Below are 56,275 nucleotides of genomic sequence, written 5' to 3'. Positions count from 1 at the left end.
CGCGGCCGGGCCGGCCGGACGGCCGGAAGCCGTGTCGAACCGCTCCGGAGCCATGTACGAGACGGTCCCGACCATCTGGTTGGTCCGGGTGTGCTGGCTCGTCGCCTCGAAGGCTCGGGCGATGCCGAAGTCGATGACCTTGATCCCACCCGGTGCGACCAGGACGTTCGCCGGCTTGAGGTCGCGATGGATCACCCCGGCGCCGTGGATGGCGGTGAGCGCGGTGGCCACCCCGACCGCGATGCCGTGCAGGTGCGCCCCTCCCAGCGGGCCCTGCTCCCGGACCACCTGGGCCAGACTGGGGCCCTCGACGTACTCCACCACCAGGTAGGGCGGGTCATGGTCCGGGTCGGCGTCCAGAACCTCGGCCGTGCAGAACGGTGGAACCTGGCGGGCGCGGTTCACCTCACTACGGAACCGACCCCGGAACTCCTCGTCGTGCGAGAGGTCCGCACGGACGACCTTGACCGCCACCCGCCGTCCTTGCGGCGACCGGGCCAGGAAGACACTGCCCATGCCCCCGTCACCGAGCCGGTCGAGCACCTCGTACCCACCGAGGCGTGCCGGGTCACCGGGACGGAGCCCGCCGCTCACGCCGGATGCCCGCAGACCGCGACCACAGCGCGAACCGATCCGCCCATCACCCGTCCCCCTAGGTCACTCCGACGCCGGCCGCAGCCTATCGTCCGCCCACCGAATCCCGTCGATGCTGTCCATCAGTCGGCCACCACCGGGGCTGCCGCCTCGTCGCGGCTGGGCCCCCTACCGCTTCGAGGCCCTGGGCTCTCCGCAGTCTTCTTCGCCGTGATCAGTGAGCCGTCACGCTCGGACTGCCAGCTCGGGCCCTTGAAGTGATGGACGCTGCCGCCGGTACCGAACAACTGGGCCTCCGGCACCGATGCCCCACGACGCAACCCCGACTCGTCGGCTCGGGCGACGCTACTGGAGCTGTTCTTCGACGTCTTCTACGTCGCCGTGTTCGCGCAACTGTCGATGCAGTTGGCCACGAATTCCCCTGGGGCGGACTGGGACAGAGCGTCATCCTGCTGCTGGCCGCGTGGTGGACCTGGGCGGGCACCGCCATCGACACCGAGTACTACGACCCTCGACGGCGAGCGTGATGTCTGTGAGTCATCAATATGACTCACAGACATCACGGTCGTTCGGGCGCTGCCCTCCGCACGGCCAAGAGGCAGCGCAGGCGACGGTGGTCGGATCACCCGCGATCCGACCACCATCCGCTGCGACCGTACGAGCTATCGGCGGCTCCACTGCTGGTTGGCCTGGCCGGTGCAGGTCCAGAGGACGAGCTTGGTGCCGTTGCCCGTACCCACGTTGTACGGGTCGAGGCAGAGGCCGGACTGCACCCCGGTGATGGTGCCGTTGGCGTTGACGTTCCACTGCTGGTTCGTTCCGCCATGGCAGTCGTAGATGGTGACCAGGGTGCCCGGCGAGGTGCCGTAGCCGGCGGCGTCGAGGCACTTGTTGCCGTACACGGTCAACGTCTTGCTGCTCGTGTAGGTCCACTGCTGGTTGGTGCGGCCGTGACAGTCCCACAACTGCACCTGGGTGCCGTTGGTGGTGGAAGAGCCGGGGACGTCGACGCAGCGGCCGGACAGGGCACCCACGATCGCAGTGGTCTGCTGCCCGCCGCCGCTTCCCGGGTCGCCGATGCTGCCGGGCACCGCCTGAAGCGCGCTGTACCAGCGGGCGGCCATCTTGTCGTAACCGCCGGCCGTGGGGTGGACGCCGTCGATCAGGTCGGCGGTGGTGAGTGCGCTGTACATGTCGACCAGGCGTACCCGCTTGCCGGCGTTCACCTTGCTCTGCACGATGCCCGGGATCGCCGCGTTGAAGGTGCGGGCGGCCGCATTCTGGTTGCTGTTGGAGAGCGGAATGATCTGCGCGACGAACACTTCCGCGTTGGGAGCTGTGCTGGTGATCCGGTCGATCAGGGTGGAGAGCCGGTTCGGCGCGGTGCTCACGTTGTAGTTCTGGAGGATGTCGTTGGTGCCGATGTGCAGCAGAACTGTCTGCGGCCGCTGGGTGTTCAGCCAGCCGACGATGTTCGCGTCGATCTGGTCGATGCGCCAGCCGGGATGCCCTTGGTGGTCGTGGTCACCCAGGCTGGCAGGCCCGTTGAACTGCGACCCGACGAAGTCCACTGTGTAACGCCCGTTGGCGAGTCGCTGCCAGAGCCCGATGCGGTACCCGCCCGGCACCTGCGTGCCCTCGGTGATGGAGTCGCCGAGAGGCATCACCCGCACCCCGCCGTTGGATTCGGCGTTGGCCGGGCCGGTCGAGGTCAGCACCCCGGCGAGGACGACACCGAGCGCCGCGGTCGCCGCGAGCCATCTTGCCCTGGTTCGCATAGATTTCTCCCCTGCACTGGCAGTGCTGACCGAGGGGTCAAGCCGTCGCGACAGTCGCCGCATCGACATGACGATGCCGCCGCAGCACTGGGACGGTTTGTTAACGCTAACAGCGATTCATGTAAATTCTTGTCGCTGATCCGGCCCACGTCAAGCGTCAGAAACCCGCGCGCCCTGGCCGGCGCGACGGCGGCCTGCGCCCTGCGTCGCCGGCTGCCACTCGCTGTCGCGCCGCTTGCCGCCCTGGTCGCGAAGAACCAAGCGACTGATCGGGTCGGGGACCTCAGGCACGGCAAGGTCCACCACGACGAAGCCGGCCAACGGGGGCGGCGGCATCTTCAACGACGGCGGCCAGGTCACCGTGGACCAGAAGATCCGCCATCAGCGGCAACCGGCCCACGAACTGCACCCCCAGCTCACCGCCGGTGCCCAACTGCTTCGGCTGATCATCCGATCACCCCGGCAGTCGGGTAGTACGAGATGGGCAATCCGGTCCCGCGTCGGGCGACGACCCTCCGCGTGCCCGGTTCAGGTATCGATGATGTTGTTGTTCTCGTCGATGCCGTGGCTGCGCCAGTAGACGTCCCACTCGTCGTCGACGTGCTGCGGGACCTTGCCCTCCGGATAGCGGACGTACGGCGGGGTCGGCTCCTGCCCATCCGGGAAGCACGCGCTGCCACCCTGCCCGCCCACCGCGATCGCCGGATACTCACCACCAGCGCAGATGTCCTCCCGGAACGAGCAACCGGTGGTGGCCATCAGCCCACCCAGGCCGACTGCGGCCAGAGCGATCATGATTCGCGTTCGCATGGAGGGAATTCTGGTCGCCGCAGCAGCGCCTGCCATGCGCACGCGTACTCATCTCGCGCCGGGCGTCACGATTCGCCCATACGAAAGCAGGGAATATAGCCTGTTGGCTATATTCCCTGCTCAAGTGGTGCGCCCGAAGGGACTCGAACCCCTAACCTTCTGATCCGTAGTCAGATGCTCTATCCATTGAGCTACGGGCGCTCGTGCTCAGCCAGCATACACACCTGGCTTTCGCGCGGAGACTCCGGGATTCGAACCCGGGAGGGGCTTTAAGACCCCAACCGCATTAGCAGTGCGGCGCCATAGACCAGACTAGGCGAAGTCTCCCCGGTGATCCTCAGACCACCGCGCCCGAGGATACAGGTCACCACCCACCGGGAGCAAAACGACTTCCGGGGTACGCCCACCGGGGTCCGTCCGCCCCCGTGTTTCCACGCTGTGCGCGGGCGTGATCGGGACTACGCTCCATCGATATGCAGGAGCAGCCGCCCAGCGAGTCGACCCGTCGAGAGCCTGCTGAACGAGCGCGTCGGCGCTCTCCACGGGCCACGTTCACGCCGCCGGTCGTGGCAGAGGAGCCCACCGAGACGGTGGGGCCCGAGTCGGCGGCGCCGCCGGCCGCGACTCCGGCGAGCCAGCGTCCTCGACGGGCCAAGGCCGCCCCGGCGGTGCTCTTCCAACCACCAGAGCCGGATCGCCCCCTGCCTCGACAGCCTCGGCGAGCGCCGGCCGAACTGACCACCAACGCCGAGCAGCCGGAGCAGCCGGAGCACTCGGAGCAGCCGACCGGCGACCAACCGAGCCCAGCAACCGGCCTCGCATCGACACCGCCGAAGGCTCGGACCGCCCCTGTTCGCAGGGCTGACCATCGGCAGGCAGCCGACACGCCCGCCGAGGTGACCCCGGCCACGCCGACGCCCCGCAAGCGCACCGCAAAACCCACCAAGGCTGCGAGCACCACCGAGGCCGCGAGCACAACCGAACCGCAGACCTCCACCGATGCGCAGACCAGCACGGCCGCGAGCACCTCCGGCGAGGCGAGCACCATCACGCCAGCGGCCCCGGCCAAAGCCGCAAAGACCACCAGGCGCGCGGCCACCCCACGAAAGAGCACCTCGCCGACCAAGAGCACCCCGCCGACAAAGCCCGTCCCCGAACCCGTGGTCAGGCCGCGGACGGCACCCGCCGAGCAGCAGCTGACCCCGGCAGACCCCGCCGTGCGGCAGGTTGAGCCGGCTCTGGGGCGTAGCCCGGAATCGGAGCTGCGCGCGGTCGCCGCGCGCGTGCTCGACCACCCCGGCTTCGCACCGGAGCTGTTGGCTCTTGCCGCGGTGCGGACGTTCGGGCCCGGCGCGGCCGGGTGGGCCGCTGGGTTGCGCGACAGGTACCCGGACGCCTCGGCGGACGGCCTGGCCCGGTTGGCGACCCGGCGGTTCGTCCGCTCGGCGGGTGCTGGTGGGGCGACCGCCGCGCTGGCGGGCTTCTTCGCGCCGCTGGCCGAGTTGGCGGCCGTGCTGTGGACGCACTCGGAGCTGGTGCTGCACCTGGCCGCGGCGTACGGCAAGGATCCGACGCATCCCGACCGGGCAGTCGACCTGCTGGTGCTGACCCAGGTGCACCCGGATCGGGCGAGCGCGGCGGCGGCTCTGGCCGCCGCCGAGAGCGCTGGTGACCCGGTCGAGGGGGCGTGGCCGCGGGCGGCGGAGGCGGCCTGGCGGTTGGCCGCGCCGCTCACGGCGCAGGCCGGTGGTTGGGTGGCGTTGCGACTGGTGGCCCGGTTGCTGCCGGGCGCGGCGGTGCTCGCGGCGGCCCTGGGTGACGCGGCGGCGGCCGACCGGCTCGCGGCCCGGACGGTGGCCGTCTACCGACCCGGCCGGCGCTGACGGGTCAGAGCCAGTCGAACCACTCCCGGGGCAGCAGCGCGTAGCCGACGAAGGCGAACACGTCGAGCACTGTGTGCGCGATGATCAGCGGCATCACCCGCCGGGTGCGCAGGTAGAAGAGGCTGAACACGACGCCCATGATCGCGTTGCCGACAAACGCGCCGAAGCCCTGGTAGAGGTGGTACGAGCCGCGCAGCAGCGCGCTGGCCGCGATGATCGCGGCCAGCCGCCACTGGAGCTGACGCAGCCGGGTGACCAGGTAACCGACCACGATCACCTCTTCCAGCACGGCGTTCTGCACGGCGGCGAGGATCAGCACCGGAACCGTCCACCAGATGTCCGGCAGCGCGGCCGGCACCAGCGTGGCGTTGAGACCGAGGTGGGCCGCCACCCAGAACAGCGCCAACCCGGGTAGGCCGATGAGCGCCGCCAGGCCGGCGCCGCGCGCCACGTCCTGGCCGGGCCGCCGGGCGTCCAGGCCGAGGGTCCGCGCCGGGTCGCCGGGGTCACGGGTGAGCAGGTGTACGGCGAGAAGCACCGGCAGCAGCGCGAACACGATGCCGAGCAGCTGGTAGGTGAGGTCCAGCCAGGGGCGGGCCGACGCCGAGGTGTTCAGCGAGGCGGTCTGCTTGGAGAGCGGACCGTCGGCGGTCAACTTCGCGATGATCGAGACCACCGCGTAGATCGCGGACTGGCCGAGGGAGAGGCCGAGGACCAGCAGCGTCTCGGTGCCCAGCAGTCGGCGGGACACCGGGCGGGTCAGCTCAACGGTCACCGCACCACTCTGCCCGACGTACGGCACCGGTGGCATGGCCGACCGGCCACCGTGAGCCGATCGCACATTCTGTGCGACCAGTCGACACGCTCCGTGGAGATTCTATGAGCGCCCGATCCGTTGCCGTCTGGAGAAGGAGCGTCAGTGGACAACCTCGCGCGGTTGCTGAAGGAGAGCTGGGCCCTGGTCGAGGACGACCGGGTCCGGCTGAGCGGTCACTTCTACGCTCGGCTGTTCCTGCTCGACCCCGCCCTGCGGCAACTCTTCCCGGTGCAGATGACCGGCCAGGGCGACCGCCTGCTCGAAGCGATCATCACGGCGATCCACACGGTGGACGACCCGGAGAGCTTCGACGAGTTCCTCCGGGCGCTGGGCCGTGACCACCGCAAGTACCACGTCGACGAGCGGCACTACGCCACGATGGGCGTCGCGCTGCTGGACGCGCTGCGCAGCACCGCCGGCGACGGCTGGAACCTGGAGTACGACCAGGCGTGGCGGGAGGCGTACGCGGCGATCGCCGCCCTGATGGTGGCCGGTGCCGCCTCCGACGACGACCCGCCGTTCTGGCACGCCGAGGTGCTGACCCACGAGCGGTACGGCCCGGACACCGCCGTGCTGACCTGCCGGGCGTTGCAGCATCCGCTGCGCTGGCAGGCGGGGCAGTACGTGAGCCTGGAGGTGCCGCGCTACCACCCCCGGGTGTGGCGCAACTACTCGGTGGCGAACGCCCCGAACGACGACAACGTGCTGGAGTTCCATGTGCGGTCTCCGGGGGCCGGCTGGGTGTCCGGTGCCCTGGTGCGGCGGGTGCGGCCGGGTGACCTGCTCCGCCTGGCGGCACCGATGGGGTCGATGACCCTGGACCGCGCCTCGGAACGGGACATCCTCTGCGTGGCCGGTGGCGTCGGGCTGGCGCCGATCAAGGCGCTGGTGGAGGAGTTGGCCACCTTCAACCGGACCCGGTGGGTGCACGTCTTCTACGGTGCCCGGCAGGCGGCCGACCTGTACGGCCTGGACGGGTTGCAGGAATTGGTGGCCGCACACCCGTGGTTGTCGGTCACCGCGGCGTGCAGCGAGGATCCGGACTTCGACGGCGAGCAGGGCGAGATCCCGGAGGTGGTGGCCCGGTACGGCCCGTGGACCACGCACGACTGCTTCGTCTCCGGTGCCGCCCGGATGGTCCGGTCCACCCTGCGGGTGCTGGCCGCCGACAACGTGCCGCCGCCGAACATCCGCTACGACACCTTCGGCGACCTCTAGACGTTCCTCCCCCCACACCGGGGCGCGTGCCCCTGCCCCCTGGGGCACGCGCCCCGGTCCCTTCCTGGTCAGTAGCGCCAGGGACGCCCGGCCTCGCGGTACTCCTCCACCGGCACCAGGGGCACGCCCGGCGCCATCCGATCGACGTAGAGCCGGCCTTCCAGGTGGTCGATCTCGTGTGCGACCAGCCGGGCCATGCCGAATTCGAACGACGTGATGATCCGGCTGCCGTCCCACTGGGCGTGTTCCACGTCAAGGCGTAGCGGCCGGGGCACCAGACCTCGGTGGTCGAAGAAGGAGAGGCAGCCCTCGTACTGCTCGTCGGTCTCCGGGTCGGCGTCGACCACCCGCGGGTTGAGCAGCACGACCGGCTCCGCCGACCGGTCGGGCGGCCGCACCACGGCCGCCGCGCGGCCGATGCCGAACTGCGGGGCGGCGACACCAACGCCCTTGCTGAACGGGTGCAGCTCGTCGAGCCGGGCCAGGGCCATGACGAGCCGGTCGACCACGTCCCGGGCGACATGTTCCTCAGCGGGCAGGTCGAACGGGCGGGCCCGCTGGCGGAGCAGGTCGTCTCCGCGTTGCACGATGCCGAGGCCGCGCATCCGGTCGCTGGGTCGGACCCGGGCGGCGCCGGGGCCGATGTCCGGTTCGGTGTCCGGGCGGGCACGGAACCGCCACTGCATCCGGTACCGGGCGTTCAACGGGGGGTCGTCGGTCTGCCAGTCGTAGATCACCCGGTCGCCCTCGTCGTGACGCTGCGGCGCCGTCCGCAGCGGGCCCTCCTCCGCGCTGAGCGAGGTCTCCACGCCCCAGACCTGCGGGTCGAGGGCAGCGGGCAGATCCAGGCGTACGGCGAGCTGGCGGGTGGGCAGTCGGACGGCCCGCTGGAACCAGGGGCCCCACTTCTCGTGGCCGACGCTGTACGCGTACTCGATGGTGGCCCGGTCGCCCGGGTAGAGGGGGAAGCGTCGCTCCCCGTTCTCGAAGAGCAGCCAGATCTCCTTGAACGCGTCCCGATCGTGCTTGGCTCGCCAGTGCATCGGCTCCGGGTCTCCGCCGCCGTCGTCTCGACGGGCCTGTATCTGCAGCTCGGCGAAGGTGAGGGGGTGCTCCCGGTGGTGCCGATTGGAGCGGCCGGGGTCGTTCGGGTAGCGGTCGACGGCGACCCGGACCAGGTAGCGGGTGACCGGCTCGGTGCCGGCGTTGTAGAGCTCACGGTGGATGACGCACCGGTAGCCGTCGTCGGTGTGGGTGAGGGTGGCCAGCTCCCGTTCCACGACCAGCCCGGTGCCCGGTGGCAGCCACTGGCCTGGCAGGTACGACTCGCGCTGCGGATGACCCGCCCGGGCGTGTCGAAGGTCGTCGTACTCCCGGAAGCGCTGCCAGATCGCGCCGCTCGCCTCCAGGACGGCCTCCGCGCGGCGGGCGAAGTCCTCGGTCGGGCGGTGCCGGCGCCCCTCGACGTGGCTCACGTAGGACGGGTCGAACCCCATCAGGACGGCCAGTTGCTTCTTGGACAGCCCGCGCCCGGTCCGTTGCCGGGCGAGTTCGGCCGCGAAGGAGTCGGCAGCCCGTTCGAGGGGTGAGGTAGTCATCAGCTTCCTCGTGGCCGGGGCTATAAGTTTTCACGTTCCGTGCGCGAGCACACACGCAAGTGGCATGTTTTCGACACACTGCTTGACAATTCACCGATGGCCGTCGATTGTGCGACGGCGTTTCCCAGCACCGACTCCGGGTAGTAGGCGGAGCACTACTCCGCCGAATGCGGGGGTGACCTGGGCGTCCGGGATGTGACCAAGGTGAGGCTTCCCTTACGGCCACGGGCCTGGTTAGGCTAGCCTTAGCTCAGGACGGCACTGGTTCGTCCGCCGGGGCGCACTCCTCGGTCAGACAGACAGGGGACGACTCAGGTGACAGCGGTGATGCCACGGCGCGAGGCCGCCACCACGCCGCTCGCCCCCGTCACCGCTGCGCTCCGGGCCATGTTCGGCACCGACGACCTCCCCGGCCTCGCCCGGGGCCTGCTGGTCGACGACGAGCTCGGCTGGGCGCCCGCCACCACCCTGATCGATGGCAGCCGACTGCCGGAGTTGCTGAACGGCGCGGCCGTCCGCTGGGGGGGCACCCCGCACGCCTGCGCGGCGCTCGCCTGGAAGTCCTACAGCTACTGGGCGGCCCTGCCGGTCGTGCTCGGCTGGGCCTCCGCCCGGCGGGTGCCACTGCTCGACCCGGCCGACCTGCTGATCCATTTCGAGGACCATCGGCAACTGCTCACCATGGGCCTGCGCCGGGGCACCACGGTGGCGGTGCTGCCGAACGACCCGCTGGCGCTGACCGGCCTGCCGGAGGTGCGGGTCGTCGCCGACGAGGCGGAGCTGCTGGCCGCGCTGCGCGCGTCCCTGCTCGACGCTCACCTGGCACCGCTCATCACGGCGATCCAGTCCGAGGTCCGGGTGGGCACCCGGACGCTGCTCGGCTCGGTCGCCTCCGGCATCGCGCACGGCATCCTGCGGGCTGCGGACGCCCTGCCCGGCTCCACGGTCCAGAGCATCGACACCCTGCTCGGCGCACTCGACCTGGCCGACCTGATCGAGCTGGTGCCGGGGCCGACCGGTGAGCCGACAGTGCAGCGCCGCACCTGCTGCCTCGCCTTCACCCTGCCCCGCCCGAAGGTCTGCCAGGGCTGCTGCGTCCGCTAGGCCAGACCGGAGCGGTATCGCTCAGTCGGTCAACGGCCGGACATCCCACACCCACACGCCGCCGGTGAAGACCGGTTCGATCCCAGTCAACTCGGTCATGCCCCGGCGCAGCGCGGTCTCGTGCTCGTGTGGCCCGAGGATGACCACCCCGGCCCGCCAGTAGCGCAGGTCGTCGACCGCTCGGACCCGGCTCTGCGGCGTGATCGGCGGCACCGCCCCGGTGCGCCGGATGGTGGTGAAGAAGCTGCTGGTGGGGCGGGGGGTCGCACCGAACAACGCGACCTTCGGCGGATCGGCGTCCGGACGGGTGTCCGGGCCGAGGAAGTAACCACGGGCCAACGGCATGTCCAGCCGGGTCGTCGCGGACCAGCGCAGCGGCTCGGCGTAGGTGGTGTCCGGCAGCGGCAGGGTCACCACACTGCGCCCACCGGCCACGTACGGCCGCCACGCCCCACTGGTCACGAAGCTGGGGACCGGATCGGGGCGGGCCACGGGCAGCGGGGTGGGGACGATCGGCAACAGGGCCATCGTGAGCACTGTGGCGGTGACGAAGCGGATCTGCCCCCGAGCGGCCGGGTGCGCGTGGGCCAACTCGCGGGCACGTTCGGCGCCGTAGGCGAGCAGCAGCCCGATGATCGGGGTGATCGCCAACGCCCAGCGTGTCGGCACCACCGAGTGCAGGATGGGCAGGTTCTCCAGCGCCGCCCAGGGGCCGGGCACACCCGTACCCCGGTTGTCGAAGCGGACCTCCCGCCCCAGCGACAGCACCGCGAAGAGCAACCCGAGCGCGGCCAGCGCGAGCACCACGATCGACCGGCGCAGCCACCAGACCAGGGCGATCACCAGCACCACAAGGCCCCACCCGAAGAAGCTGTTCTCCTCGGTCGGGTTCTTGGCCAGGCCCGCAGCGGTGCGCGCGCTACCGGCCAGCGACTCCCGGGAGTACGCGAGGAACGAGGCCACGTCGCTGGAGTAGCCGCGGATCAGGCGGGACAGCCCGGAGTACGCGCCCGGCCCGAAGAACTGGACATACAGGGGGTACGCGAGCAGGAGCCCGGCGACCCCGGCGGCGACGGCCAGCCCGGCGAGGAAGGATCGGGCCCGAGGCCGTAGATCCGCGCGGCCGGGGGCGAGCACGCCGATGACCACGCCGAGCCCGATCGCGGTCATCAGCAGGATTTCCAGGTTGAGGAACGCCTGCCAGACGATGACCAGCGCGAGAAGGATCCCGTTGCGCAGCCAGCGGCCCGGTTCACCGAGTCGTAGCGTGCGCCAAATGATCAACGGGACGACGAACTGCGACACGATGTTCGGGTGCCCATTGGCGTGGGACACCATGGCCGGCGCGAACGCGCAGAAGCCGGCGGCAAGCCACGCCGGCCCCCGGCTGCCGATCAGGACCCGGGAGAGCAGGAAATACCAGGCCGTGGCGGTGGCAATCATGCCGGCGGTCAGAAAGATCAGAAATGACGCTCGCGGCCCGAACAGCAGGGTGATCGGCGTCATTGGCAATGAAATGGATAATACGGACGTATTGGCCATCAGATTGACGCCGTCGGGCACGTTCATCTGATTGGAATGGAACGGATACGCAAAGTGCGTGACTACTCGCGCACCGTGCGCCATCATCCATTCAAACTGCGACTGATCCGACTGGTTGTCCCGCACATCGCTGTCCGGGTCCAGCCAGAGTCGACAGGTGACCCAGAAGCCGAGCACCACGAAGCTCAGCACGGCGGTCAGATCGGCCCACATCCCCCTACGGGAAGGCCGATCGGCACCGGAAGCCCCCTCCGCCGACGGCGCGGCGGCCGGGCTGCGGTTGCCGCTGGGCACGTCCGGTTCAGGAGTAGTCATGACAATTCATAGGGTAGTCAGCGCCTGGCAGCGCCGTGACATGTTTCGGGGTACTGCCGTACTATGTGCCGGGTTCGCCGACCGCCGATCACGAACCCACCCCCCGACCACAATTCGGCCACCCCGATGCCCCGATTCTTTCGCCGTCCCAGCGGATGATTCACTCTGTCGGTCCAGGCACGGGTCGAGTTCATACCGTGAGGAATCGACGCATGGCAGAAATCACTGGGGACCAGCGCGTGCAGTCCGAGGTGCTGGAAGGCCTGGCAACCGCTGTCAACCACCGTCGCTGGTTCATCGAACTGGCCGTGCCGTACCTCGGCGACGACCCGATCGAGATCGGCAGCGGTCTCGGTGACTACGCGCTGGAATGGTCCGAGCGGCTGCCACGGTTCACCGCCACCGAGGCCGACCCGGACCGGCTGCTGCAGCTCAAGGAGCGCCTCGCCGACCGTCCGAACGTCGACGTCCGGCAGATGCTGCTGCCGCACAACGGCCGGGGCGACTACAGCGCGGCCGTCTCGTACAACGTCCTGGAGCACATCGAGGACCACGTGGGCGCGCTACAGAGCATGCGCGACCTGGTCCGACCCGGCGGTGCCGTGATCATCATCGTGCCCGCGTTCCAGTTCGCTATGGGCCCGGCCGACATCGCCACCGGGCACGTCCGCCGCTACACGAAGAAGACGCTCGGGGCGGCGATGACCGAGGCCGGTCTGACCATCGAGAAGATGCACTACGCCAACGCGCTCGGGCTGATCGGCTACTTCATGGCCACCAAGGTCTTCCGGCTGATGCCGAAGGAGGGCCCGATGGTCAAGGTGTACGACACCCTCGTCCTGCCCGCCACCAAGGCCGCCGAGCAGCTCGTCCTCCCGCCGTTCGGCCAGTCCGTCTTCGCCGTAGCCCGCGTCCCAGCCTGACCCAGACCCCCGGCCCCGGCCCCGGCCCCGGCCCCGGCCCCGGCCCCGGCCCCGGCCCCGGCCCCGGCGATCTTGCACTTCCTGTCGTCGTTGTGCCTGGTATGTCAGGAATGACGGGACAGAAAGTGCAAGATCGCGGGAGCTGGGAGGGGCCTGGCTAGTCCTTGATCTGGTACGTCGGGCGGATCACCGCTCGGGCCAGGGTGTGGAACGTCAGGTTGAAGCCGACGTAGGCGGGGGTGGCGTCCGGGGTCAGGTCCAGGCGGTCGACGTCCAGGGCGTGCACCGCGAAGACGTACCGGTGCGGGCGGTCGCCGGCCGGCGGAGCCGCCCCGCCGTACCCCTGCTCGCCGTAGTCGTTGCGGACCGAGAACGCCCCGCCGAGGTCGGTACCCGCCGCGCCTCCAGCCCCGGTGGGCAACTGGGTGACGTTGACCGGCACGTTCACCAGCACCCAGTGCCAGAAACCGCTGCCCGTCGGCGCATCCGGGTCGTAGCAGGTCACCGTGAAGCTCTTCGTCTCGGCGGGAAAGTCCGACCAGGCCAGCTGCGGCGAGACGTTCTCACCCCCGGTGCTGCCATGCGCGTGCCGGGCGTCCATCGGCTCGCCGTTCTGCACGTCGTCGCTCGTCAGCGTGAACGAGGGCAGCGTCGGCAGCAGCTCGTACGGGTCCGGGGCGATCGGTCGTTCCAGGGTCATGGGGACGCGTCCTTCCGATGTGCGGAGATACCAGCCCCTTCTTACCCCGCCGCGACCCTTCCGACGACCGGAAGCACGCGCTGACCGACTGTGGTTTCGCAGAGCTACGGTTGAGTTCGGGCAACGTTCCGCAGGGGGACATCGTGGCCGGCATCTGGCGGGACTTCGCGGTAGCCGTCCTCACCGCGTTCCGCCGCCGGGACGAACGAGCCATCGCCGACGACCGCCGACGCGCTGTCGAGCGACTGGCCGAGGAGACGATCCGCCGGGAGCGGCGAACCGTCGACCCGCCGGAGTGACCGGGAGGCCGGACGCCGGAACCCTCCGGGACGAACAGACACGATGATCTGATGTGGCGGATCTTCCGGTCCCGGCCGGTGGTCACCGCGGAGAATCACCGACCGACGCTGTTCGAGGTCTTCTTCGACCTGGTGCTCGTCTTCGGGCTCATCCGGGTCACCACGTTCATGAGCGAGCAACAGTCGTCGGTGACCCTGGTGCAGGGCCTGCTCGTCCTCATGCTGCTGTGGAACTCCTGGCTCGTCTACGCCTGGCTGGGCAACTACGTCCGGCTCGACGTCGGGTTGATCCGGGTCGGCATCGCCGTGGCGATGGCAGCGGTCTTCCTCATCGCGTTGGTCCTCCCCGAAGCCTGGGAAACCGGCAGGGGTACGAGGACACCCCGGCTGATCCTGGTGCTGGCGTACCTCGTGGTGCGGTCGACCCAGTTCGTTCTCTTCTACTGGGTGTCGGTGGACGACCCCCGGCGACTAAGAACCGTTCGGCTCTACGCCCTCACCACAGCGCTGTCCTGGATCCCGCTCGTCCTCGGCGCGGTGTTCGGCGGCACCGCGCAGATCCTGCTCTGGGCGGCGGCGCTCATCATCGACATGGGCGGTGGAGTGCTCGCCCTGCTGGTGGGCGGGTGGCCGGTACGCAGCCCCGGCCACTTCGCGGAGCGGCACGGCCTGGTGGTGATCATCGCGCTCGGAGAGTCCCTGATCTCGGTCGGCGCCGGCGTCGGAACTCAGATGATCCACTGGCCGACCCTGCTGGCGGCGCTGCTCACGCTCACTGTCACTGGTTGCCTGTACTGGCTGTACTTTCCCAGCGCGTCGAGCGCCGGCAACGCACTGACGACGGACTCCGGACTGCACCGGGGCTTCGTGGCCGGCAACGCCTACAGCGTCGCCCACCTCCCGCTGCTCGCCGGAACCATCTACGTGGCGCTGGGAGTCGAAGAGGTGCTCGCCGGCATGGCGCACGGGAAGTCACACGAAACCCTGCACTGGATCCCGGCTGTCGCGCTGTTCGGCGGGGCCGCCCTGTACCTTGCGGGCCGGGCGACGTTCCTGGCACTCAGCGTCCGGTGCGTACGACCCGAGCAGTTCCTCGCCCCCGCTATGGCGCTGCTGCTACTTCCCGTCGGCCGTTACCTGCCCGGCCTGGCCGCTCTGGGCCTGCTCACCGGGTTCCTCGTCATCCTGCTCAGCTACGAGGCATGGACCAGGCGATCCGCATCTACCAGCGCCTGACGGTGCTGTTCAACGCGCCCAGCTCACGAAACGCTCGAACAGTTCACCAGCGGGGATGGCGGGCAACTCCATGACGACGACCGCGTGCAGACTGCCCAGGTACATGGACAGCCCGATCCGATCCCGGCCGTACGCCTCGGACAGGCGCACCCGGGCTGGAGCGCAGGGCCACGGAGTGTCCTGCTCGCAACTACCGCAGACCCATTCGGGTCGTCGGGGGATGTGCTGGTCAGCGAGGCGGATCGGTAAGACAGCCGCTGCCCGTTGACCCTGTGCCGCTCGGGCTTGCACAGCTGCCCTGGCAGTGGTGGGGACTTCACCCATCACCGGCCAATACTGCCGTTGCGATACTCGGTGGATCGGCGGCGGGCTTGAGCCAACAGCCGGGCCCTGGCAGCTTCCTGCTCCGCTCGTTGGATTGCCGGACCGGTGGCACCCGGCGGGGCAGGAACCGCCAGTCGCCTAGCTTGCCGGCGAAGCAGGTTGAACGGCCACATCATCGCGGTGCTCTCCCGTCTCATTCGCGGCGGCCGTCGCGTCAATCCGGACGACCACGCGCACTGATTGCAGTGGTGAGAACACGCTAAGCAGCATCGATGGGCGCGAAGGGTACGCGACGTACCCAGCGACAGGAGGTACCCCTACAGCTCTGGCACCGCGATCCGGCTCTCCAACTGGATCGCCTCGGCTCGGATGGCCGCCGGAGCCTCCCGGGCCAGCCGGCCTGCCAACTCCTGAGCCGCTGGTGAGTATCGGACCGTCTCGGGAGAGGTGGATTCCGCCAGGCCCAACAGGTGAAGCGTCGCCTCCCTCGCCCCTTCCAGGTCGGCAGAGCGGGCAAGCTCGACGTAGTGCCGACCCCGGCGTTCGGTCGACGGGATCGACGCCGGGTCGAGCGAATGCGCTCGCCGCTGCGCCTCGTCAGGATCGCCCAGGTCGACGGCGCACATCACCGCATACACGTCGACCAAGGGCCGCGAAACCCGGGTGCGGACACCGACGAAACCAGCCGGCAGGGCCCGCTCGACCACCCGGCGAGCGGCATCCCAGTCTGACCAGGCACCCTGGTCACCGGTACGGGCCCTCGTCAAGGCAGTGCAGAGGTACAGGTCGGCCAGCATCTCGGCCCACTCATTTCCGCCATCGGCGACTCGGGGCTCGATCAGACCGCGAGCTTCCTGCAACCGCTCCAACGCCTCGTCGCCGCGACCGACCGCCCGCAGCAGATGGGCTGCGTACCAGGTGGATTGGGCAATGGCGAGGGGATCATCGGCATCGAGAGCCGCAGCCATGCCGCGGTCGACGGTCAGCCAGCACAGCTCACGGTCGCCGTGCCAGGCAAGGTAAGCCTGCGCGAGGTGATGGGCCTGGGCGAGCAGAGCGAGGCTGGCCCGCCGGTCATCGCCGGTGTGCAGCCGGGCAGCTCGCTGAGTCGATTCGAGCAGCCCGGGAAGGATGACGCTCACCTCAGTGCGTTGGTGCCGGGAGGTGTGCCAGGTCTGCCACGCCGAGTCGACAGCGCCGCGTAGGTAGTCGGGGGACTCTGGTTCGCCAGAGACGGAGATGTGCCAGGCGGTCAGCGCGCGACGGACATCGCCGATGGCAGGGTGGCTGGGACGCCCGTCAAGAGACAGGGTCACCTGCGGCCCGAACAGATCACCAAGGTCACGTACGCCGAGGTGTGGCGCGATCTGCTGGGCGGCCCTCAACGTCAAGCTCCGACGCCCGTTCTCCACGAACTTGATGGTGGTCGACGACAGCGCGGCAAGGCCGGCAAGCTGCTCGCGAGACAGGCCGGCGGCTCGACGAAGCCGCTCGACGCGCTGGCCAGGGGTGGGTTGCTGATCCGCCATAAGGCACCTCGCCGTATTAGGTACATCGTGTACCCCGACCGTACGCCGCAATGAGGTGCGCGTCGATGCCCCACCCGCCGCGCTGCCTGCCCAGCGCCTCGGTCACGGGCGTATGTCTCGGCCCGTCGAACCCGCTCCGCGGCCCACGTTCGCGCTGTTTACGGGCGCTTTGCTGCCCGGGTGAGCGGAGGTTGTGGAATTCGAACCCGCGAAGACAACGCTGTCTTGCCGGTTTTCAAGACCACGAAGCTCACCGCGCCGACATGCCGTTATGCGAGCAACGCCCGCCACGCGAAACAAATACGTCATAGGGATACTCGGACCGCTTGGTGTCGCTCTCTAATTCTGTCGTACGCGGGCGCTAGAACCAGCGAGGCTCGACTGGTCCATAGGAGGTGATCATCGCCGCATCAAGTGGAAGGAAGTATGGATCCGAAGGCGCTGAACATCAGTCTCGCTCTTGGCACGGTGGCGACTCGGGCCACCGGCAAGATCATGAGAGAGCTGAGTGCGTGTCGACGCGGCACCGCTTGTGGGCGCCACTGCCACCATGGTCGCCAGCAGCGTCGCCGAGCGGCTGCGCTGATTACTGGCGGGCGGCCATGCGTAGCTGCGGCGGCCCGCGAGCCCTCCCCCGGCCGCCCCGTCTACCGCCCACACACCTGAGACGGCTGCTGCCCTCGCACGCTTTCGAGGTCTGCGACCAAGCACTTGCACGCATCCCTGTCGCGCCCAGCTGCGTCGTCAGGCGTTCTCCTCTGCCGGTTGCCGGCAGACAACTTTCTGACCAAGTGTCGAAACTGGCTAGGTCATCGTGTATACCCGCAGTACACGATCTGGAGGCCGGAGTTAGATGCTGACCGAGAGCTTGCTGGCGCTTGCATCAATTGGAGGCGCTGCTATCGCTGAAGCGATGGCCACCGACGCATGGACTGCGGTTAAGTCCGGGGTCCTGCGGGTTATGCGTCGAGACACGGCGACCACCACGTCAGAGATTGAATATCGCCTAGACGATTCGGCATCAACCCTAGACGGTCTCTCGGGTGCCGAGCTTGAAAGTGCACGTGCAATATTAGCGATCGCGTGGAGAGCACGGTTGGAAAATTTTCTGGCGAGATATCCCGATTCGGCCAACGACCTGCAGGCGGCATTAGCGATAGCTGGGACCCAAATTTCGACCCAAGTTCAGCAGCATGTCGCCGGCTACGGCAATAGCCGCCAGGCTGTTCAGGGGCATGGCGTGCAGAACGTAAACTTTAGCTAGCCCTGGGAGTAGCGAATGAGTAGCGACCAGGCGGCGGGCGTCCCACGAATAGTGCAGAACATCTTGGCAGATGGATCAAGTAACACTGCGGCACTTGGCTCGGGCACGCAAAACGTCTATCTCGGCAACCCGTCTGCACTTGCTTCTCAACCCACTGCCGTATCGGTTGCGCCTCCCTTGGGACGGCGTGATCCAGCACGGCCACTACGTGGGCGGTCGCACGTCACGACGCGACTTGCTGCGATGCTGGGTGACGCAAACCAGAACAAGAAGGTCCACGTCATCCATGGGCTCGGCGGGAGCGGGAAGACGGCTGTAGCGCTGGAGGTTGCCGCCACTGCATCCTCACGCAACATCCACGTCTGGTGGATTAATGCCGGCAATTCTGCGCTGTTGGCTGCAGGTATGCACGCGGTCGCTCGTCAGGTGGGCGCTAGTGCCGAGGAACTCGGCCAAGGGAACGCATCGGACGTGCTCTGGAATCATCTTCAAAGTTTTCCCGGAAATTGGTTACTGGTGGTTGACAATGCGGACAATCCCAACTTGCTTGGGGAAGCACCCGGTGCCATTAGCGATGGCACTGGGTGGATAAGACCAACCGTCCCCGAGCAAGGACGAGTGTTGGTAACTTCTCGTGACGCCACGCCAGAATTGTGGGGATCGTGGTGCGAGTTACATGTCATGGACATGCTTGCACCGGACGATGGCGCTCAGGTTCTCTTAGATCACACCGGCAATCGGGCTGGCAGTAGGGGCGAGGCTGCCGCCTTGGCCACCATACTGGGCGGTCTGCCGTTAGCTCTGAGGATAGCCGGCTCGTATTTGGCAGAGACTACTTCATCGCCTTGGCCGGAAGCCGACGCCATTAAGTCTTTTTCACAGTATAGCGCCAGCGTCGTTGGGGATTTTCTCCCGCCCGGTGGGGAGCAGTTGATTGAAAGAGTCTGGCAGCTATCTATTAGCCTGCTGGAGAAGCGAGGGCTTCTTGACGCGGTGTCATTGTTGGAACTGTTGTCCAATCTCGCCGACGCGCCGATTCCCTATCAAACGGTACTGGAGCCGGGACTGCTTGCTCGGTCAGCCACATTTCAAGGGCTAGATGGCCCTCAGCTTTGGCGAATCTTGCAGGCGCTGAACAATCTGGCGATGATAGATCTCGGTTTACCGCCAGCCGCGGATGCCTCAAGTGACGAAGTCCTCACCTTAAGAGTTCATCCACTGGTACGTCATGCAGCACGTCGAACTGCGGCGGGTCGGAACCGATCGACATACATATATCTCCTTGTACTCAGCATCGGAAAAGTGACGTCCGAGGTCGACCCAACCCTTCAAGAAGGGTGGCCTCGTTGGCAGTACCTCACGCCGCATATACTCCATTTATTCCACATCCTCGATGACTTTACTAGCGTGCCTGATGAGCTGACTGTCATTGCTGGATCGGCCGCGCTTGCTGCTACCCGTTACCTTGAAGAGCGGGGTCTGTATCTCCAGGCAGAGGTGGAACTCAGATCAATAATAGCGGCTCAACAACGTCGTCTCGGCGATGAAAGCGATGACGTCCTGGAGGGCCGCCACAGGCTGGCCCATATACTTTCCCAACGCGGCAACCTCGAAGAAGCGCGGAACGAGCACGTTTCTGTTCTTGAGACGGCGCGAAGGGTAAGAGGCGAAGACGCTCCCTATACTCTCAATCTTCGCCAGTGCCTAGGATCGCTCTTAGACTTGCAAGGCAAGTATGAAGAAGCTGAGGCTGAGCAGCGGCTTGCTCTGGAAACCGCGCGGCGAGCGCTGGGTGAAGACCATTTCCAGACTTTGAACATTCGACATAACCTTGGTCACACGCTTCGAAGCCGCGGAAAGCCAGCCGAGGCCGCAAGGGAACATCTTGTGGTGATCGAAGCCCAAGCGCGCACAATGGGACCGCATCACAGGAAAACGCTCAAGACTCGTGAGTGTTACGCTCTGATCCTTGAGGATCTAGGCGAGTATGATGCCGTAGAGAATGAGTTGAAAGAGTTGACTCTTATTCGTGAGGAGCGATTCGGAAACGAGGATCTAGAGACCATCGGCGTTCGCACGAGCTATGCCGGGTTCCTCAAAAGTCAGGGTAGATATGAAGCCGCGAAAGAGGAGTACGGCAAGGTCATTTCCTCCAGACGTTCAGTCCTAGGCGAAAATCATCGGCTTACGCTGTCGGCTCGGCATCACTTGGCTGATGTGCTTACGTCTAGTGGGGAACTCGAAGAAGCGGAAACCGAACATCGGTCTGTTTTGGAGGCGGAGCGCCGGGTCCTGGGCGACGATCATCCCGGAACGCTCCAGACCCGATATTGCCTGTCGGTCCTTCTGCAACAAAGGGGAGAGTACGAAGCTGCCGCAGCCGAGTATCGTGTTGTTCTTGACGGGCGGCGCCGCGTTCTCGGGGAACGCCACCCAAATACGGTAGAAGCACTGCATGGATTGGCTCACGTCCTTGAGCACACAAAAGAGCATGATGAGGCGCAAGCAGCGCACCAAGAGGTCCTTAGATTTGCAGCGGAAGTGGTTGGTGAAGATCATCCGAGGACGCTGCGGATGCGTTCTTGCCTCGCATACTTTCTCCTCAAGCGACGGAACTACGACGTAGCTAGGCTTGAATTCGAAAAGGTTCTAAGTGGCTACCTGCGTGTTCTTGGCGTGGAACATCCCCACACAGTTGCTGTGCAACAAATCCTGGATAGAATCGCAGATGCCGATGACTAGGCAGGGCCATTAAACCGCCCGACGTCAACCGATGGGGAACGGGCCTCGTTGGTGAGAGGGCTTGCGATCTCGGCCATACTCGTTATTGCGGCATCAGCTCCGGCGTTGAAAGGCACTGAGCGCTGGCCGCTGACCCATCGGCCATACGACCTGCGACATGCCGCCGTATCGCTTTGGCTCAACGCCGGGTGCCGGCCACCCAGGGCGCTCAGTGGGCCGGGCACAGCGTACATATTCTGTTATAGGTCTACGTCTCGCGCGTCGACGGGCAGGACGAGGCGGCGCAGAAACGGATCGAGGGAGCGTTGGGCACCGAGGTTCCGGGCACGGCCGAAGAGAAGCCCGGGAACGCCGACACGCAGACGACACAACCAGTGAGACACGACGGCCCCGAGCGGGGCCAAGTGAGACCGACTTAGCACCCATAGACGCGCTCCCTGGCCAGCGTTCGCGCTGGTCAGGGGCGTTTCTGGTGTCCAGAGGGGCGGAGGGTGTGGGATTCGAACCCACGAAGACATCGCTGCCTTACCGGTTTTCAAGACCAGCGCCATCGGCCACTAGGCGAACCCTCCTTGGCCGCCACCCGTGGGCGTACGGCCACGCATAGTCTGCCACGGCTCGCTCCGGGCGGCCCGGCGTCCCTCCCCGGTACGCCGGCCAGGCGGTCTGCCGTGTCCACTGTGGGCTGGGCGGTGCGCCTGCGGCACCCGGGAAGATCGGGAAGACTGGGCCCATGCGAGCCATCACGATTCCGGAGCCCGGTGGACCTGACGCGCTGGTGTGGGCCGAGGTGCCCGACCCGGAGCCGGGCCCGGACGAGGTGATCGTGGATGTGCGGGCCAGCGGGGTGAACAGGGCTGACCTGCTGCAACGGCAGGGGCACTACCCGCCGCCGCCCGGCGTGCCCGCGTACCCCGGGTTGGAATGCTCTGGGGTGATCACGGAGGTTGGCGCGGAGGTCGCCGGGTGGGCGGTCGGGCAGCAGGTCTGCGCGCTGCTGGCCGGCGGCGGGTACGCGGAGCGGGTCGCGGTCCCCGCCGGGCAGTTGCTGCCGGTGCCGGCCTGCGACCCGGTCGACGCGGCGGCGCTGCCCGAGGTGGCCTGCACGGTCTGGTCGAACCTGATCCAGGTGGCGCGGCTCGGCGCGGGCGACACGCTGCTGGTGCACGGTGGCGGCAGCGGGATCGGCACCTTCGCCATCCAGTTCGGGGCGGCCCTCGGCGTGACAGTGCTGACCACCGCGCGGGAGGCCAAGCACACCCGGCTGCGTGAGCTGGGCGCGGCGCACGTCATCGACTACCGGGAGCAGGACTTCGTCGAGGAGGTCCGGCGGATCACCGACGGACGCGGTGTCGACGTCATCCTCGACATCATGGGTGGGTCCTACCTGGGGCGGAACGTCTCCACGCTGGCCACTGGCGGTCGGCTCGTGGTGATCGGGATGCAGGGCGGGCGCAAGGCCGAGTTGGATCTCGGCGCGCTGATGACCAGGCGGGCCAGCGTCACCGCGACGTCGCTACGGTCCCGTCCGCTCGTTGAGAAGGCGGAGATCGTCCAGGGCGTACGGGACGAGGTGTGGCCGTTGGTCGAGGCGGGCCGGATCCGGCCGATCGTGGACCGGCGGCTGCCGATGACCGAGGCGGCGCAGGCGCACCGGCTCGTCGAGTCGAACGACCACTTCGGCAAGGTGCTGCTCACCCGCCCGCCGGGCGGAGGGTCGGCCGTCAGTTGAGCGTGCCGGCCGGCGTCGGGTCGACGATCGGTCTGGGCAGCACCAGTCGGGCGCCCGGGCCCTCGCCGGCCAGCGCGTCCTCCGGGTTGTTCAACGTGCAGCGCTGCAGGGACAGGCAGCCGCAGCCGATGCAGCCGTCCAGGTCGTCGCGAAGCCTGGTGAGCAGCCGGATCCGCTCGTCCAGCCGGCTGCGCCAGCTCGCCGACAGCCGCGCCCAGTCCTGCGGGCTCGGCGTGCGGGCCTCGGGGAGCGAGTCGAGTGCCTCCCGGATCTCGTCGAGCGAGACGCCGACCTGCTGGGAGATCCGGATGAAGGCGACCCGCCGCAGCTCGGCGCGGGCGTACCGGCGCTGGTTGCCGCCGGTGCGGTCGGCGCGGATCAGCCCGAGTCGCTCGTAGTAGCGCAGCGCCGACGGTGCCACCCCGGAGCGGGCGGACAGCTCACCGATCGTCAATGAATCCGGCATCCCCAGGTCCTTGAGTTGAAGTCCACTTCAACTAACACAGTAGTGGCATGGCCACCACACTGACCACCGACAGCAGCGCCCGACTGCCCGGGCTGATCCGACGACTGACCGGCGACGAGAAACACGCGCCGAGCGCGCACTCCACCGTCGACGTGCTCCAAGTGCTCTACGACCGGGTGCTGCGGGTCACCCCCGACACCGCCGACGACCCGGAGCGGGACCGGTTCCTGCTCTCCAAGGGCCACGGACCGGCCGCCTACTACGCGGTGCTCGCCGCGCACGGCTTCATCCCGGACGCCTGGCTCGACGACCTGGCCGGACCGGAGAGCCGGCTCGGCCACCACCCGGACCGACTCCTGGTGCCCGGGGTCGAGATCGGCTCCGGCTCCCTCGGGCACGGCCTCGGGCTGGCCGTCGGCACCGCGCTCGGCCTGCGCGCCCAAGGGCTGCGCAAACCCCGGGTGTACGTGCTGCTCGGCGACGCCGAACTGGACGAGGGATCCAACCACGAGGCGATCGCGTACGCCGGAGCGACCGGCCTGGACAGCCTCACCGCTGTCGTGGTCGACAACGCGTCGGCCAGCCACGGGTGGGCCGGTGGCATCGCCGGCCGGTTTACCGTCAACGGTTGGACAGCCGACACCGTCGACGGCCGGAACCACGAAGCCCTGTACGCGGCACTGACCGGGCACCGACCACGACACCCGCACCTGGTGGTCGCCCGCATCGGGAGCAAGGGATGACCGACATGCGTACCGCCTTCATCGACACCGCCACAGCGCTCCTCGACGAGGACCCGCGTACCGCGCTGGTGCTGGCCGACATCTCGGCGAGCCAGTTCGCCTCGGCCGGCCACCGCCACCCGGACCGGGTGCTCAACGTCGGGATCCGGGAGCAACTGATGATCGGAGTGGCCGGCGGGCTCGCCCTGACCGGGCTGCGTCCGATCGCGCACTCGTACGCGACGTTCCTGGTGGACCGGGCGTACGAGCAGATCAAGTTGGATCTGGACCACCAGGGCGTGGGCGCCGTCCTGGTCAGCATCGGCGCGTCGTACGACGGGTCGGCTGAGGGTCGCACCCATCAGTCGCCCGGAGACGTGGCGCTCTTCGACTCCCTCGGTGACGGCTGGACCGTCCGGGTGCCCGGCCACCCGGACGAGGTGGGGCCGCTGCTGCGCAACGCCGCGACCACCGACGACCCGATCTACCTGCGGCTCTGCGAGCAGCGCAACGCCGAGGCGTACCCGGACGCCACCCGGCTACGGGTGCTCCGGCGGGGCCCGACGAATGCGCCCCTCGTGGTGGCGGTCGGACCGATGCTCGACCCCACCCTGGCGGCGACCGAGGGAATGGACGTGACAGTGGCGTACACCCACACACCCCGGCCGCTCGACACGCCCGGGCTGCGGGCGCTCGCCAACACCGACGTGGTGTTGGTCGAGCCGTACCTGGCGGGAACGTCGAGCGCGCTCGTCAGCCGGGCCCTGGCGGACGTGCCGCACCGGCTGCTCGCCCTCGGGGTGGGTCAGACCGACCTGCGACGGTACGGCGATCCGGCCGACCACGCCCGGTGGCACGGGCTGGACGCCGACGGCCTGCGGCGGTCGATCAGCGCGTTCCTGGGGTCAGTTGGCGGCTGAGACGGCGGGGCGGCGGCGAGCGCGCTCGCGCCCGAGGATCCAGATCGCCTCGACGCCGTCCTTCCAGGTGATCTTCTTGCCCTCTTCCCGGCCGCGTGCCCGGTAGCTGATCGGCACCTCGTACGGCCGGATCCGGCGACGCAGCAGCTTGCCGGTCACCTCGGCCTCCATGCCGAAGCCGCGCGAGCGCACCCCGAGCGACCGGTAGAGCGCCACCGGCATCAGCTTGAAGCAGGTTTCCAGGTCGCCGATGTACGAGTTGAACAGCACGTTGGCCGCCATCGTGACGCCCTTGTTGCCCATCACGTACCAGAAGCTGTAGGCGCTGTGGCTGCCGAAGGTGCGATTGCCGTAGACCACAGTGGCCCGGCCGTCGAGCACCGGGTCGAGCAGCTTGGGGATGTCCTGCGGGTCGTACTCCAGGTCGGCGTCGAGGATGACCATGTAGTCACCCTCCGCGCTGTCGACCGCCGTCTTGATGGCGGCACCCTTGCCGGCGTTGCGCTGGTGGGTGATGACCCGAAGGCGCGCGTCGTCGGCGCGACCGAGGACCTCGCCGGTGCCGTCGCGGCTGCCGTCGTCGACGACGACCAACTCGATCTCACACGGATAGTCAACCGCCAATGCCTGCTTGAGGGCATCCGCGATGCGTTCTTCCTCGTTGTAGACCGGCATGAGGATCGAGAGCTTCACGGGGATCTCCACGGTGGCGGCAACACGTCGGCCATAGCCTAACCTGGTTGGTTTGTTTACCGCGTACCGCTACCGCTGGGCAGTCGACGCGGCGGCCTCAGATCAATGGTGTTTACTTCCGCCATGTCGGCTGCCGGCTCCCTGCTCGCGGTGATTCCTGCCGCCGCGGTGCTTTTGCTCATCGTCGCGGCGATGCCACGAGAGGCTGGCGCGGTGGCACCGCTGCGGCTCGCCGTGGTGCGCGCCGTTCTGCTCAGCGGGGCGTACGCGGTGCTCGTCGTCGAGGTGCTCGGCGCGTCGCATGCGCTGAGCCGAGGCGCGTTCACAGTCGCCTGGCTGCTTCTGCTGGTCGCAGCCGCGGCGGCGGTCGGTCTGCGCTGGCGACGGGCGACCCGCCCCGGGCAGCCGAGCGCCGCCGCACCGGTGCCGGTCAGCGCTGCGCCGGCAGTCAGCACCGCACCGCAGCCGGTCCCGGTCGGCGCTGTGGTGTCCGGTGGCGGACCCGACGTGTCCGTCCCGGCCGCCGAACGCGGTGAGCCCGGCCCCGCGCCGATCCGGGCCGCACGGGGGTTCGCTGACCTTCGTGCCGCAGCGGTCGAGGCGTGGCGTACGGCCCGGCCGGGTGAGCGGCTCCTCGCCGGCACGGTCGGCGGGCTGGTCCTGGTGGAGTTGCTGGTCGCGCTGCTGGCCGAGCCGAACAACTTCGACTCGCAGACGTACCACCTGCCGAAGGTGGAGCACTGGGTGGCCCAGGGCGACCTGGACTTCTGGCCCACCGCCATCCACCGGCAGGTGACCATTCCGCCCGGAGCCGAGTACCTGCTGCTGCACCTGCGCCTGCTCACCGGCGGGGACCACCTGCACAACCTGGTGCAGTGGGCGGCCGGAGTGGTCTGCCTCCTGGTGGCCGCACGGATCACCGCGCAGCTCGGCGGCGGCCGGCGGGCCCAGTTGCTCACCGCGTTCGTGCTGGCGACCACGCCGATGGTCGTGCTCCAGGCGACCAGCACGCAGACCGACCTGATCTGCGCGGCGTGGGTGGCCTGCGCGGCGACCCTGACGCTGGACGGGCTGAGTCGGCGGACCGGCTGGGGCACGCTGCTCGGGCTGGGGGCGGCCACCGGGTTGACCGCGGTGACCAAGACCAGCGGCCTGATCGCGGTCGGCCCGCTGCTGGTGCTCTGGGGCCTGGCCCAGTTGAGGCTGGCCCGGGCCGATCGATCGGCGCTGGCAGGCCCGACAGCGCCCGCCGGGGGTCGGCGGGCCTGGCCGATCGGCGGGTTGGCCCGCACTGTCGGCGGTTCGGTGCTGATCCTGGTGGTCGCTGCCGTGGTGGTCGGCCCCTTCCTGGCCCGGGTGACCGCCGAGTTCGGGCACCCGCTGGGGCCGCCCCGGCTGCGCGAGTCCATCCCCATGGAGCGGCACGACCCGGCGTCGATAGTGGTCAACGCGCTGCGGATCGGGCACACCGCATTCGACACGCCGCTTGCACCGCTGCGTCGGGCCGGAGCCGAGGTGATCATCAGCGGCGCCGAGGCGATCGGGGTCGACCCGCAGGACCGCGCGATCACCTTCGGGCGGGAGCTGTTCCCGGAGCCGGCCTGGTATCCGGACGAGGACCGGGTGGCGTTCCCGCTGGCCGGGGCGTTGGCGGTGATCGGTGCGGTGATCGCGCTCGCCCGACCACGGCGGATCACTTCCGAGCGGGCGGGGTCGCTGCGGACGTACGCCGTGGTGGTGCTGACCGCCGTGCTGCTGCATACCGCGATGATCAAGTGGCAGCCGTGGGGCAACCGGCTGCTGCTCTACGCCGTCGTGCTCGCCACGCCCCTCGCCGGCCTCTGGCTGGACGCTCTCCTGCGCAACCGCGCGGGTGGGCGTCGAACTGTTGCCACCGTGGCGGCCGTCACCGTGCTGGCCACCTCGGCGCTGGCCGGAGTGCTCGCACTGTCGTACGGCTTCCCGCGCCGGCTGGTCGGCGCCGGCTCGGTGTTCACCACCTCGGACTGGGACACCCGGTTCCTGCGCCGCCCCCAGTGGGCCGACGAGTTCCGCTGGGCGGCGACATCGGTCCAGGACAGCGGTGCGCGACGGATCGGGCTGGTGCAGCAGAACGACAACTGGGAGTACCCGTGGTGGCTGCTGCTGCGGCAGCCCGACGGCGGCTCACCGGACCTGGTGGCGTTGCAGTCGGTGTTGCCGGAACGACCGCCGGCTGATCCCGCCTCGGTCGACGCGATCGTCTGCACCGGCAACAAGGCCGCCTGCGCCAAACTCGTCCCGGTCGGCTGGCGGCTGGAGTTCCGCAGCTATGTCGGCTACGCCCTGCCGCCGGGCCGCTAAAGCCGCCGTGGAGGGTCGGATAGTCCGATCCGAGCGGTTCTGCATTCCGCGCGCAAGGATCTGAGGCGCATTCACATTTGCTGATTCGCACGTTACCGTCTGGTAACTCAATCGACGTCCCGCGATTGAGCCGAAAGGAGTGCGTCGATGCCTGCAATCCCCGCCAGGCCGCCCGAACGCGCGACCCGACGACGGGCCATCACCGTCGCCGTCGCCGCCGCTCTCGTCCTACCGATGCTCGCCGGACCGGCCACCCCCGCCACCGCAGCCGACCGACCAGCCGTCCAACCACTCCCCTCCAACCTCGAAGCCATCCGGGCCGCCGAGGCGACCGCCCTCTACGGCAGCCCGGCGATCCGTCCGATCGAACAACGGCGTACCGCGCTGATCACCATGGGCGACAGTCAGATCTCCGGTGAGGGCGTCGGCAACTACGTCCCCGGCACCCACCAGGACGGCAACTGGTGCGACCGCTCGTACGACCAGGCGGTGTTCCGCACCGGCATCCCGTCGGACGCGCGCTACAACATCGCCTGCTCCGGTGCCACCCCGTGGAACCTCATCGCCGGCGGCCCCACCCAGCACAACGAGCTCAACCAGGGCGACTACCTGGGGATCAAAGCGCGCAACACGCACGTGAAGCTGATCTGGGTGGTGGTCGGCGCGAACGGCGACGGCACCATCCAGTTCGGCCCGGTCGCCACCGACTGCGCTGTCAGCCGGGTCTTCCTCCAGGGCAACTGCTACCCCGACTACACCGACCAGTGGACGATCCGCACCGACGGCAGCCGCCGGGCGGTTGCGGACGCCCTCACCGACATCCGGCAGACCATGACCAGGGCCGGCTACCTGCGCACGGACTACGAACTGGTGCTCATGTCGTACCCGAGCCCGGCCAGCCCGGACGTGGAGGACAACCCGAACTTCCCCGGCTGGTACTCCGGCGGCTGCCTGCTCTACCTGGCCGACGCCGCGTTCGCCCGGAACAAGGCGGTGCCGCTGTTCGAGTCGGCGCTGCGGTCGGCGGCCGCGCAGACCGGGACCCGTTATCTGGACGCCAGCCGGCTCTTCCACGGCCACGAGGTGTGCACCGACAACACCTCGGTACGCGGCCTCTTCATCGAGGTCGGCATCTGGAACGAGAACGCCGCCCGGCAGTCGTTCCACCCCAACGCGCGTGGGCACGGCATGTTCGCCCAGTGCATCACCCAGTTCTGGAACTCCGGGCAGAACCAGGCCACCTGCGTCGACCCGGCCAGCACCGGCAGCGGCGTGCTCTACTCCGGCCTGATGCAGTTCAAGCAGTTGCGCAACCTGGGGACCAGCACCTGCGTCGACGGTAAGGGGTACGACTCCCGCAACGGCACCGCCCAACAGTCGTACGGCTGCCACGGCGGGCGCAACCAGGGCTTCTGGTACGACTCGGCCAAGCGGTCGCTGCACTCGGAACTTTCCCACGACCGTTGCCTCGATGTCGCCGGCGGGTCGATGACGGCCGGCACCGCGGTCAACATCTACGACTGCAACGGCACTGCCGCCCAGCAGTTCGCCTTCGTCGGCAACCAGATCAAGCCGGCCGCCGCGAGCAACCTCTGCGTGGCGTTCGACAGCCCGTCGTCGGGCGCTCCCCGGCTGCGGTTGGCCACCTGCTCCACCAGCACCAGGCAGCAGTGGTCGTTCGAGGCACGTACCGCCGCCAACCCGGTCGGCTACGGTCACGACGACTTCATCGGCTCCCGCGTCTACTGACACCGGGAAAGGGGGCCCTGGCGTCGGCCAGGGCCCCCTTTCGCTCACTTGGCTCGGGGGATGAGGATGAGCCGGGCCACGCCCTTGTCGCCGTCCTTCGCGCCGGCGACGCCGAGCGTCGCGCCGACCTTCACCTCGCTCGGCTGCACCGTGGCCCGCCGCTCGACCACCCGCAGGTCGTCGCCGAAGGTCCAGGTCATCGTGAAGCCGTCGGTGGACTTGACGGTCATCGAGTCGCCGTCGATCGCTGTCACCTCGCCGCGCTGCACGGCGACGGTCTGCGTACCGCCGTCCTTCGTCTTCACCACCGCCTCACCGTGCAGGGTGTTCTTGCGCAGCAGCACGCGGGCCTGGCGGCGCTTGCGCCACTCCTCACCGCGCTTCTCCCGGGCCTTCTCCTTCGCGCTGGGGGACGAACCCGGCGTCGGCGTGGCCGGTGCGGCGACGGTCAGCACGTCCAGGTCGTCGGCGTCGAAGCCCATCGCGGCCAGCGCCTGACCCTCGACTCCCATGGCGGCGGCGACCTCGACGGCGACATCCCGGGCGGGCTGGCTGGCCACCTCGGCCGCCCCGCAGCCGCTGACGCCGAGCGCGACCGCCGCGAGCAGTGCCGTGGTGCCGGTGGCGATACCCCAACGTGGCATGACTCTCCCTCTCGGTCAGTGGAGCCCTCAGCCTTGCCGGGAACGACGAGCGGAGCGTCAGGACGATGTTCGAGTCAGGTAAGGATCACCGGGCAGCCGGACGGTGAAGGCGGCACCGCCCTCCGGCGCGTGCCCGGCGGCGATCTCCCCGCCCAACCGGCGGACCAGCCCGGCGGCCAGCGCCAACCCCAGCCCGCTGCCCACCTTGCGCACCCCCCGGTACCGCTCGTGCAGCGCACCGCGTTCGAAGGCCACCGCCAGGTCGTCGTCGGTGAAGCCGGGCCCGCCGTCGCGGACCTCGAACACGCCGCCGTGCGCCGGGTCCGCGCCGGCCGGCCGGACCGCGAGCACCACCGGCGACCCCGGGGGTACGACCCGCAGCGCGTTCTCCAGCAGCCCGTCCAGGACCTGCCGGATCCTCCCCGGATCGGTGTACGCGGGCACCGGCTGACCGGGCGTCTCCACCCGGAACGGCACGCCCACCGCCGCGCACCGACCGGCCCAGGTCGGCTCCGCGTCCACTGCCAGTTGAGTCAGGTCCACCGGCACCGGCTCCAGGGGAAAGTCGGCGGCCTCCAGCCGGGCCAGTGCCAACAGGTCGCCGATCAGCCGGTCCAGGTGCTGGGCCTCGGCCAGCATCGTCCGACCGGTGTCCACCGTGTCGTCGGCGCCGAGCACCCCGTCGGCGAGCGCCTCGGCGTACCCCCGGATCGCGGTCAGCGGGGTGCGTAGCTCGTGCGAGACGGAGAGCAGGAACTCCCGCTGTCGGCCCTCGCTGGTGGCCAGAGCGGCAGCCAGACCGTTCAACGCCTCGGCCAGGTCGGCTACCTCGTCCGGCGACTCGACCGGCACCCGAACGGCCCGGTCACCGGCGCGCAGCCGGGCGGCGGCGGTTGCCGCGACCCGGATCGGCCGGGCCAGCCGACGGGCCAGCAGCAGCCCTGCCACCACACCGGCGGTCAACCCGGCCAGCAGCGGCAACCAGAGACTGAGCAGCACCCGGGCCCACAGCCCGTTGGCCAGCGGACGGGAGAGCACCACCCCGTTGCCGCCGGGCAGGGCCCGACCCTCGACCAGGGCCCGCTCACCGTTGACGGAGCGGCGGGCCGACACGTTGCGGCCCTGCCCGATCCGCTGCACCACCCGGGGTGGCAGACCCGCCCGGTCGACCGCCCCACGCCGGATCAGGTACGCGTCGATGCCCTGGTCGCGCAGTTGTTGGATGAGCCGTTCCTCGTCGGCGCTGCGCCCCCGGTCGAGGCGGGTCCGCAGCACCTCGGCGGCGAGTCGGGCCTGGGCGGCGAGCGCCTCCTGCTCGCTGCGCTCCGCGCCACGGATCGCCAGCGGCACCGCGACGATGGCGGTGACCAGCACCGACACCAGCGCCACCGCGCAGGTGACGAGCACCGCGCGGGCGGTCAGCGTACGGCCGGGTCGGCCTCGTCGGGGTGCGCTGGGTGGGGCGCCGACCACCGGCAGGGCCATGGTCGGCGACTCGACGTGCCGGGGGTGGTCAGGCATCTACCGCGTACCCGACGCCGCGATGGGTCCGGATCACGCTCGCCGGGCCGAGCTTCGCCCGCACCTGGGCGACGTGCACGTCCACCGTCCGGGTGCCGGCGTGCGCCGCGTAGCCCCAGACTCCGGCCAGCAGCTCCTCCCGGGTGAAGACCCGGCCGGGCCGGGCCATCAGGTGGGCCAGCAGGTCGAACTCGGTGGAGGTGAGCTGCACCGGGGCACCGGCGGCGGTGACAGTGCGGCGGGCCGGGTCGAGGGTCACCGGGCCGACGACACGTGGGCGGTCCGCGCCCTCCGGGCCGCCGGCGGATCGGCGCAGCACCGCGCGGACGCGGGCAACCAGTTCCCGAGGGCTGAACGGCTTGGTGACGTAGTCGTCGGCACCCAACTCCAGGCCGACGATCCGGTCCACCTCGTCGTCGCGGGCGGTGAGGAAGATGACAGGGGTCCAGTCGCCGGCCTCGCGCAGCCGGCGGCAGATCTCGGTGCCGGGCAGACCCGGCAGCGCGATGTCCAGGACGCAGGCCACCGGGCGCATCCGGCGGGCCGCGCTCAGACCGGCCTCGCCGTCACGTTCCAGGTGGACGCCGAACCCGTCCCGGGTCAGGTAGAGCCGGACCAGGTCGGCGATGGCCGGCTCGTCCTCCACGACGAGGACGAGCCCGCGATGCGGTGGTTCGACGGTCACCGGCCCATGATTGCCGACCGCGGAGGCTCGGCGCGATCGGTGTGTGTTCGAGTTCGGTAAAGGCGGGGTCAGCTCACCAGGATGGAGCGAACAGCCCGGGTCGGGCGGCGGCCGGCGCGTCACCGATGCTGGCGACGACCCGCGCGCCGGGCGGCCGCAGGCGGGTCCGGAACGCCTGGTTGAGCAACGCGTCGAGCTGCCAGACCTGCTTCGGGTGGCTGGTCCGGATCAGGAACCGCTCACGGATCCCGTCGATCGCGGTGGCCGCCATCTCGACCGACTGCAGCCGCGGGTCCGGGCTCCAGGTGACGTTGCTCAGCTCGCGCAACTCGGTGTTGAGGTGCAGGCGCAGTCGGTGCAGGAGGCGGGTCTGCTGGGTCACCACCAGGCGGCGGTGCGTGAGTAGCAACAGGTAGTCGCCGGTGACCGGGCGGTCGGGGCGGCTGCAACGGGTGACCAGGATGGTGGCGTCACCGGAGCCGACGCAGCGCCGGAAGACCGGCATGTGCCGGCTCACCGTCTGCACGGCCAGGCCAGCCTCAGCGGCGGCCGGGAGGAACGTTCGGGAGAAGACGTCCATGACCTGCCCAACGACGTCCCCAGCAGGGTGACGTGGGTCACGCGGAATTTTTGGAAGTTCCACGCCGCCTGTCGCACTGCCTGTCCGACTTCCGACTCGGACGGATCATGGTCAGGCGTTCGGCTGAAGTGGACTGGCGGCGAACAGCTCCTCCAGCCACCCCGGGACCGCGTCGGCGTACTCGGCGCGGGACTCCTCGGCGGTGTCCAGCGCCCGACGCCAGGACAGCGACCGGCTCACCGGACCCAGGCCGATAGCGAGGTCGGCGGCCTCCACGAGGGTCCGCCGGTCGTACCGGTCGGTCCACACCTCCAGGTACGCGTCGCGCAACCGCACCAGCTGGGCGTCGTCGGGGGCAAGCTTCCCGGCGTGCCCGACGGTGCGCAGGGTCACCAGCAGCGTGCCGAACGGGTGCGCCACGGAGGCGTCGCCCCAGTCGAAGTACCGGTACCCAGCCGCGCCGGCGAAGACGTTGCCGTCGTGCAGGTCGTCGTGTTGCACGGTCGCCGGAATGCCGAGGTCGGCGAGCCGACGGCACCGCTGCGCGTACGCCGGCAGCTCGGCCCGCAACCGCTCGTGCATTTCCGGACGGAGCCCACCCTCGGCGCCGATCAGCAGCGCCTCGTGATCATCGAGCAGCTCGGCGAAGAGACCGGCCAGCACCTCCGGACGCTGATCCGGCACGCCCGAGGCGACCATCTCGTCGGCGTGCGACGCGCTCGCCAGTTGCAGCGCCGCGTACCCGGGCAGCGCCCGCTCCCAGTGCGCCAGGTCGGGGTCGCGCGCCAGCACGTCGCGCAACGACTCGCCGCCGTCGGGCAGCAGCGACCAGCCCTGCGCCGGGTCCACCGCGATCGGCGTGAGCACCCGGTCGGGCGTCAACTCGGCGAGCGCCGCGATCAGGACCGCCTCGTGCACGGTGCCCGGGTTGTTGGCCTTGAACCAGACCGGGCCGTCGTCGGTGGGCACCCGCCACACCAGCGACCACGGCCGCAGCCTCGGCTCCACCGGCCCGGTCACCCGTCGGCCGGCACGGCTGAGCTGCGCGTCGACCCAGGACCGGGCCCGCACCTGCCACTGCTCGCTGGACCAGTCGGGGGCACGCTCACCGGCGATCGTCGTCACGCTGGGCACCCTAGGCCGTCTGCCCGACGTTGGGGACCGCTTTTCCGGCCGGCACGTCGCGGCGTCCCACCGAAGGCCCACACCTCTGCCGATTGCGCACTCTGCGAGATGCGCCGAGACAACCCTGAGCGACATCATCGCTGCGCATAGTCACGCGCGAATCGGCCCGGGGAGTAGAGCTATGACGGAAACGCCGACCACAGGCACCCGAGACTTCGCGAGACCCTTCGTCGCGGAGCGTCCACACCGCAACGGGCTCATCATCGCGGTGAGCGTGGCGGCCGGAGTCCTGCTTGCCGTGCTCTGGTCCTACGAGTTCGTCGACTCGGTCATCGGTGACAGTGTCGCCAGCGGGCTCCTCGGTCACGACGCGAAGGCGACGGCGATCTCCGGTACCGCCGCCGGCCTGGTGTTCGCGTTCGTGTCGGGCCTCGCTGGCACCTTCACCGCGTGCAACATCGCGATGCTCGCGTCCATCGGGCCGCTCGGCGCGGCAAGCGGCGGCAACGGCGACCGGCTCCGGCTGCTGTTGCGGCCGGTCGGCTACCTCACCCTGGGCATGGTCGCCGTCGCTGCGGCGTACGGATTCATTGGAGTCCTCCTGGGCGACCGGCTCCCTCAGCTGTCCACCGAGACCGCCGGTGGGGTGCCGGTACGCATCATCCAGTCGTCAGTGGTGTTCGGTGTCATCGGACTGGCCCTCATCTACCTCGGGCTGGCCGCGATCGGGACGGTGCGGGACGTGTTCGCCGACCGACCGGTCGCGCGGGTGATCACTCTCGGCGCGCTCATCGGCGGCTTCCTCATCGGCCGGCCGTACCCGCTGTTCAACAAGTTGTTCCACTGGGCGGTCGACAGCGGCAACCCGCTGTACGGTTCGGCCGCGTTCGTCCTGCAGTCCCTCGGCAACATCGTGGTGGTCACCGCGCTGTTCGCACTGCTGATCATGCTCACCCGCGGCCGGTTCATCGGCTGGCTCGCCGCCGACGTGCGGCGCAGCATGGTGCTCAGCGGCGCCCTGCTCATCGCCCTCGGGGTCTTCACAGTCGTGTACTGGGACGTCCGGGTGCCTTCGATCTTCGGCTTCGGCTGGTTCCCCACCATGTTCTACAACCACTGACGCCGGTCCGGACCTGCCGCCCGAGGCGAAGACGGCACGTTCGAAGATGCTCCGGCACGTCAGGTCACCGATGCTGTTCGGATGACTGGCGCGGCAGATCCGGACCGCTGGAGTGTGGCCAACACGGCACTGCGAACGGCAACCGACCGGTTCACCGACCTGGTGGCCGCCGCGCCCTCGCCCGTCGTCATGGCGACCGCCGATTGGACAGTGGCCGACACGCTGGCACACGTGGTGTCGATCGCGATGTTGTACGTGTCGAGACTGGAGGGCACCGAGGTCCCCATCCGGGTGCCAGGGCTGGAGGACCTGCTCGCCACCACGAACGTGGACACGGTGGCCGACGTCAATGCCCACGTGCTCGCCCACTTCACCGAACGCGACCCGCAGGTGCTGCTGACGCAGCTGAACACCATGGTCGACCGCCTCCTGGCGACGTCGGCTGACCCGCGATCGACGGTGAGTTGGTTGGGCAACGCGCGGGTGACGGTCGGCGGCCTGTTCGCCCATCTGACCAACGAGCTGCTGGTGCACGGCTGGGACATCGCCCGGGCACTCCGCCGGGCGTGGCCGATGCCGGACGAGCACGCCGCGCTCTACTGGGACCTGTTCATGTTCGACATGCTGCGCGACACGTACGGGGTGCTGCTCAACACCGAACTGCCGACGCCCCGGCACGATGTGTCGGTGCAGTTCCGCTCACGGTACGTGCCGACGACGACGCTGACCCTGGGCGACCGCCGGGTGTGGATCGCGGCTCCCGACGCCCCGTTCGACGCGAGCGTGACGTTCCGCCCCGCCCGGTTCAACCTGATGATGTTCGGCCGGATCAGCACCGCGCAGGCGGTGCTGCGGCGCGACGTCGTCATCGGTGGGCCGAGGCCGTGGCGACTGCCCGCGTTCCTCCGGGTCGTGCACATGCCCAACGGCCGGCTCGCGCCCCCACCAGCGCCCCGGCGGAGGTGACCGGTGTGTGGCGGTGTCCTCAGACCAGCTCGACGATTGTGGCGTTGGCCATGCCGCCGCCCTCGCACATGGTCTGAAGGCCGTAGCGGATGCCGTTGTCCCGCATGTGCTGGAGCATGGTCGTCATGATCCGGGCACCGGAGCCGCCGAGCGGGTGGCCGAGGGCGATCGCCCCGCCACGCGGGTTGAGCCGCTCCGGGTCCGCCTCGGTCTCCGCCAGCCAGGCCAGCGGCACCGGGGCGAACGCCTCGTTCACCTCGTACACCCCGATCTCCTCGATGCCCAGCCCCGCGCGGCGCAGCGCCTTCGCGGTGGCCGGGATGGGTGCGGTGAGCATGGTGACCGGGTCGTCGGCGGCGACCACGGCGGTGTGGATCCGGGCCAGCGGGCGCAGGCCGTGTCGGCTGGCCCAGTCGGAGGTGGTCACCGCGAGGGCCGCGGCGCCGTCGGAGATCTGGGACGCGGAACCGGCGGTCACCACGCCGTCGGCGCGAAACGGGGTGGCGAGCTCACCCAGCTTCTCCAGGGAGGTCTCCCGGCGGATGCCCTCGTCGGCGGCGAACTTGCCGCCGTCGGCGAGCGGCACCGGGGTCAGCTCCGGGTCGAACGCGCCGGCGTCCTGCGCGGCGGCCGCCTTCTCGTGGCTGGTCAGCGCGAACTCGTCCAGTTGGGTACGCGAGAGACGCCACCGTTGGGCGATCAGCTCGGCCCCGACCCCCTGGTTGAACGGCAGCGGCGCGTCGTCGGCGAAGCCCTCGACGCCTCGGTAACGGGCGCGCAACTGGTCGCTGAACGGCATGCCGCCGGCCACACTGGAGCCCATCGGCACCCGGGTCATCGACTCGACGCCGCCGGCGACCACCAGGTCGGCCTGACCGGAGAGCACCGTCGCGGCGGCGAAGTGCAGGGCCTGCTGGCTGGAGCCGCACTGCCTGTCGAGCGTCGTGCCGGGGACCGTCTCGGGCCAGCCGGCGGCGAGCACGCCGTTGCGGGCGATGTTCCACGACTGCTCGCCGACCTGGGACACGCAGCCCCAGAAGACATCGTCGACCTGGGCCGGGTCGAGCCCGGTGCGCTCGGCGAGGGCGCGCAGCACGTGCGCCGAGAGGTCGACCGGGTGGACGCCGGCGAGGCTGCCCTTGCGCCGTCCGACCGGGGTACGTACCGCGCCGACGATGACCGCGTCACTCATGTTTACTCCCCGGTAACTTGGGCTGCCCCGATCCTACGTCGTCCCTCGACCCTCCGGCGTCGATCATGGACTTGTGGTGGGCAGAAGCTCCTGCTTCGCACCATATGAGGGGCACCACAACTGCATGATCGACCCGCGCGGGGGCGGCGATTCGGCGTACCGCTGGCATGCTGGGCGGGTGACTGAGACCTCCCCGGCCCGGCAGTGGCGAGTGCCGGCGAGCCTGCCGGCGGCGAAACTGGCCGGTGCGGTTCTGCTCATCGCGCTCGGTCTGCTCTTCGCCGACGGCGACCCGGTCCGGCTGGCACTGGCCGTCCTGGCCGCCGCCGCGCTGGCCGGCTGGGCGGTACGTGACCTGGTCGCGCCGGTCCGGTTGGCGGTGGACCCGGCCGGGCTCACCGTCATCCACGGCTTCGCCGGCCGGCGGCTGCTGCCCTGGTCGACGGTCGAGGCGATCGCCGTCGACCGGCGGCCCCGCCTCGGGCTGACCAGCGAAACCCTGGAGATCGACGCGGGCAACTCGCTGCATCTGTTCGGCCGGTACGACCTGGGGGCCACCCCGGAAGAGGTGGCCGCCGCACTGCGCGCCGTCCGCCCTGTCAGGTGAGCAGTGCGGCGGTCTGTCAGGTGAGCAGTGCGGCGGTCTGTCAGGTGAGCAGTGCGGCGGTCCGGAAGAGCACCAGCGCGAGCAGGATCAGCAGGATCAGCGCCCCACCGGTGACCTGCACCAGCGTGCGCCGACCACGTGGCGCGTACGCGAGCACCAACGCCATCAGCGCGCCGACCACCAGGCCGCCCAGGTGCCCGGGAATCGAGATGCCCGGCACGGCCAGCGTGAACACCAGGTTGATCACCAGGATCGGGATGATCCGTGAGATGTCCCGGCCCAACCTGCGCTCGATGATGATCAGCGCGGCGAAGAGACCGAACACGGCCGTCGACGCGCCGACGGTGGCCGCCCGCGGGCTGCTGAACAGGTAGGCGGCCACGTTGCCGCCGAGGCCCGCGATCAGGTAGAGCGCGGCGAACCGCACCCGCCCGAGGTTGGCCTCCAACGACCGGCCGAGCACCCACAGCGCCCACATGTTGAGCAGCAGGTGAAGTACGCCATAGTGCAGGAACATCGCCGTGACCAGCCGGTACCACTGGCCCTCGGCGATCCCGCCCAGCGTGTAGTCGGAGAGGTAGGCCCGGCCGAGCACCGCACCCCACTCGGTCAGCGGCGTGCTGCCACCCATCAGGCCGCCGAAGCCGGAGCCGCCGACCGCCGCGTCCCCGCCCCGGGCTGAGGCGATGGAGGCCAGCAGGAACAGCACGTTCACGGCGATCAGCGCCTTGGTGACATAGCCGTGCCGGCCGGCCGTACCGCCGCCGAAGGCGGTACGCGCCGGCCGGACACTGCGACGTCCCTCGTTGACGCACTCCGGGCACTGGTGCCCGACCGCGGCATCCCGCATGCAGTCCGGGCAGATCGGCCGGTCACAGCGGGAACACCGGACGTAGGTTTCCCGGCCGGGGTGCCGGTAGCAGACCGGGGTGGTCGGTGGAGACTCGCTCACCGGGCCGACCCTCCGTCCGCCACCGCACGGTCCACCGGCACCGGCTGTGCTCCGGAGCGCTCAATCATGCGAGCAAAGGTACCTCGCCGGTCGCTCAGGAAGCGGACCGCTCGATCTCGACCCGCTCGATGACGACGTCCTGGAGCGGACGGTCGCTCGGACCGGTCGGGGTGCTCGCGATCGAATCCACGATCTTCACCGACTGCTCGTCGGCGACCTGGCCGAAGATCGTGTGCCGGTTGTTGAGGTGCGGCGTCGGGGACACCGTGATGAAGAACTGCGAACCGTTGGTGCCCGGTCCGGCGTTCGCCATCGCCAGCAGGTACGGACGGTCGAACCGCAGCTCCGGGTGGAACTCGTCGGCGAACTTGTAGCCCGGGCCGCCCCGGCCGGTGCCGGTCGGGTCGCCCATCTGGACCATGAAACCGCTGATCACCCGGTGCGAGATGGTGCCGTCGTAGTACGGACCACTGCCCGGCTGACCGGTGCGCGGGTCGGTGTACTCACGGTTGCCCTCGGCCAGGTCGACGAAGTTGCGGACGGTCTTCGGCGCGTGGTTGGGGAAGAGCTCCAGCCGGATTGGGCCAGCGTTGGTGTGCAGGGTGGCGTAGACAGCCTCGGCCACGGGTACTCCTCACTCGTTGGTCAGTTCCATGCGGATCCTCCCATGTGCCCGATCTGGCATCGCGGAGGCATCCGAAGGTGGAGGATGACGAAGGAACAACTCCCAGGAGGTAGGACCGTGTTTGGATTCGGGCGGCGTAAGTCCCAGGGGCAGTTGGCGAAGGCCGAGCTGAACCAGAGCATCAGCCACCTGATGCTGGCAGCCAACCACGCCGCGAAGGGCGCTGGCGCGACCGTCGGCCCGCGGGTCCAGGTGGCCCGAGGTTACGTCGCACCGACCGCCGCGAAGGTACGCGACCGCGCGTCGACCGGCTGGGGGACGACTCTCACCACGCTGGCACCGCTGGCGGCGGCTGCGCGTGACGGCGCCGCGCAGGCAGGGCCGCTGACCAGGAAGGCCAAGTCGAAGACCATGCGGATCACCGGGAAGAAGAAGCAGCCGCGTCGTCGCGGCTCGATGATGACCGGCCTGTTGGCGGCGGGTGCCATCGCCGGCCTGGCCGGCGCGGTCGCGCTGCGTCGCCGCCGGGAGCAGCAGGAGTGGGCCGAGTACGACCCGACCCGCAGCACCCTGGAGCCGATGCGCGACGAGGTCGACTCGATCGAGGTGCGTACGCCGTCCGCCGCCCGGGGCTCCGACGGGTCCGCCATGTCCGGCGCGGCGGGGATGACCGGCGCGGGCAGCTCGGCGGTGGCCGGCGGCTCCAGCGCCAGCACCACCGCCCCGGCCAAGCAGACCGCTGTCCGCCCGACCGACAAGGTCCCGTCGGTCGCCGAGGGCGCCACCGACGTCTCCGGTCGGCCGACCGACGACCTCACCAAGGCGCTGGGCAAGGACACGGCCCGCACCAACGGCCGCCGCTGAGCTGAACAGCAGCGCATCGAAGCGCCGGCGAGTGGTCACCCACTCGTCGGCGCTTCCGCGTGCGCGGCGCTGTCGCCGGTTCAGAGCCAGCCGTTGCGGCGGAACCAGCGGTAGAGGGCAAGTGAGACGCCGAGCATGAGGGCGAGGGCCACCGGATAGCCGTACGTCATCTTGAGCTCGGGCATGTTGTCGAAGTTCATGCCCTCGACGCCGGCGATGGAGGTCCAGACCGCGGCGATGGCCGCCCACGCGGCGATCTTGCGCATGTCGTTGTTCTGGTCGACGGTGACCTGGGCCAGCCGCGCCTGGAGGATCGAGTTCAGCAGGTCGTCGTAGGAGTTCACCTGCTCGACGGTGCGGCTCAGGTGGTCCTGCACGTCCCGGAAGTACTTGCGGATCTCCTTCGGCACGTCCCGGTTGACCTGGGAGGTCAGCGTCATCAGCGGCCGTTGCAACGGCACCACCGCCCGCTTGAACTCGACCAGCTCCCGCTTCATCTGGTAGATCCGCTGGATCCGCCCGTGGCCCTGCCGGTCGAAGACCTCCGCCTCCAGCACGTCCAGGTCGTCCTCGATCTGCTCGGCCACCTCCAGATAGAGGTCGACCACCCGGTCGGTCACCCCGTACGCCACCGCCCACGGGCCGTGCAGCAGCAACTCCTGCTTGGTCTCCAGGTCGGCGCGGATCGGGGCGAGCCGGCAGGCGTCGCCGTGCCGGACGCTGATCACGAAGTTCGGGCCGATGAAGAGCATCACCTGCCCGGTCTCCACCACCTCGGAGTTCTCGGTCAGCTCGGTGTGCTCGCAGTAGCGGGCGGTGCGCAGCACCAGGAAGACGACGTCGCCGAACCGCTCCAGCTTGGGGCGCTGCTCGGCCTTGACCGCGTCCTCGACCGCCAGCTCGTGCAGGCCGTAGGTCTCCGCGATGGCGGTCATCTCGGCAAGCTCCGGCTGGTGCAGACCGATCCAGACGAAGCCGTGCTCCTCGCGGCGGGCAGCGGCCAACGCCTCCGCGTAGGTCCAGTCGCCGGGCTGCCGCTTGCCGTCGACGTAGAGCGCGCAGTCGACCACGGCGCTGCGGCCGGTGCCAGTGCCCGTCGGGGCCGGCGCGGGCGGCGAGCCGTCGGCGTTGAGGATCCGGGTCATCGCCCGGACCGGGGAGGGCCACGCCCGAGGTCGCAGCACCCGACCGGTGGTCGACGGTGCCGTCCGGTCCCGCTCTGTCCGATCCGTCATCGCGTCACCTCCCGCGCTCAGTCAGCGGCTTGCAGGCTACGCCGATCGCGGTCGAGGACCGGTGTGACGGCGGTCGCGTGGGGGCGGCGCCGGGCGGGCCGGGCCGCATCGGGGGGTGTGCGGGGGACGACACGGCCCACCCGGCACCTGTGGGGGCGGGAGGTTGTGCTGCCGCGTCGACCCGGCGGGACCGGGCCCGGAGGCCGGCGGTGAACACCGCAGCTCGCGGGGTGACGCTCGCAGCATTGTGGGCCAGCCGGCCGCCCGGAGGGGAGCCCCGGGACGGCCGGCATCGTCGTTCTGTCAGGAACCCGACAGTTGAGTCAGCTGCGGACGGCCTCGACGGCCGAGGCGAGCCGCCGGACACCCTCGTCGATCCGGTCGGCGGTCACCGCCGAGAAGGCCAGTCGGAGAGCGTGCCGCCCGCCGTCCAGCACGAAGTCACTGCCCTTGACCACGGCGACCCCGCGCTCGGCCGCCGCCGGGGCGAGCCGGTCGACAAGCACGTCCTCCGGGAACTCCACCCAGAGGAAGTAGCCGCCGTCGGGCTCCACGAACCGCGCCTGCGGCAGGTGCCGGCGCAACGACTCGGCGAGCACCTGGGCACGCTCGCCGAGCGCCGCCCGAACCGTCTCGATCGAGCGGTCGATGTCACCGGAGACGCAGAACTGGTGCACGATCGCCTGGGACACCATCCCGGGGGAGATGTAGAGGCTCGTCGCGTTCTTCGCGATGGAGGCGATCAGGTCGGCCGGGCCGACCAGGTAACCGACCCGCACACCCGGGCAGACCGTCTTGGTGAAGCTCGACGCGTGCACCACCACGTTGCGGGTGTCCAGCGAGAGCATCGACGGCAGCGCCTCGCCACGGAAGCGGACGTCCGCGTACGGGTCGTCCTCGAAGATCGTGAACTCGTACTCGGCGGCCAGGTCGAGCAGCTCCCGGCGCTTCTCCAGGGACAGCGTCATGCCGGCCGGGTTCTGGTAGTTCGGGATGACGTGCGCGAGCCGGGGGCGGACCCCGGACTCCAGCAGCTTGCGCAGCTCGGCAGTGTCCAGGCCGTCCGGTTGAACGGCGACGCTGTGCAGCTCACTGCCCATGCGCTGGAGGTTGAGCAGCGTCCGGTCGTACGTCGGGCGCTCCACCACCACCGCGTCGCCCGGGCGGACCAGGTGGTCGAAGAGGAACGCGTCGGCCTGGAGCGACCCATTGGTGACCAGCACCTGGTCGGCCTCGACCCCGTGCTTCTCGGCGATCCACTTCCGCAGCGGGAGGTACCCGACGGAGGTGCCGTACGCCGTCACCCCCGCGGGGTCGGCGTCGAAGGCGCGGACGGCGGCGGCCTTGAGCCCTTCGACATCGACGATGTCCAGGGAGGGAGCCCCACGGGCAAAGGAGATCAACTGCTCGGCGGTCATGGATATTGAGCGTACGGGCGGCGGCGGGGGACGCGCGGTCGGCACGGCGATGTCCGCATCCTGAGCCACCGGGTCGGGTGACCCCACTCGACCGGTCGGCGGCAGATCAGACCGGAAGGGCGAGCGCGTCGTGCTGCGCGCACCGGGAAAGTCCCTCCAGCTGCACACCGAGCGCGTCGAGGAGCTGACTCCAGTCGAAGTAGGAGCGCCACGCGGTGATCCGACCCTTGCGGGCCCGGACCACGTCGGCCACCTCCCAGCTCACCAGCCGGCCGGTGGGCGCGACGGTGCCGTACGGCGAATGCAGGGTGCCGGTGTGGGTGCCGGTCAGTCGCAGCTCGACCGCGGCGCCACCGCCGGTGCGGACCGCGCCCATCGGGTCGACCCGCAGGTCTGGAAAGGCGCCGGTCCAGGTGCGCAGCAGCGCGGGCAGCTCGATCGGCCGGACCGTCACGCCCGGCATGGCGTAGAACGCCTCCGAGGCGTAGAGATCCGGCAGCCGGGCCACGTCCCGGCGCAGGAGCATGTCGTACTGCTGCTCGACCAGCCGCTCCGCGTCGCGCATCGGGACCTCCCCCACGGGCCACGGCATCTCCGCGCCCGCAAGGGATGTCTACCCATCGATCCGGCCCCGCACACCACCCCCGATCAGGTCGTGGCGACCGCCTGGCTCTCCGACCAGACCCGCATGATGTCCCGGACGGAGATCACGCCGGCCACCTCCTGGCCGTCGAGCACCACCAGGTGCCGGAATCCGCCCCGGGCCATCGCGGCGGCGGCCTCGGCCACCGTCCACTCCGGCCCCGCGTAGACCACGTCCCAGGTCAGGTGGGCGCCGGTGCGTTCCACGTCGGGGTCCAGGCCGGCGCCGATGGCCTTCAACACGTCGCGTTCGGTCATGATCCCCACACCCTCGGAATCAGGGTCGATCACGACCGCCGACCCGACACCGCGGGCCGACATCATCCGGGCCGCCTGGCGGAGCGTGTGCTCCGGACCGACGACGAGGACCTGGCTGGACATCGCATCCCGTACCTGCATCACACATCACCCCTTTGGGACGGTGGCATTCGGTACGGACATGGTGGTCGGTGGATGTTTCCGGGACAAGAGCGGCATCGCACAAGCTGCGGACGCTGGCTACTGTCGGATGGTGTCCAACGAGCCCCTGCGCTGCGCCGGCGCGCTGATCGTCGACCATGACGGCCGCATCTTCTTTCAGCGCCGCTCACCACACCGACGCCTGTTTCCCAACTGTTGGGACATTGTCGGCGGCCACGTGGAGCCGGGCGAGGACATCGACGAGGCACTGCGCCGGGAGATCACCGAGGAGACGGGCTGGGTCCTCTCCCACGTCCTGGGCCAGGTGGGCGAGTACAGCTACGTCGGCGACGACGGCCTGGCCCGGACCGAGTACGACTTCCTGGTCCGTGTCGACGGTGACCTCGGCCACCCGATGCTGGAGGCCGGCAAGCACACCGAGTACCGCTGGCTGGCCGAGCATGAGGTGACGTTGCTCGACGAGCACCGCGACGTCAACGACGGGCTGATCCGGCGGATCGCGGAGGAGGGCTTCGCCGTCCTGCGGTCGATCGGTCTGTGAACACCGTCGAACTGGCGCCCCACCGGATCGCCGGGCTGCTCGCACCGGCAGTGGACCGGACCTTCCGCGCCGGCATCCTGGCCGGCCGGGACGGTGGTGGCGCCGAGTTGTCCCAGCGCTACGGCGGAATCACGGCGACCGGCTTCCTGGTCGACCTGCGCACCCGGCTGGCCGCACCCGGTGGCACTGTCGACGGGCCCGGGTTCGCGGCGATCACCCGCTACCACGACCCGGTCGCCTGCCGGCGGAGCGTGGACAAGCAGGTAGCCCACGGGATGATCTACCGCGGCCCGGACGGAGCCCTGTCCGCCACCGAGCGGGGCGCCGCCTTCCTCGCCGAGCTGTACCAGGTGCACGCCGAGGTCACCGAGGAGTTGTGGACCGGCCACGACGACCGGGTGGCCCGGCTGGTGTCCATGCTCGGCCGACTGCTGTCGTACGCACTCGTGCTGGCCGACGAGGAGGCGAACCCGGTCGCCTCCTCGGCCTTCACCGCGCTGGCGCCCCCGTACGAGCCGGACGGCACACCGTCGGGCGTGCTGCTGCTCAACCGGCTCGGCACGCTGCGACACCACCGTGCCGACGCGCACGCCGCCGCCTGGACCGCCGCAGGGCACACCGCGTCGAGCATCGCCGCCCTGCCGGCCGGTCCCGAGCGGCTCGCCATCGAACTGGAGAGCGACCGGCGGGCCGCCGCCCCGTACGCCGCGCTCAGCGCGGAGGAGCGCCTGACCATGCTCGCCGACCTGGCGGCCTTGCCCGGCTGACCCGGTTGGCCGGAGCGGCGCACCCGGCCGGCGCTATCCTCCACCGGTGACCGGAGCAGGACTAGGGAGGATGTCGCGATGATCGGAATGGTGCTCGCGGCCGGAGCGGGACGACGGCTGCGCCCGTACACCGACACCCTGCCCAAGGCGTTGGTGCCGGTGGACGGCGAGACGACGATCCTGGACATCGCGCTGGGCAACCTCGCCGAGGTCGGCCTCACCGACATCGTGATCGTCGTCGGCTACGCGGCGGACGCGGTCGTCTCCCGCCAGGCGGAGCTGGAAAAGAAGTACGGGGTCACGCTCACCCTTGTGCACAACGACAAGGCCGAGGAGTGGAACAACGCCTACTCGCTCTGGCTGGCCCGGGAGTACTTCGCTCGCGGCGTGCTGCTGGTCAACGGGGACACCGTGCACCCGGTGAGCGTGGAGAAGACCCTGCTCGCCGAGCGTGGCCCGGGCATCCTGCTGGCCGTGGACACCCTCAAGCCGCTGGCCGAGGAGGAGATGAAGACCACCTTCGACGCCGCCGGCCAGCTCATCCGGATCACCAAGATCATGGACCCGGGCGAGGCGTACGGGGAGTACATCGGCGCGACACTGATCGAACCGCAGGTCGCCGACGCCCTCGCCGACGCGCTGGAGGCGACCTGGCGACGGGACCCGAACCTCTACTACGAAGACGGCTACCAGGAGTTCTCCGACCGGGGCGGGGAGGTGCGGGCGGCACCGATCGGTGACGTCCCGTGGGTCGAGGTCGACAACCACGCCGACCTGGCCCGCGCGCGGGAGATCGCGTGCCGCTACTAGCTCGGAGCGTCCTCACCCCGCTGCACATCGACGTGCGACGCGGGGCGGTAGCCGACCTGGGCGCGATCCTGGCCGACGGGCGGATCTCCTCCGGGGGCGACGTCGCGGTGGTGGTCGGCCCGGGTCAGGGTGCCCAGATCGCGGAGCTGATCCGACCGTCGCTGCGCTCGGCGGACGTGTTCACCGTCTCCGGCGGGACACTGGATGCCGCCGACGACCTGGGCGGCAAACTCCGCGCCCGGTCCTACGACGCGGTGGTCGGCATCGGCGGCGGCAAGACCATCGACGTGGCCAAGTACGCGGCGACCCGCCGAGGGCTGCCGATGGTGTCGGTGGCGACCAGCCTCGCCAACGACGGGATCGCCTCCCCGGTGGCCAGCCTGATCACCGACGGGATCAAGGGCTCCTACGGCGTACACATCCCGATCGGGGTGATCGTCGACCTGGACTTCGTGGAGAGCGGCCCGGACCGGCACAACCGGGCCGGCATCGGCGACGTGATCAGCAACATCAGCGCGCTGGCCGACTGGGAGCTGTCCCGGCAGGTACGCGGTGAGCCGGTCGACGGGCTGGCCGCTTCGCTCTCACGGGCGGGCGCCGAGGCGGTGCTCAACCACCCCGGCGACATGAGCGACGACGCCTTCGTGATCGTCCTCGCCGAGGCGTTGATCTCCAGCGGTCTGGCGATGGCAGTCGACGGCACCAGCCGCCCGTGCAGCGGCGGCTGCCACGAGATCATGCACGCGGTCGACTCGCTCTTTCCGGGAACCGCCTCACACGGCGAGCTGGCCGGGCTCGGTGCGCTGTTCTGCACCTGGCTGCGCGGAGATCTCCGCCGCTTCGGGGAGATGTCGGCCTGCCTCGCCCGGCACGGCCTGCCCCGGCTCCCCGCCGAGGTGGCGCTGACCGACGACCAGTTCATCGAGGCGGTGCAGTTCGCGCCGCGTACCCGGCCGGATCGGTACACCATCCTCGAACACCTGGCACTGTCGCCTACCGAGACCCGGGAGCGGCTGGCAGACTACGCCGGTGCAATCCGCGACCAGCTTGGCTGACCCCCGTCCCACCGTCGCCGACTTCCACCGGGTGAACCGGGGCGGCGGCCTGTTCAGCGAGTCGATCAGCCAGTGGCTGGGGGCCGTCTTCGCGCTCGTCGCCCAGCGGCTCGGGCTGCGACCGACAGCGTTGACAATCACCAACCTGCTGCTCGGGCTGGCCACCTCGGTCACCGTCGTGGCTCTCGCCGGCCCGGTCGCCGCCGGGGACGTACCGGCCTGGGTGGTCGGCCTGCTCGCCCTCGTCGGCTGGCAGGTGGCGTACTCCCTGGACTGCGCGGACGGGCAACTGGCCCGGGTGACCGGCCAGGGCAGCGCGGCCGGCGCGCGCGTCGACGTGCTCTGCGACGTGGCCGCGCAGATCGCCCTGGTGGCAGCGCTGGCCGCCACCGCCGTGGCGCAGGAGCCGGCCACGCCGACCTGGCTCGTGGCGACCTTCGCCGGCACCTGGATGGTCAACCTGGTGACGTCGGTGATGCAGGCCGGCCCGAACGCGGCCAGCATGGTCACCTCGACCTCGCTGCCGGTGCGCCTGGTGAAGCTGGTCCGCGACTACGGCGCGGTGATCTTCGTGGCCGCCGTGGTGCTCGCCGTGGCCCCCGCGCTGGTCCTCTGGGTGATGGTCGCCTTCACCATCGTCAACGGCGGCTTCCTGCTGGCCAGCATCGCCTTCTCCGCCCGGGCCTCCTGGTAACGAAGGACGCCCTACCACCGCCTTCGCACCGTCATCACGATCCCGAAGGCAGTTCCGTCTCGCCGTCCTGCGCGCGTTGTCGGCGGAGTTTTTCGAGGAGGGCGGTGTCGGCTTCGAGGTCGGGATGGTCGACCTGCCGGTCGAGGTCGACCACGTGTTCGAGCTCCCGGATCGCCTGGTCCAGATCACCGTCCGCCTGGTGGACCATCGCAATGTTGTAGCGGGTGACGGCTTCGCCGGCCCGGTCGCCGACTTCCCGCCGGATGGGCAGGGCCTGGTGATAGTGGTCCAGGGCCCGCTGCCGATCCCCCAACCCCTTGTATGCGCCGCCGATGTTGTTGAGGGTGACGGCTTCGCCGGCTCGGTCGCCGACTTCCCGTTGGATGGGGAGGGCTTGGCGGTAGTGGTCGAGGGCCCGCTGCCGATCCCCCAACCCGTTGTACGCAAGGCCGATGTTGTTGAGGGTGGTGGCTTCGCCGGCTCGGTCGCCGACTTCCCGCCGGATGGGCAGGGCCTCGTGGAAGTAGTCGAGGGCCCGCTGCGGATCCCCGAAGTCGTTGTACACGCTGCCGATGTTGTTCATCGTGACGGCTTCGCCGGCCCGGTCGCCGACTTCCCGCCGGATGGGCAGGGCCTCGTGGAAGTAGTCGAGGGCCCGCTGCCGATCCCCCAACGCGGCGTACACGCTGCCGATGTTGATCAGGGTGGCGGCTTCGCCGGCTCGGTCACCGACTTCCCGCTGGATGGGCAGGGACTGGTGGTAGTGGTCGAGGGCCCGCTGCCGATCCCCCAACCTGTCGTACACATGGCCGATGTTGGTCAGGATGGCGGCTTCGCCGGCCCGGTCACCGACTTCCCGCTGGGCGGGCAAGGCATGGTGGAAGTAGTCGAGGGCCCGCTGCCGGTCCCCCAACCTGTTGTACACGCTGCCGATGTTGTTCAGGGTGGCGGCTTCGTTGCCCCGGTCGCCGGCCTGCTGGTACATGGTGAGGGCCTGCTGAAAGTCCTCCAGTGCCGGCCGGGGCCGACCGGTCGACGACCGCGCCCAGCCACGTTGGTAGAGGGCGCTGGCATCCGGGCCGAGGGTCAGGGTCGCAGTGGCCATGACCTCGACCGCCGCGAACCGCGAGGTACGCAACCACACCCGACACACCCGGACACCGACATGCCGAGCGATCAGCGGCTGCCGACCGGCGACAGCAAGCCGATGCACCTCCACATGTCGGGCGACGGCGGTCGCCGCAGCGTGAGGGACGGGGCGCAATGGTGATGGTTCTCGATCCTCCATGCCGAATCCCCCTCGCTCTTCCCGCTGCTCCCGGTTGCCTGTTCGACGTGTCCACTGACCGGACCGTGCACAAGAGCGGTGTCGCACGGTTGCATGGGTCGTCATTGTTCTTCCCACGATGGCCCGGGCTTGGTCAGCGAGTCGGAAACCCGTCAGCCGGGTTCACCGAGCGGTCCCGGGACGCGAATAAACGTACAGTGGCCGCCAAGGTCCACCCGTTGATCGCCCGGCCTGGGCCAGAGATCAGCGGTCCTGGCCCGGCTTGACCAGGCGCATCAGGGGAGGGTGCGGGTAAATGGGAAACGCCACAGTGGAGGTGTCCGGGGCGCAGGCCGCGCACTGGGCGGCGGAGCTGCGGTCCGCCCTGATCGGGGCGATCGGGCCGGACGACAGCGTGTCGCCAGTGCAGGTGCAGCGGTCGGCCGAGATGGTGATCGCGGTCATCGGGCTGGTGTTCTCCGGGGTCGAGGTGGCCAAGACGATCGCCGAGTGGTGGAGCGCCCGCCGCCGGGAAGGCGTTGCGGTGACCGTGCTGCTGCCGGACGGCACCCGGATCGAGCTGGCCGAGGGCAGCCAGGCTCGGCTGGAGATCGCCATGCGGCAGGAAGGCACCGAGCCGCACTGAACTGACCGCCACGACGGGATGGGCAGATGGGCACCTTCGAACTGGAGGTCTTCGCGCAGACCTCGAACTACTACGAGCTGCGGCTGTCCGCCGACGGCGCGGCACCCCAGACCCGCAACCTGGACCGGGCGGCGGTCGATGAGCTGATCACGCTGGTACAGCGTGACTACAGCAGTGACGCCAACGCACAGCGGGTGTACGGCGCGGTCCGGCTGGCTGAGCTGGGGGCGAGGCTGGCGGATTTCCTCGACGGCGATCAGCGGTGGCTGACCCCGATCCTGACCCATCCTGCCGGGGCGGTGTTGCGGATCGCCGCCGAGGAGCGGTTGCGGCACCTGCCTTGGGAACTGCTCGCCCGGGAGGGCACGTTCCTGACCGTGGCAGGGCGGGCACCGCTGTTGCCGGTTCGTGCGGTCGGCACCCACGCGGCACTGACCAGCCCGGTCACGCCGAACAACCGGCCGTTGCGGGTGTTGTTCATGGCAGCCTCGCCCGAAGGCGTCGAGCCGGTGCTCAACTTCGAGGCCGAGGAGGCGGCGATCCTCGCCGCTACCCGACGGACCGGCACCGACCTGGTGGTCGAGGAGAGCGGCACCCTGGAAGGGCTCCGGTTCCTGAGCCGCGCCTACGGGCCCGACCACTTCGATGTGCTGCATCTGAGCGGGCACGCCACCACCGACGGCGGAGAGCCGGTCTTCGTGGTGGAGGACGAGTTCGGCGGGCGCGCCAAGGCAACGGCCGACCAGATCGCCCAGGCGATGCAGGGACACTGGCCGAGACTGGTGTTCGTTTCCGGCTGCCTGACTGCTGACGCCCCCGGGGGTGGGGTTTTCCCCTCGATGAGCGAGAGCCTGGTCGACGCCGGCGCCCCCGCGGTGCTGGGCTGGGCGCTACCGGTGGGAGACGTGTCCGCCACCGATTTCGCCGCAGCTCTCTACCGGGCACTGGCTGACGGCGGGTCGTTGGACCAGGCCGTCATCGAGGCTCGCCGTCACCTGTTCCACGACAGGAAGAGCAACTACTGGCATCTGCTCCGGGTCTACGCCGACCGGTCGCCGCTGACGCCCCTGGTCACGCCGCTGCACACCCGGGGTCGCAGACGGTCGCAGGTGCGCGCCGCCGACCGGCAGTTCCTGGACCCGCAGACCCAACTGTCCCGGGTCGCGTCCCGCGCCGAGTTCGTCGGCCGACGGCGGATCATCCAGCGCTGTCTGCGTGCCCTCCGGCAACCCGCCGACACCCCCGACGCGGCGCAGGGCCTGCTGCTGGCCGGCATGGGTGGGCTCGGCAAGAGCAGCCTCGCCTCCCGGCTCCTGGAACGCATGCCCACCCACCAGCATGTCGTCTGGTATGGCCAGGTCGACGCCATCAAGTTCCGCGAACTGACCAGCAAGATCCGCTTCGACAGCGTCGAGCAGTCCGAAGAGGCCGGCAAAATTCTCGACAACGAGCTGGTTCCGCTCCTGACCCGGCTGCGGCACCTACTCGACGTCGACGGGCTCCTTGGTGGGACACCCTGCCTGTTCGTGTTCGACGACTTCGAGACCGGCAACCTCGACATCCGCGACGACGGCAGCCACGTGCTCGCCCCGGCGATGGCCGAGATCCTGCCCGCCCTACTCGCGGCGATCCGCGACACCGGCAGCCCGAGCCGAGTGATCATCACCAGCCGCTACCGCTTCCCCACCCCGGCCGGCACCACCGTCGCCGTCGAGGCTCTGGAGACCCTCAGCCCCGTCGAGCGGACCAAGAAGATCGCCAATCTGGTCAACCTGCGTCCTGAATCCACCATCGACCCGGCCATCCGAGACCGGGCGATCGAGGCCGCGGCCGGCAATCCCCGCCTGCTCGACTGGCTCAACCGGATCGTCAACGATACCGCCCTCGACATCGATGGCCTGCTCACCGCCATCGAAAACGAGACCGACAGGTTCCGCCGCGAGACGGTGCTGGCCGACAACCTGCTCGACTCCCAGCCCCTCGAACTCCGTCGCATGCTCGCCAGGATCAACGTCGTCGAACTACCCGTGCCCGCCGCCACCGTCCACGCAATGCACCAACACGTCGACGCCGATCGGCACCTTCAGCGGGCCGTCCAACTCGGCCTACTCGAAGAGGGCATCGACCCCGAGACCCGCCAGCCCCGCTACTACGTCTCCAACGTCCTGCACCCCCTCGTCCGCCCTCTGATTACCGACGACGAGTACATCGAGGCATCTGCCGCCGCCGCCCAGTCCCTCTACCAACTCTGGGTCCTCGACCCCGCCGGTTCCGATGGCCACTGACCCAAGGGACCTCGCCCGATGGGTCGAGGTGCATCGGCTCGCTGTCGCCGGTCGGCAGCCGGTGATCGCCCGGCATGTCGGTTACAGGGTGTGTCGGGTGTGGCTGCGTACCTCGCGGTTCGCGGCGGTCGAGGCCATGGCCACCGCGACCTTGACCCTCGGCCCGGATGCCAGCGCCCTCTACCAACGTGGCTGGGCGCGGTCGTCGACCGGTCGGCCCCGGCCGGCACTGGAGGACTACCAGCAGACTCTGACCTTGTACCAGCAGGCCGGCGACCGGGGCAACGAAGCCGCCACCCTGAACAACATCGGCAGTGTTTACAACGGTTTGGGGGATCGGCGGCGGGCCCTCGACCACTTCCACGAGGCCCTGCCCATCCTGAGGGAGGTCGGCGGGCGGGCCGGCGAAGCCGTCACCCTCAGCAACATCGGCCACGTGTACACCCGTTTAGGGGATCGACAGCGGGCCCTCGACCACTACCACCAAGCCCTCTCCATCCAACGGGAAGTCGGCGACCGGGCCGGCAAAGCCGTCACCCTCAACAACATCGGCCACGTGTACAACGGTTTGGGGGATCAGCAGCAGGCGCTGGACCACTACCACCAGGCCCTGCCCATCCAACGGGAAGTCGGCGACCGGGCCGGCGAAGCCACCACCCTCAACAACATCGGCAGCGTGCACGACGGTTTGGGGGATCAGCAGCAGGCGCTGGACCACTACCACCAGGCCCTGCCCATCCGGAGGGAGGTCGGCGACCGGGCCGGCGAAGCCGCCACCCTCAACAACATCGGCCACGTGTACACCGGTTTAGGGGCCCGGCGGCGGGCCCTCGACCACTACTACCAGGCCCTCCCCATTACGCGGGAGGTCGGCGACCGGGCCGGCGAAGCCGTCACCCGGTACAACATCGCGATGGCCCACCTGGCGGGCGGTGACCTCGACCAGGCGATCCGGGAACTCGAACACGTCGTCGCCCTCGATCGGCAGGTCGACCATCCCGACCTCGAAGCCGACACCGCCGTCCTCGAACAACTCCGCCGACAACGCTCTCTGCCTGACACGGCCAGGGGTCAATGAGGGCGGGTCAGGCTGGCGTAGATGTCCAGGTGTCGCTTGATGACCACGTCGGGGTGGAACGTCTGCTCGTACCGCAGCCGGGCCGGTGCGGAGAGCGCGGCGGCACCGGCCCGCGCGACCGGAAGCGCGGCGGCCAACGCGGCTGCTTCCGGCGGAACCACCCAGCCGGCGGTGCCGGTGACCAGGCCGGCCGGCACCGCAGGCGGACCTGCCGGCGGCGGGGAATGGCCGGCGACGGCGGAGGCGATCTCGGCGGGCCCGGTGCCGGCGGGCTCGTGCGGGGCGTCCGCCCCGACGAGGTACGGAATGCCGCCCAGCGCCGTCCCGAGCACGGGTCGGCCATTCGCCAACGCCTCGATGATCACGGTGGGCAGCACGTCGTGCCACATCGCGGCGGCGATCACCACGGCGCTCGCCTCAACCGCGGCCTGCACGCCGGCCCGGTCGAGCTGACCGAGGTAGACCACGTCGGGTCGCTCGGCGGCGGCTGCCTCCACGAGCGGGCGCAGCTCGCCGTCACCGGCCACCCGCAGCGTGCCCAGCGAGCCCACCGGGTGCCGGCGCCAGGCGTCCAGCAGCAGGTCGACGCCCTTCTCCGGAGAGAGTCGGGCCATGTAGAGGAACCCGTCGCCCAGCGGCGCCGGCCGACCCGGGTCGGGGATGGCGTTCGGCTTCACCACGATGCGTTCGTCCGGAATGCCGTAGTCGCGGAGGTGGTCGGCGATCGCCGAGGTGAGCGCGATGTACCGATCCACCGAGCGCCAGGTGCCCCGGTGCACGGCCAGGGTGGTCGCCATCAGCGCGCTCTGCACGGCCGAGTCGCGGTAGCAGCGGTGCTTGATCGCGGGCACACCCAATGCCCGGCCCTTGCAGTCCTGGCAGATCACGCCGTCGCGGAAGTAGATCCCCGACGAGCAGACCTGCCGGTAGTTGTGCACCGTCTGCACCACCGGCACGCCGTGCCGGTGCGCGGTCCGCACCACCCAGGGCGAGATCAGGGGGTACGGGTTGTGCAGGTGCAGAACGTCCGGTCGGTGCTCGGTGAGCAGGCGGCTCAGGTCGTGTTGTGCGCGGGGCGCCCAGATCGGCGAGATCGGCAGCAGGGCCTTCGCCGACTTCGACATCGACGGGATCTCGTCCGAACTGCGAATGAAGGGCAGCACCTCGACCCCAGCGGCGGTGAGCTGGGCGATCTCCGAGTCGACGATCGTGTTCTCACCGGAGGGCTGGGCTTCCCGGTACCGGTTGTGGGCCACCACGATTCTCACGGAGCTTGCCTCTCGTTCGCGATTGCGGGACTCGCAAGCTCATTCCTCACGCTCACGGGAAAGAAGGCTACCGTTGTGTCGTGCCCGAACTACCGGAGGTTGAGGCGCTCGCGGGTTACCTGCGTCAGCGCGCGGTGGGGCGGCGCGTCGATCGGTTGGAGATCGCCGCGATCAGCGCCCTGAAGACGTACGAGCCGGCACCCACCGAGGTCGCCGGCCGGGCGGTGGTCGACGCCAGTCGGCACGGAAAGTTCCTCGACGTCCTCTTCGAGGGCGGCCTGCACCTGGTGGTGCATTTGGCGCGAGCAGGCTGGCTGCACTACCGGGAGGCGTTCCCCGCCACCACCCCGCTCCGTCCGGGCAAGGGCCCGATCGCGGTGCGGGTACGCCTGGATGACGGTTCCGGCTTCGACCTCACCGAGGCCGGCACCCAGAAGAAGCTGGCCGCGTATCTGGTCACCGACCTCGCGACGGTTCCCGGGGTGGCCAAGCTGGGCCCGGACGCGCTCGCCGCGGATCTGCCCCTCTTCGCCGAGCGGCTGCGGAGCAGGCGGGGGCAGGTCAAGGGGGTGCTGACCGACCAGTCGGTGCTGTCCGGGGTGGGCAACGCGTACTCCGACGAGATTCTGCACGCCGCGAAGCTGTCCCCGTTCGCGATCACCGATCGGCTCACCGACGCCCAGCTCGCCACCCTGCACGCCGCCACCCGACAGGTTCTCGGCGACGCTGTCGAGCGGTCCCTCGGTCAGCGGGCCGCGGAGCTGAAGGGCGAGAAGCGCTCCGGGCTGAAGGTGCACGCCCGCACCGGGCTGCCCTGCCCGGTCTGCGGGGACACCGTGCGCGAGGTGTCGTTCGCCGACTCCAGCCTCCAGTACTGCCCGACCTGCCAGACCGGCGGCAAGCCACTGGCTGACCGTCGGTTGTCTCGTCTCGTACGGTGAGTAATTGCACTTCAGGACTACGGAGCGGAATCGCCCTCACTGAGTGAAAGCTCCGGTCCGCCGTTCTGGTCACGCGCGTATCCATCGGTATAGTGGCCCGGTCCCCGGCTTCTGAAATGGTGCGGAGCCGGCCAGATCCCGCCAGCACCGGCGGTCGCCAATCTCCTTCGGGGCGACGACCGGTCGGAGCCCGCGTGGGAGACTGGGACGGTGGGCGACCCGGGCCTTCACGCCGAGTGAGCGGCCCGTGTCATGCGGGAGGACATGGGTGAGGTGACGGCAAGCCTCCAGCGCCCGGTAACCAACGAAGGCCGGAGCAGACTCGTGCGGCACGTCGACAGCTTCGAGATCCAGCCGCCGACGCCGCCGTCCCACAACGGCGTCCCTCGGTCGGCCTGGACGAGGGCGCGACGCCGTGTCTCCCGCTGGCACCGCCCCTACATCGCGATACTGCTGCTGCTCGACTTCGGCGCGGCGGCGTTCGCCAGCTGGATCGCGATCCAGCTCTTCGACCAGGCTGCCTCCGGGTTCAACGACCTCAAGCAGGACCCGACCTGGTTCCACACCGTCTCCTACCTGCTGCTCCCGCTCGGCTGGGTGGTCATCCTCTGGAGCAACCGGGCCTACGACCGGCGCTACCTGGGGCTCGGCCCGGACGAGTTCAAGCGGGTCATCCGGGCCGCGGTGACCGTCGCCGCGAGCGTCTCGTTCCTCGCGTTCGCCACCAAGACCGCGCTGTCCCGCTGGACGGTCGGCACGGCACTCCTCGGGGCGCTGCTGCTGATCCTGTGGGGCCGTTTTGTCGCCCGGTGGGCGCTGCACTACATCCGGCGGCGGGCCGGCCAGGCCGCTCACCGGATGGTGCTGGTCGGCACCCTGCCCGAATGCCTGGAGGTCTACGCGGCGGTCACCCGCAGCCCGGCCGCCGGGCTGATGCCCGTCGCCATCCACATCACCGACGGGTACGCGGCGGCCAGAGGCATGCCGACCCCGGTTCCGGTGTACGCCGGACGCGACGTCCTGGCC

52 protein-coding genes, 3 tRNA genes and 1 pseudogene (2 of these 56 running past the window's edge) are annotated in these 56,275 nt (G+C 69.7%); 28 read left to right on the top strand and 28 right to left on the bottom strand.

Annotated features, from left to right (window positions below):
* The 5 genes from AB0B48_RS00575 to AB0B48_RS00555 form a co-directional block, all read right to left on the bottom strand.
* Positions 1–594, bottom strand: the start of a protein-coding gene (locus tag AB0B48_RS00575) for a serine/threonine-protein kinase (RefSeq protein ID WP_357193782.1). Its footprint begins 1,023 nt before the window's first position; the window shows 594 of its 1,617 coding nt (coding positions 1–594); the start codon lies at positions 592–594; its stop codon lies off the left edge, out of view.
* A 662-nt stretch (positions 595–1,256) separates the two neighbouring features.
* A complete protein-coding gene (locus tag AB0B48_RS00570) occupies positions 1,257–2,372 on the bottom strand; it encodes a ricin-type beta-trefoil lectin domain protein (RefSeq protein ID WP_357193779.1) in 1,116 nt (371 codons plus the stop codon).
* 528 nt (positions 2,373–2,900) lie between these two features.
* Positions 2,901–3,182 (bottom strand): hypothetical protein, encoded by a 282-nt coding sequence (locus AB0B48_RS00565; protein ID WP_357193777.1) that lies wholly within the window; start codon positions 3,180–3,182, stop codon positions 2,901–2,903.
* Positions 3,183–3,307: 125 nt separating this feature from the next.
* Positions 3,308–3,383 (bottom strand) — tRNA-Arg (locus AB0B48_RS00560).
* 35 nt (positions 3,384–3,418) lie between these two features.
* Positions 3,419–3,509 (bottom strand) — tRNA-Ser (locus AB0B48_RS00555).
* Positions 3,510–3,748: 239 nt separating this feature from the next.
* On the opposite strand from AB0B48_RS00555, the gene AB0B48_RS00550 reads away from it, so the two are divergent.
* Positions 3,749–5,065 carry a hypothetical protein gene (locus AB0B48_RS00550; protein WP_357193774.1) on the top strand — a complete coding sequence of 439 codons (1,317 nt, stop codon included), beginning with the start codon at positions 3,749–3,751 and terminating at the stop codon, positions 5,063–5,065.
* A gap of 4 nt (positions 5,066–5,069) precedes the next feature.
* Here the strand turns inward: AB0B48_RS00550 and AB0B48_RS00545 are convergent, their stop codons facing one another.
* Complete coding sequence (locus tag AB0B48_RS00545) at positions 5,070–5,840, bottom strand: CPBP family intramembrane glutamic endopeptidase (protein WP_357193771.1); 771 nt, start codon at positions 5,838–5,840, stop codon at positions 5,070–5,072.
* A 144-nt stretch (positions 5,841–5,984) separates the two neighbouring features.
* Here AB0B48_RS00545 and AB0B48_RS00540 point away from each other — a divergent pair, with 144 nt between their 5' ends.
* Positions 5,985–7,100 (top strand): globin domain-containing protein, encoded by a 1,116-nt coding sequence (locus AB0B48_RS00540; RefSeq protein ID WP_357193768.1) that lies wholly within the window; start codon positions 5,985–5,987, stop codon positions 7,098–7,100.
* 68 nt (positions 7,101–7,168) lie between these two features.
* Here the strand turns inward: AB0B48_RS00540 and AB0B48_RS00535 are convergent, their stop codons facing one another.
* Entirely contained in the window at positions 7,169–8,698 is a 1,530-nt protein-coding gene (locus tag AB0B48_RS00535) for a peptide deformylase (protein WP_357193765.1), read from the bottom strand.
* Positions 8,699–9,025: 327 nt separating this feature from the next.
* Between AB0B48_RS00535 and AB0B48_RS00530 the strand changes: the two genes are divergently transcribed.
* Complete coding sequence (locus tag AB0B48_RS00530; RefSeq protein WP_357193762.1) at positions 9,026–9,802, top strand: hypothetical protein; 777 nt, start codon at positions 9,026–9,028, stop codon at positions 9,800–9,802.
* Between the two features lie 21 nt (positions 9,803–9,823).
* Here the strand turns inward: AB0B48_RS00530 and AB0B48_RS00525 are convergent, their stop codons facing one another.
* Entirely contained in the window at positions 9,824–11,557 is a 1,734-nt protein-coding gene (locus tag AB0B48_RS00525; protein ID WP_357193759.1) for a hypothetical protein, read from the bottom strand.
* A 314-nt stretch (positions 11,558–11,871) separates the two neighbouring features.
* Between AB0B48_RS00525 and AB0B48_RS00520 the strand changes: the two genes are divergently transcribed.
* A complete protein-coding gene (locus AB0B48_RS00520; protein WP_357193756.1) occupies positions 11,872–12,582 on the top strand; it encodes a class I SAM-dependent methyltransferase in 711 nt (236 codons plus the stop codon).
* Positions 12,583–12,739: 157 nt separating this feature from the next.
* Here AB0B48_RS00520 and AB0B48_RS00515 read toward each other — a convergent pair whose 3' ends face one another.
* Complete coding sequence (locus tag AB0B48_RS00515; RefSeq protein ID WP_357193753.1) at positions 12,740–13,282, bottom strand: YbhB/YbcL family Raf kinase inhibitor-like protein; 543 nt, start codon at positions 13,280–13,282, stop codon at positions 12,740–12,742.
* 143 nt (positions 13,283–13,425) lie between these two features.
* Here AB0B48_RS00515 and AB0B48_RS00510 point away from each other — a divergent pair, with 143 nt between their 5' ends.
* Both AB0B48_RS00510 and AB0B48_RS00505 read left to right on the top strand, forming a co-directional pair.
* Positions 13,426–13,581 carry a hypothetical protein gene (locus AB0B48_RS00510; RefSeq protein ID WP_357193751.1) on the top strand — a complete coding sequence of 52 codons (156 nt, stop codon included), beginning with the start codon at positions 13,426–13,428 and terminating at the stop codon, positions 13,579–13,581.
* Positions 13,582–13,632: 51 nt separating this feature from the next.
* Complete coding sequence (locus AB0B48_RS00505) at positions 13,633–14,817, top strand: low temperature requirement protein A (RefSeq protein ID WP_357193748.1); 1,185 nt, start codon at positions 13,633–13,635, stop codon at positions 14,815–14,817.
* A gap of 9 nt (positions 14,818–14,826) precedes the next feature.
* On the opposite strand, the gene AB0B48_RS00500 is transcribed toward AB0B48_RS00505, so the two are convergent.
* Both AB0B48_RS00500 and AB0B48_RS00495 read right to left on the bottom strand, forming a co-directional pair.
* Positions 14,827–14,967, bottom strand: coding sequence for a hypothetical protein (locus AB0B48_RS00500; RefSeq protein WP_355004431.1), 141 nt, complete (start codon positions 14,965–14,967; stop codon positions 14,827–14,829).
* A gap of 491 nt (positions 14,968–15,458) precedes the next feature.
* The gene (locus AB0B48_RS00495) at positions 15,459–16,670 is read right to left on the bottom strand and encodes a helix-turn-helix transcriptional regulator (RefSeq protein WP_357193744.1); all 1,212 of its coding nucleotides are present in this window, start codon (positions 16,668–16,670) and stop codon (positions 15,459–15,461) included.
* 853 nt (positions 16,671–17,523) lie between these two features.
* Here AB0B48_RS00495 and AB0B48_RS00490 point away from each other — a divergent pair.
* The 3 genes and pseudogenes from AB0B48_RS00490 to AB0B48_RS00480 all read left to right on the top strand — a co-directional run.
* Complete coding sequence (locus AB0B48_RS00490; protein ID WP_357193741.1) at positions 17,524–17,934, top strand: hypothetical protein; 411 nt, start codon at positions 17,524–17,526, stop codon at positions 17,932–17,934.
* 15 nt (positions 17,935–17,949) lie between these two features.
* On the top strand, positions 17,950–20,676 hold the full coding sequence (locus AB0B48_RS00485) for a tetratricopeptide repeat protein (RefSeq protein WP_357193738.1): 2,727 nt from the start codon (positions 17,950–17,952) through the stop codon (positions 20,674–20,676).
* Positions 20,677–20,802: 126 nt separating this feature from the next.
* Positions 20,803–21,095, top strand: a pseudogene (locus AB0B48_RS00480) (integrase); the annotation flags it as partial.
* 66 nt (positions 21,096–21,161) lie between these two features.
* On the opposite strand, the gene AB0B48_RS00475 reads toward AB0B48_RS00480, so the two are convergent.
* Positions 21,162–21,248: transfer RNA gene (locus AB0B48_RS00475), tRNA-Ser, on the bottom strand.
* A gap of 161 nt (positions 21,249–21,409) precedes the next feature.
* Here AB0B48_RS00475 and AB0B48_RS00470 point away from each other — a divergent pair.
* Positions 21,410–22,408, top strand: a complete 999-nt coding sequence (locus AB0B48_RS00470) for an NAD(P)H-quinone oxidoreductase (RefSeq protein ID WP_357193735.1) — start codon at positions 21,410–21,412, stop codon at positions 22,406–22,408.
* Here the strand turns inward: AB0B48_RS00470 and soxR are convergent.
* Positions 22,401–22,874 (bottom strand): redox-sensitive transcriptional activator SoxR, encoded by a 474-nt coding sequence (gene soxR / locus AB0B48_RS00465; RefSeq protein ID WP_357193732.1) that lies wholly within the window; start codon positions 22,872–22,874, stop codon positions 22,401–22,403. The genes AB0B48_RS00470 and soxR overlap by 8 nt on opposite strands.
* A gap of 47 nt (positions 22,875–22,921) precedes the next feature.
* Between soxR and AB0B48_RS00460 the strand changes: the two genes are divergently transcribed.
* Positions 22,922–23,617 (top strand): transketolase, encoded by a 696-nt coding sequence (locus tag AB0B48_RS00460; RefSeq protein WP_357193729.1) that lies wholly within the window; start codon positions 22,922–22,924, stop codon positions 23,615–23,617.
* Positions 23,618–23,622: 5 nt separating this feature from the next.
* Positions 23,623–24,516 (top strand): transketolase, encoded by an 894-nt coding sequence (locus AB0B48_RS00455; RefSeq protein ID WP_357193805.1) that lies wholly within the window; start codon positions 23,623–23,625, stop codon positions 24,514–24,516.
* On the opposite strand, the gene AB0B48_RS00450 is transcribed toward AB0B48_RS00455, so the two are convergent.
* Positions 24,502–25,209 (bottom strand): glycosyltransferase family 2 protein, encoded by a 708-nt coding sequence (locus AB0B48_RS00450; protein WP_091397575.1) that lies wholly within the window; start codon positions 25,207–25,209, stop codon positions 24,502–24,504. The two genes, AB0B48_RS00455 and AB0B48_RS00450, sit on opposite strands and share 15 nt — an antisense overlap.
* 123 nt (positions 25,210–25,332) lie before the next feature.
* Here AB0B48_RS00450 and AB0B48_RS00445 point away from each other — a divergent pair, with 123 nt between their 5' ends.
* Positions 25,333–27,552 (top strand): glycosyltransferase family 39 protein, encoded by a 2,220-nt coding sequence (locus AB0B48_RS00445; RefSeq protein WP_357193726.1) that lies wholly within the window; start codon positions 25,333–25,335, stop codon positions 27,550–27,552.
* Between the two features lie 147 nt (positions 27,553–27,699).
* A complete protein-coding gene (locus tag AB0B48_RS00440) occupies positions 27,700–29,301 on the top strand; it encodes a ricin-type beta-trefoil lectin domain protein (RefSeq protein WP_357193723.1) in 1,602 nt (533 codons plus the stop codon).
* 44 nt (positions 29,302–29,345) lie between these two features.
* On the opposite strand, the gene AB0B48_RS00435 is transcribed toward AB0B48_RS00440, so the two are convergent.
* From AB0B48_RS00435 to AB0B48_RS00415, 5 genes are all read right to left on the bottom strand, one after another.
* Entirely contained in the window at positions 29,346–29,945 is a 600-nt protein-coding gene (locus tag AB0B48_RS00435; protein ID WP_357193720.1) for a hypothetical protein, read from the bottom strand.
* A gap of 57 nt (positions 29,946–30,002) precedes the next feature.
* The gene (locus tag AB0B48_RS00430; RefSeq protein ID WP_357193717.1) at positions 30,003–31,466 is read right to left on the bottom strand and encodes a HAMP domain-containing sensor histidine kinase; all 1,464 of its coding nucleotides are present in this window, start codon (positions 31,464–31,466) and stop codon (positions 30,003–30,005) included.
* On the bottom strand, positions 31,459–32,151 hold the full coding sequence (locus AB0B48_RS00425; RefSeq protein ID WP_328651712.1) for a response regulator transcription factor: 693 nt from the start codon (positions 32,149–32,151) through the stop codon (positions 31,459–31,461). Before AB0B48_RS00425 ends, AB0B48_RS00430 begins: the two co-directional genes overlap by 8 nt.
* Positions 32,152–32,224: 73 nt before the next feature.
* The gene (locus tag AB0B48_RS00420) at positions 32,225–32,731 is read right to left on the bottom strand and encodes a hypothetical protein (protein ID WP_357193713.1); all 507 of its coding nucleotides are present in this window, start codon (positions 32,729–32,731) and stop codon (positions 32,225–32,227) included.
* 111 nt (positions 32,732–32,842) lie between these two features.
* Positions 32,843–33,856 (bottom strand): aminoglycoside phosphotransferase family protein, encoded by a 1,014-nt coding sequence (locus tag AB0B48_RS00415; RefSeq protein ID WP_357193711.1) that lies wholly within the window; start codon positions 33,854–33,856, stop codon positions 32,843–32,845.
* Positions 33,857–34,037: 181 nt separating this feature from the next.
* Here AB0B48_RS00415 and AB0B48_RS00410 point away from each other — a divergent pair, with 181 nt between their 5' ends.
* Positions 34,038–34,976 carry a hypothetical protein gene (locus AB0B48_RS00410; protein WP_357193708.1) on the top strand — a complete coding sequence of 313 codons (939 nt, stop codon included), beginning with the start codon at positions 34,038–34,040 and terminating at the stop codon, positions 34,974–34,976.
* Between the two features lie 81 nt (positions 34,977–35,057).
* Complete coding sequence (locus tag AB0B48_RS00405) at positions 35,058–35,942, top strand: maleylpyruvate isomerase N-terminal domain-containing protein (protein WP_357193705.1); 885 nt, start codon at positions 35,058–35,060, stop codon at positions 35,940–35,942.
* A 19-nt stretch (positions 35,943–35,961) separates the two neighbouring features.
* On the opposite strand, the gene AB0B48_RS00400 is transcribed toward AB0B48_RS00405, so the two are convergent.
* On the bottom strand, positions 35,962–37,134 hold the full coding sequence (locus AB0B48_RS00400) for an acetyl-CoA C-acyltransferase (protein ID WP_357193702.1): 1,173 nt from the start codon (positions 37,132–37,134) through the stop codon (positions 35,962–35,964).
* A 124-nt stretch (positions 37,135–37,258) separates the two neighbouring features.
* Here AB0B48_RS00400 and AB0B48_RS00395 point away from each other — a divergent pair, with 124 nt between their 5' ends.
* Positions 37,259–37,741: a PH domain-containing protein gene (locus tag AB0B48_RS00395; protein ID WP_357193699.1), complete on the top strand. Its 483-nt coding sequence runs from the start codon at positions 37,259–37,261 to the stop codon at positions 37,739–37,741.
* 40 nt (positions 37,742–37,781) lie between these two features.
* Here AB0B48_RS00395 and AB0B48_RS00390 read toward each other — a convergent pair whose 3' ends face one another.
* A complete protein-coding gene (locus AB0B48_RS00390) occupies positions 37,782–38,693 on the bottom strand; it encodes a rhomboid family intramembrane serine protease (protein WP_357193696.1) in 912 nt (303 codons plus the stop codon).
* Positions 38,694–38,787: 94 nt separating this feature from the next.
* Complete coding sequence (locus AB0B48_RS00385; protein WP_272614231.1) at positions 38,788–39,318, bottom strand: peptidylprolyl isomerase; 531 nt, start codon at positions 39,316–39,318, stop codon at positions 38,788–38,790.
* 84 nt (positions 39,319–39,402) lie between these two features.
* Here AB0B48_RS00385 and AB0B48_RS00380 point away from each other — a divergent pair, with 84 nt between their 5' ends.
* Positions 39,403–40,182 carry a hypothetical protein gene (locus AB0B48_RS00380; RefSeq protein ID WP_355004449.1) on the top strand — a complete coding sequence of 260 codons (780 nt, stop codon included), beginning with the start codon at positions 39,403–39,405 and terminating at the stop codon, positions 40,180–40,182.
* Positions 40,183–40,262: 80 nt separating this feature from the next.
* On the opposite strand, the gene corA is transcribed toward AB0B48_RS00380, so the two are convergent.
* From corA to AB0B48_RS00360, 4 genes are all read right to left on the bottom strand, one after another.
* Positions 40,263–41,417: a magnesium/cobalt transporter CorA gene (corA, locus tag AB0B48_RS00375; protein ID WP_357193692.1), complete on the bottom strand. Its 1,155-nt coding sequence runs from the start codon at positions 41,415–41,417 to the stop codon at positions 40,263–40,265.
* Between the two features lie 323 nt (positions 41,418–41,740).
* Entirely contained in the window at positions 41,741–42,835 is a 1,095-nt protein-coding gene (locus AB0B48_RS00370; protein ID WP_357193690.1) for a PLP-dependent aminotransferase family protein, read from the bottom strand.
* A gap of 106 nt (positions 42,836–42,941) precedes the next feature.
* The gene (locus AB0B48_RS00365) at positions 42,942–43,400 is read right to left on the bottom strand and encodes an ester cyclase (RefSeq protein WP_357193687.1); all 459 of its coding nucleotides are present in this window, start codon (positions 43,398–43,400) and stop codon (positions 42,942–42,944) included.
* Between the two features lie 83 nt (positions 43,401–43,483).
* Positions 43,484–43,876 carry a CBS domain-containing protein gene (locus tag AB0B48_RS00360; RefSeq protein ID WP_357193685.1) on the bottom strand — a complete coding sequence of 131 codons (393 nt, stop codon included), beginning with the start codon at positions 43,874–43,876 and terminating at the stop codon, positions 43,484–43,486.
* Between the two features lie 109 nt (positions 43,877–43,985).
* On the opposite strand from AB0B48_RS00360, the gene AB0B48_RS00355 reads away from it, so the two are divergent.
* The 5 genes from AB0B48_RS00355 (at position 43,986) to AB0B48_RS00335 (ending at position 47,764) form a co-directional block, all read left to right on the top strand.
* Complete coding sequence (locus AB0B48_RS00355; protein ID WP_357193802.1) at positions 43,986–44,438, top strand: NUDIX domain-containing protein; 453 nt, start codon at positions 43,986–43,988, stop codon at positions 44,436–44,438.
* A complete protein-coding gene (locus AB0B48_RS00350) occupies positions 44,435–45,205 on the top strand; it encodes a hypothetical protein (RefSeq protein WP_357193682.1) in 771 nt (256 codons plus the stop codon). The genes AB0B48_RS00355 and AB0B48_RS00350 overlap by 4 nt, the downstream gene beginning before the upstream one ends.
* Before the next feature lie 78 nt (positions 45,206–45,283).
* The gene (locus AB0B48_RS00345; RefSeq protein WP_357193679.1) at positions 45,284–46,015 is read left to right on the top strand and encodes a phosphocholine cytidylyltransferase family protein; all 732 of its coding nucleotides are present in this window, start codon (positions 45,284–45,286) and stop codon (positions 46,013–46,015) included.
* Positions 46,003–47,070, top strand: a complete 1,068-nt coding sequence (locus tag AB0B48_RS00340) for an iron-containing alcohol dehydrogenase family protein (RefSeq protein WP_179781433.1) — start codon at positions 46,003–46,005, stop codon at positions 47,068–47,070. Before AB0B48_RS00345 ends, AB0B48_RS00340 begins: the two co-directional genes overlap by 13 nt.
* Positions 47,045–47,764 (top strand): CDP-alcohol phosphatidyltransferase family protein, encoded by a 720-nt coding sequence (locus AB0B48_RS00335; RefSeq protein ID WP_357193677.1) that lies wholly within the window; start codon positions 47,045–47,047, stop codon positions 47,762–47,764. Before AB0B48_RS00340 ends, AB0B48_RS00335 begins: the two co-directional genes overlap by 26 nt.
* A 34-nt stretch (positions 47,765–47,798) precedes the next feature.
* Here AB0B48_RS00335 and AB0B48_RS00330 read toward each other — a convergent pair whose 3' ends face one another.
* Entirely contained in the window at positions 47,799–48,869 is a 1,071-nt protein-coding gene (locus AB0B48_RS00330; protein ID WP_357193674.1) for a tetratricopeptide repeat protein, read from the bottom strand.
* 478 nt (positions 48,870–49,347) lie between these two features.
* Here AB0B48_RS00330 and AB0B48_RS00325 point away from each other — a divergent pair, with 478 nt between their 5' ends.
* From AB0B48_RS00325 to AB0B48_RS00315, 3 genes are all read left to right on the top strand, one after another.
* The gene (locus tag AB0B48_RS00325; RefSeq protein ID WP_357193671.1) at positions 49,348–49,677 is read left to right on the top strand and encodes a hypothetical protein; all 330 of its coding nucleotides are present in this window, start codon (positions 49,348–49,350) and stop codon (positions 49,675–49,677) included.
* Between the two features lie 26 nt (positions 49,678–49,703).
* A complete protein-coding gene (locus AB0B48_RS00320) occupies positions 49,704–51,962 on the top strand; it encodes a CHAT domain-containing protein (protein WP_357193668.1) in 2,259 nt (752 codons plus the stop codon).
* Between the two features lie 97 nt (positions 51,963–52,059).
* Positions 52,060–53,040, top strand: a complete 981-nt coding sequence (locus tag AB0B48_RS00315; RefSeq protein ID WP_357193665.1) for a tetratricopeptide repeat protein — start codon at positions 52,060–52,062, stop codon at positions 53,038–53,040.
* Here the strand turns inward: AB0B48_RS00315 and AB0B48_RS00310 are convergent.
* Positions 53,034–54,308, bottom strand: a complete 1,275-nt coding sequence (locus tag AB0B48_RS00310) for a glycosyltransferase (protein ID WP_357193662.1) — start codon at positions 54,306–54,308, stop codon at positions 53,034–53,036. The genes AB0B48_RS00315 and AB0B48_RS00310 overlap by 7 nt on opposite strands.
* 80 nt (positions 54,309–54,388) lie before the next feature.
* Here AB0B48_RS00310 and AB0B48_RS00305 point away from each other — a divergent pair, with 80 nt between their 5' ends.
* Complete coding sequence (locus AB0B48_RS00305) at positions 54,389–55,249, top strand: DNA-formamidopyrimidine glycosylase family protein (RefSeq protein ID WP_357193660.1); 861 nt, start codon at positions 54,389–54,391, stop codon at positions 55,247–55,249.
* Positions 55,250–55,513: 264 nt separating this feature from the next.
* Positions 55,514–56,275: the 5' portion of a sugar transferase gene (locus AB0B48_RS00300; RefSeq protein ID WP_355418248.1), read on the top strand. It continues 810 nt past the right edge of the window; only the first 762 of its 1,572 coding nucleotides appear in the window; the start codon lies at positions 55,514–55,516; its stop codon lies off the right edge, out of view.

The organism is Micromonospora sp. NPDC049089 (assembly GCF_040648775.1).
Lineage (GTDB): Bacteria > Actinomycetota > Actinomycetes > Mycobacteriales > Micromonosporaceae > Micromonospora.
This window is presented reverse-complemented; position numbering and strand designations above follow the sequence as displayed.

Excerpts from the sequence above, each read along its gene's own strand:
- AB0B48_RS00570 (WP_357193779.1), bottom strand. The coding sequence starts at position 2,372 with ATGCGAACCAGGGCAAGATGGCTCGCGGCGACCGCGGCGCTCGGTGTC.
- AB0B48_RS00565 (WP_357193777.1), bottom strand. The coding sequence starts at position 3,182 with ATGCGAACGCGAATCATGATCGCTCTGGCCGCAGTCGGCCTGGGTGGG.
- AB0B48_RS00535 (WP_357193765.1), bottom strand. The coding sequence starts at position 8,698 with ATGACTACCTCACCCCTCGAACGGGCTGCCGACTCCTTCGCGGCCGAA.
- AB0B48_RS00530 (WP_357193762.1), top strand. The coding sequence starts at position 9,026 with ATGCCACGGCGCGAGGCCGCCACCACGCCGCTCGCCCCCGTCACCGCT.
- AB0B48_RS00525 (WP_357193759.1), bottom strand. The coding sequence starts at position 11,557 with ATGTGGGCCGATCTGACCGCCGTGCTGAGCTTCGTGGTGCTCGGCTTC.
- AB0B48_RS00520 (WP_357193756.1), top strand. The coding sequence starts at position 11,872 with ATGGCAGAAATCACTGGGGACCAGCGCGTGCAGTCCGAGGTGCTGGAA.
- AB0B48_RS00515 (WP_357193753.1), bottom strand. The coding sequence starts at position 13,282 with ATGACCCTGGAACGACCGATCGCCCCGGACCCGTACGAGCTGCTGCCG.
- AB0B48_RS00505 (WP_357193748.1), top strand. The coding sequence starts at position 13,633 with ATGTGGCGGATCTTCCGGTCCCGGCCGGTGGTCACCGCGGAGAATCAC.
- AB0B48_RS00495 (WP_357193744.1), bottom strand. The coding sequence starts at position 16,670 with ATGGCGGATCAGCAACCCACCCCTGGCCAGCGCGTCGAGCGGCTTCGT.
- AB0B48_RS00490 (WP_357193741.1), top strand. The coding sequence starts at position 17,524 with ATGCTGACCGAGAGCTTGCTGGCGCTTGCATCAATTGGAGGCGCTGCT.
- AB0B48_RS00485 (WP_357193738.1), top strand. The coding sequence starts at position 17,950 with ATGAGTAGCGACCAGGCGGCGGGCGTCCCACGAATAGTGCAGAACATC.
- AB0B48_RS00470 (WP_357193735.1), top strand. The coding sequence starts at position 21,410 with ATGCGAGCCATCACGATTCCGGAGCCCGGTGGACCTGACGCGCTGGTG.
- soxR (WP_357193732.1), bottom strand. The coding sequence starts at position 22,874 with ATGCCGGATTCATTGACGATCGGTGAGCTGTCCGCCCGCTCCGGGGTG.
- AB0B48_RS00460 (WP_357193729.1), top strand. The coding sequence starts at position 22,922 with ATGGCCACCACACTGACCACCGACAGCAGCGCCCGACTGCCCGGGCTG.
- AB0B48_RS00455 (WP_357193805.1), top strand. The coding sequence starts at position 23,623 with ATGCGTACCGCCTTCATCGACACCGCCACAGCGCTCCTCGACGAGGAC.
- AB0B48_RS00445 (WP_357193726.1), top strand. The coding sequence starts at position 25,333 with ATGTCGGCTGCCGGCTCCCTGCTCGCGGTGATTCCTGCCGCCGCGGTG.
- AB0B48_RS00440 (WP_357193723.1), top strand. The coding sequence starts at position 27,700 with ATGCCTGCAATCCCCGCCAGGCCGCCCGAACGCGCGACCCGACGACGG.
- AB0B48_RS00435 (WP_357193720.1), bottom strand. The coding sequence starts at position 29,945 with ATGCCACGTTGGGGTATCGCCACCGGCACCACGGCACTGCTCGCGGCG.
- AB0B48_RS00430 (WP_357193717.1), bottom strand. The coding sequence starts at position 31,466 with ATGCCTGACCACCCCCGGCACGTCGAGTCGCCGACCATGGCCCTGCCG.
- AB0B48_RS00420 (WP_357193713.1), bottom strand. The coding sequence starts at position 32,731 with ATGGACGTCTTCTCCCGAACGTTCCTCCCGGCCGCCGCTGAGGCTGGC.
- AB0B48_RS00410 (WP_357193708.1), top strand. The coding sequence starts at position 34,038 with ATGACGGAAACGCCGACCACAGGCACCCGAGACTTCGCGAGACCCTTC.
- AB0B48_RS00405 (WP_357193705.1), top strand. The coding sequence starts at position 35,058 with ATGACTGGCGCGGCAGATCCGGACCGCTGGAGTGTGGCCAACACGGCA.
- AB0B48_RS00400 (WP_357193702.1), bottom strand. The coding sequence starts at position 37,134 with ATGAGTGACGCGGTCATCGTCGGCGCGGTACGTACCCCGGTCGGACGG.
- AB0B48_RS00395 (WP_357193699.1), top strand. The coding sequence starts at position 37,259 with ATGATCGACCCGCGCGGGGGCGGCGATTCGGCGTACCGCTGGCATGCT.
- AB0B48_RS00380 (WP_355004449.1), top strand. The coding sequence starts at position 39,403 with ATGACGAAGGAACAACTCCCAGGAGGTAGGACCGTGTTTGGATTCGGG.
- corA (WP_357193692.1), bottom strand. The coding sequence starts at position 41,417 with ATGACGGATCGGACAGAGCGGGACCGGACGGCACCGTCGACCACCGGT.
- AB0B48_RS00370 (WP_357193690.1), bottom strand. The coding sequence starts at position 42,835 with ATGACCGCCGAGCAGTTGATCTCCTTTGCCCGTGGGGCTCCCTCCCTG.
- AB0B48_RS00365 (WP_357193687.1), bottom strand. The coding sequence starts at position 43,400 with ATGCGCGACGCGGAGCGGCTGGTCGAGCAGCAGTACGACATGCTCCTG.
- AB0B48_RS00360 (WP_357193685.1), bottom strand. The coding sequence starts at position 43,876 with ATGCAGGTACGGGATGCGATGTCCAGCCAGGTCCTCGTCGTCGGTCCG.
- AB0B48_RS00355 (WP_357193802.1), top strand. The coding sequence starts at position 43,986 with ATGGTGTCCAACGAGCCCCTGCGCTGCGCCGGCGCGCTGATCGTCGAC.
- AB0B48_RS00345 (WP_357193679.1), top strand. The coding sequence starts at position 45,284 with ATGATCGGAATGGTGCTCGCGGCCGGAGCGGGACGACGGCTGCGCCCG.
- AB0B48_RS00330 (WP_357193674.1), bottom strand. The coding sequence starts at position 48,869 with ATGGCCACTGCGACCCTGACCCTCGGCCCGGATGCCAGCGCCCTCTAC.
- AB0B48_RS00325 (WP_357193671.1), top strand. The coding sequence starts at position 49,348 with ATGGGAAACGCCACAGTGGAGGTGTCCGGGGCGCAGGCCGCGCACTGG.
- AB0B48_RS00320 (WP_357193668.1), top strand. The coding sequence starts at position 49,704 with ATGGGCACCTTCGAACTGGAGGTCTTCGCGCAGACCTCGAACTACTAC.